This window comes from Streptomyces spiramenti (assembly GCF_012034385.1).
Lineage (GTDB): Bacteria > Actinomycetota > Actinomycetes > Streptomycetales > Streptomycetaceae > Streptomyces > Streptomyces spiramenti.
In genome coordinates this window covers 1-42,587 of the sequence record NZ_JAAVJB010000018.1, presented here as the reverse complement: position 1 = coordinate 42,587, position 42,587 = coordinate 1, and the positions used below count along the sequence as shown (strand labels likewise).

Here is a 42,587-nt window from a genome sequence, read left to right as displayed (position 1 = left end):
GGGCGGAAGCAGCGCGGCGAGCCGGCCCCGGTGGAACCACCCGGACGGCTCGCCGTTCCGGCCCCGTGCGGCGCACGCCGAGGGCGACGGCTTCGTGCATCGCCGACTCCAACAGTCCGAGGTCGGTCAGCTCCCCGGTCCCGTCCGGCGCCACGAGCCAGCGCAGGTCACCTCCCGCGGCGTCCGGACAGGGCGCGATCAACCGTGCACCCGCACCCAGGGTGCGCACGCCTGTCCCGACCCAGCCCCCCGCGGCCCCGGGCGGGACAAGATAGCTGACCGTCCCGGCGACCCGGTCGAGCAGGACGGGGCCCCGCCCACCACCTGTCCGGTGCAACACCGCCAGCGCATCGACCCCGAGGCGCGAAGGGAGGATCAGGACGTCCCACAGCGTTCCCGCAGAGAGCTCCGCCGCCCCTCCCCCGCGCCTCGCCCACTGCCTGCGGCACCGCTCCGGATCAGCCGCTGCCGCCGCCAACCACCGAACCGCTCCCCCCGCACCGACCGACCTGCTCATCGCCGCTCTCCTCCCGTCGGGCCCCGTGGGCCGCGTGCCGTCGGAAGTCAGAGAGCGGGACCGACCGTTCCTTACGCGCTTTCAGGGCACGCGACGAAGAAATGAGCGTGACCTGCATCACATGTGCGTACCGAGGAGTGCCGCCCTGAGGCCGACGGGAGCGGGAGCGGCGCGGCGACCTACCATGACTGCGCCGCCCGAGCGGTGGCCCTCCTCTGGGCGACAGAGCCCCGGGGCCCCACCGCCACCGAAGGAGTCACCCATGGACCAGGTCCCGGCAAGTCCACCGGAACGTCCCACGCTCCGTGCGTTCGTCGCGGGCCTCCCCAAGGCCGAGCTCCACGTGCACCACGTGGGCTCGGCCTCACCGCGCATCGTGGCGGAACTGGCCGCCAGGCACCCGGACTCCCCCGTCCCCAAGGACCCGGCCGCGCTGGCCGAGTACTTCACCTTCCGCGACTTCGCGCACTTCATCCAGGTCTACGTATCGGTCGTGGACCTCATCCGCGATGCCGAGGACGTCCGCATGCTCACCTACGAGGTCGCGCGGGACATGGCCGCCCAGCGCATCCGGTACGCCGAGCTCACGGTGACCCCGTACGGGATGACCAAGCGCGGCATCCCCGAGGAGGCGGTCATGGAAGCCCTGGAGGACGCCAGGGCGACCGCCGCACGCGACCTCGACGTGCAGCTCGCGTGGTGCTTCGACATCCCCGGCGAACTCGGCCTGCCCGCCGGGGAGGCGACCGCGCACATGGCCTGTGAGCTTCGCCCCGAGGGCCTGGTCTCCTTCGGTCTCGGGGGGCCGGAGATCGGTGTCCCCCGCGGTCAGTTCAAGCCGTACTTCGACCGCGCGATCGCCGAAGGGCTGCACAGCGTGCCGCACGCCGGCGAGTCGAGCGACGCCCAGTCCGTCTGGGACGCCCTCGTCGAGCTGCGCGCCGAGCGCATCGGCCACGGCATCCGCTCGGTCGACGACCCACGGCTGCTGCAGCACCTCGCCGAGCGGGGCATCACGTTGGAGGTCTGCCCGACCTCCAACGTGGCGACCCGCTCGACCCCGTCCCTCGCCGACCACCCGCTGCCCCGATTGGTGGCCGCCGGGGTCCCGGTGACCGTCAACAGCGACGACCCGCCCATGTTCGGCACCGACCTCACCACCGAGTACCTCGTCGCAGCCGAGCTGCTGAACCTGGACGAAGCGGGAGTGGCCGGCCTGGCCAGGAACGCGGTTCGGGCTTCCTTCCTCGACACGCCCGCGAAATCACACCTCTCGCAGGAGATCGACGCTTACCTGACGTCATGGCGACGCACCCAGGAACCGACGTGACGGCCCACGGGGCGCAGGCAGAGGCCCGCCCCGTGCTGGCGATCGCCCACCGGGGCGACCCCTTCCACCACCCGGAGAACACGCTGGCCTCGTTCCGCTCAGCAGCGGACGCTGGCGCCGACGCGGTGGAACTCGACGTCAGGCTCACCCGGGACGATGTCCCGGTGGTGCTGCACGACGCAGGACTCAAGCGGATCTGGGGCCACGACCGGGCGCTCCGGGAACTCACCCTCGCGGAGGTGACCGAGCTCTGCGAAGGGTCGATTCCGACGCTGCGGCAGGCTTTGGCGGCCACCTTTCCCAAGCTGACCCTGATCGACCTGCCCGACCCCGACATCGCCACTGCGCGCGAAGCCGTGGCGGCGGTGCGGGAGGACGGCTCCATGGGGCGGGTGAGGTACTGCGGCGACCCGGCGGCGCTGCGGACCGTACGGGAGCACGACCCGGGCGCGGACATCGCGCTGACCTGGAAGCTGCCGACCCCGATCCGCCGGAGCCTGCTGGCCGACATCGCGCCGTCGTGGCTCAACCTCCGGTTCGGGCTGGTCGACCGGAAGCTGGTGGAGCGCGCACACGAGCGGGGTTACCTCGTCGGTGCGTGGACCGCGGACACCCGGCGCACCATGCGGCGGCTCATCGGGCTGGGGGTCGACGCCGTCACCAGCAATCGCGTCGCGGTGCTGCGCCAGGAGATCGACCAGCTCGGCGGCAGGCCCGGCGACCTGCTCCAGGGCTGAGCGTCAGCCGAGCCGTGGGGCGCTCGGGGCGTGCCGGGTGGCGGTCCGCACGGGGCGCGGTGCCACGGCCCCGTGCGGGGTCGTGACACCGCGCGTCACGTGGCGTGGATCAGCAGAGCCACCCGCCGGGGACCGGGTCGCAGTTGTTCACCTGCGGCTGGTCGGCGGCAGCGGCGGTGGCGGCGCCACCGGCGAACATGCCCAGGGCGGCGAGAACGACGGCGAGACGGGTGGCGGTGCGGTTCCGGATGAGGTTGCGCATGGGGGTCCCTTCGGATGTGGGGGTGGGCCCTCCGCGCCGGTTGGGTGGCCCAGCGCGTCGGGACAGCGACCGAACGTAGCAAGTACGCGTTCGCGCCACACACGCCCATCCGGCCAACATCCGCCCCACAGGCACCTCGGCGGTCGTGTCGCGCTGCGTGACGGGGCGGGGCGGCCGTCCCGTCGGCCGCGGCCCGCACACACCGGCCCCCGAGGTGTCGGTCACGCTTCGGCGTACCGGCTACCCGGCCCGGGCCCCGCCCCCGGATCCACCCGCCGGGCCACGACTCGGGAGAACCGACCGGTGGGACCTCTCATCCCTGGCTCAGAGGGCCGTCATCACGTGTTTCACCCGCGTGTAGTCCTCCATGCCGTAGGCGGACAGGTCCTTGCCGTAGCCGGACTTCTTGAAGCCGCCGTGGGGCATCTCGCCCACGAGCGGGATGTGCGTGTTGATCCACACGCAGCCGAACTCCAGCTCCTTCGACATCCGCATGGCGCGCTTGTGGTCGGCCGTCCACACGGAGGAGGCGAGCGCGTAGTCGACACCGTTCGCCCACTCCAGGGCCTGCGCGTCGTCCGAGAAGCGCTGCACCGTGATGACCGGCCCGAACACCTCGTTCTGCACGATCTCGTCGTTCTGCCGCAACCCCGTCACCACCGTCGGGGCGTAGAAGTAGCCCTCGGTCCCGACGCGGTGCCCGCCGGTCTCGACCTTGGCGTGGGCCGGGAGCCGGTCCACGAACCCGGCGACCTTCTCGAGATGGCCGGCGTTGTTGAGCGGCCCGTAGAAGCAGTCGGGGTCGGTGACGTCCCCCGTCCGGACCTCCCCCGCGGCCTTGACCAGTGCTTCCACGAACGCGTCGTGGACGGAGTCCTGGACGAGGACGCGGGTCGCGGCCGTGCAGTCCTGTCCGGCGTTGAAGAAGCCCGCGTCACGGATGCCCTCGACCGCGGCGTCGAGATCCGCGTCGCCGAACACCAGGCACGGGGCCTTGCCGCCGAGCTCGAGGTGGACCCGCTTGAGGTCCTTGGCCGCGCTGGCGGCGACCTCCATGCCCGCCCGCACGGAGCCGGTGATCGAGGCCATGGCCGGGACGTCGTGCTCCACCATCAGCCGACCGGTGTCACGGTCGCCGCAGACGACGTTGAAGACGCCCTTGGGCAGCACCGAGCCGATGAGCTCCGCGGCGAAGACCGCCGAGGCGGGAGTCGTGTCCGAGGGCTTCAGCACCACGGTGTTGCCCGCCGCGAGGGCCGGGGCGAACTTCCACACCGCCATCATCACCGGGTAGTTCCAGGGCGCGACCTGCGCGCAGACCCCGACGGGCTCCCGCCTCACGAAGGAGGTGAGCCCCGTCATGTACTCGCCGGCGGACTTCCCCTCCAGCATGCGTGCGGCACCTGCGAAGAACCGGATCTGCTCCAGCATCATCGGCAGCTCCTCCTGCCGCGTCAGCTCCAGGGGTTTCCCGGTGTTCTCGCACTCCACCGCGAGGAGTTCGTCGGCGCGCTCCTCGAACGCGTCGGCGATGCGGAGCAGCGCCAGCTGCCTCGTCGCCGGGGTGGCGTCGCGCCACCCCGGGAAGGCGGCCGCCGCCGCGGCCATCGCCGCGTCCACGTCGCCGGCACCGGAGAGCGGCGCGGTGGCGTAGGCCCTGCCCGTCACCGGGTCGACCACCTCGGTGGTCCGGCCGTCCCGGGCGTCCCGGAACTCTCCGTCGATGTAGTTGCGGAGCCGACGCAGTTCGCTGGTCACGGCACCCCTCCTGCTCGCCTTGCACGGGTCTGGAGCCCCCAGCCTATGCACGCGACCCCCGGTTGGACACCGGAACAACCGCTGCCTTCGCACCCCCGCGCAAGAAATTCTGCGGCTCACGGTCGGTGACACAGCGAAGCCGCCTGTGAAAGGTGGTCTGGCTGGTTCTTTTCGTCGCGGAGGCCACGAATGCGCGACATCACCGCACCGAACACCCCCATACGGCTGCTTCTGCCGCGTTTATCGCGGCACGACCGTTTACGTGACCCTGATCCCACATGTCGCGTTGGTACTGTCGCTGACCTGCCGACCAGCGGAGGTGCCCCGGTGAGCGCCGCCTCATCCGACAACGACATGCTGTGGACACGCGAACTCCACTGCGTCCGCGAGGGCACCACCGCCCTCCAGGACGTGGAACTGTCGGTCGCCAGGGGCGAGATCATCGCCCTGACCGGCCCTCGCGGCAGCGGCAAGACCACCCTTCTCGGGTGCCTCGCGGGCCTGCTCCCGCACCGCGGAGAGGTGTGGTTCGACGACATCCCCGTCCACGAACTCCCGGCCGGTGTACGTGACCGGCTCCGCCGTGAACGGTTCGGCAGGGTCTCCGACACCCCCGAACTCCTGCCCGAGCTGACGGGTTGGGAGAACGTCGCGCTTCCGCTGCTGCTCAACGGCACCGGCTACCGCAAGGCCCGCCGCGCCGCCACCGAGTGGTTGGAGCGGCTGGACGCCGGGGACTGCGCACGCAAACGCCCGTCACAACTGCCCCGCCACCGCCAGCAGCGGGTGGCGATCGCACGGGCCCTGGTGCACGAACCCGCGGTGCTCTTCGCCGACGAGCCCGCCGCGCCACTGCACCAGGGGGACCGGGTACAGGCGCTCCGCACGCTGGTGGCCGCGGCACGGTCCCACGCGATCACGACGGTGATCAGCGGTCGCGAGGAAGAGGTCGCGCCGCTGGCGGACCGGGCGGTACGACTGCTCGACGGACGTGTCACCGACCTGGACGACAAGAACTCCGCGACGGGCTCCGCATGCTCTCTCTCCGCCTAGTGCGCGGGGCGCGGCCCCACGCACAATTGCGACGGCTGGCCCTCGCCTGCGCGGCCGGCGGTGCCGGCTTCCTGCTGCTCGCCGCGCTCGCTCACGCCGCAGCCGCGCCGGAGAACGCCACCCAGGGGCTCGCGCTCCTGGCGTGGTGCGCACTTCCCATCGCCGCGACAGCACAGCTGGCCGCCTCGGTGGCACGCGCCGATCCCGTCAGCGAACCGCGCTCCGCGCTGGACGCGGTGAGCCTCGGGGCGGCGCGGCAGCGCGCGCACGCGGCGCTCTCGACGACCCTGGCAGCCGCTGTCGGAACAGTGCTGGCGCTGCTCCTCTTCCTCCAGCTCGCCGGCAGCCTCGGCTCACCGGCCCTGTTCGACGGCACAGCCCTGGGGCTCCCCGTCGAGGCGGGACGCGTACCTCTGGGCGGGGCGCTCACCCTGCTGGCGCTGGTCCCGGTCACCGTCGCACTCGCCGCCGCCCTGGCGGTGCCCGGGCGTGAGAGCCCCAGCGCGACCGCCGCTCTTCCGTGGGGCGCCGCCCTCATCGCGGCCGGCGCCGCGGTCAGCGGCTACGCGGCGGCCGTCTCGGGAGACGCGGAGGCGAACCTGCCCGGGGTGCTCGCCGGCGTCCCCTCGGGGGTCCCTGCGGGCTGGGGGCTGAGCCTGGCCGGCGTGATGCTCGCATCCCCGGGGCTCGCGCAGGCGGCCTCCCGGCTCCTGACCCTGGGCAGCCCCGGCGCGTTGCGCCTCCTGGCGGGGCGCAGCCTGCAGAAGGACGCGGCCCGGCTGGGCATGCAGCTGGGCACCGTCGCGGTGACCCTGGCGGCTCTGTCCGTCGTCGTGGGGCTCGGCACCGGGGGCGCGGGCACCGCCCCGTTCGGTGCCCTGGGCGCCCTGGGAGCGGCAGTGGTCCTCGTCGCGGTGGGTGGCGCGGCGCTCACCACGGCGGCCACGCTGCGCACGGCCCGCACCCCGGTCACCCGGACGCTGCGGGAACTGGGCGCATCTCCCCGGCTGCTGCGCCGCACTCGCCTGGTGCGGGCGGGCGCCCTCTTCGCGGTCTTCGCGCCGCTGACGTGGCTGACGGCCCTGTTGCTCGCGCTGCCGCTCCCCGGCTGACGGACCCGGTTCGGAACGGCCGGTCGTCCGGACCGCGACGACGTGTGGGGCGGGACCCTCTCCGGGGCCCGCCCCACACGTCGTGCCCGCCGGGGCACGGGGCCGCCGCCCCGTGGCCCCGGCGGTCGTCTCAGGAGAGGTCGAGGTAGTTGCCGAGACGCGCCTCGGTCACCTCGCCCCGATTGACCTTGACCGCGGTCACCGGCGCGCCCACCACTCCCCGCGGCAGGTCGACCGTGACGAGGTAGACCCCCGGGTCGACGTGGGCGAACCCGAACCAGCCGTCACCGTCGGTGGTGCGGGTCACGGGCTGGGACCGGTTGGTGAGGGGCTTGAGGGTGACCGTGGTCTGGTCGAGCACGCCACCGCCGCGAACCGCGAGGCGACCGGTGACGTGGCCCTCGGACGGGGCGTCCTTCCAGCCCATGGCGGGCACCGCGGCCGGCTCGGCGAACGGCGCCTGCGGCCCCTGCGTCAGAGCCTCGGTGAGGGCGTCCCGCTCGGCGGACCGGTCCTGCCAGCTGCCGTCGACGTGCGTGCTGCTCGGGTTGGCGTACGCGTACCCGCTCCATCCGGCGACGGTGTTTCCGGCCGCCGTGGGGGCGAGCGCCTGCAACGCCTGGGCGAGGCTGTCGCCCACCGGGTTGAGGTAGAGGCCGGGGCCGTTGACGGTCTGGCGGCCCTTCTGGTTGTCCGCCATGAACTCGGACCACTCGGTGAACATCTGCTGCTGGGCAGGCTGCCAGTTCCGCTTGTAGTTCATCGTCATCACCGTGTCGGCGACACCCTCGTCGAGCCACCCGACCCAGTCCTGGAGGACCTCGCCGTAGGTGCGGGTGTTCTCCCATCCACCGACCGCCTGCGGGCCGTTGCCGTAGGTGATGGCGTTCACGGAGAGCCGCGCGGAGGGGTCGATGTCCCACATGGTGAGGTACAGCTTGCGCACCAGGCCGGTCACCTGGTCGCGGCGCCACTCTGTCCACTCCGCGTCGTCCGGCTCGGGTACGTCGGACCGGCCGGCGGCCTCCTGGAAGCGTGCGACGGAGACGTCGTTGTAGCCCCAGTCGCTGTGCGTGGTGGTGGAGTTGTGGTCCGGGTAGCGGATGTAGTCGAGGTTGACGCCGTCCACGTCGTACTCGCTGACGATGCTGCTGACGGCGCTGACGATGTAGTCGGAGACGTCCGGGTGACCGGGGTCGACGTAGACGTTCGCGCCCTGGACCTCGGTGCCGTCGGCCTTCTTGTTCAGCCAGCGGTCGGCACCCTCGGCGTCGGGGCCGTGCTGGTTGTACACGTGGTCGGGTGAACGGGGCGGGGTGGTGCTGTTCCAGAGGGTGTTGACGTTGACCCAGGCGTGGACCTCGAGGCCGGCGGCGTGCGCCTGCTCGATGATCTCGTCGAGGGGGTCGTACGGCGCCGGGTCGACCGCGGCGTCCGTCCTCGGGTAGGCGGCGCGGTTGCAGAAGCAGTCGTAACGCCGGCCGACCTGGACGATGAGGGCGTTGGCGTTGATGTCCAGGGCGTCCTGGACGGTACGCGCGGCCTGCTCCGGGGTGTAGAGGCCCTCGTTGAAGGCGTCGACCCAGTAGCTTCGCCACTGTTCGGGTCGGTCGTCGCCGGCGGGCGCCGCACCGGCGGGACCGGCGAACACGAGACTGGAGGCCAGCAGCCCGAGGCCGGCGGCGAGGGTGGGCAGGATGCGTCTCATACGGGAGAACTCCTGGGACAGTGGTGGCGTGTTCCGGTCAACGCCGCTCGGCCTGACAATTTAGATCGCCGAACTGGGTCCGTCCAGACGAAAACTTTCATCACTTTGCTTTTTCTTCACGTACGCGTGATGCCAGGTCAACTGCTGGACGGCAGGAGGACGATCTCCTCGGGGTCGATGCACACCCTGACGACCGCCCCCTCCGCGGGCGCCGCCCGCAGCGAACAGGTGGCCTCCAAGGCGGGCCCGCGCTCGGGATCGAGGTGCAGGACGACGTGGTCACCGCGGAAGGTGCGACCCCGTACCTCACAACGGAGCCCCGTGCCCGAAACGTCGGCCACGCTCTCCGCGGCTGCCGTGGACCGCAACGGGGCGGGCGAGTCGTCCCCGTCACCGGGCGACGGGCCGGCGGGACCGCCTCCCACCAGCCGCACTCCGCCGGGTCGCACGAGGAGGCCGACAGGGCCGTGCGGAGCTGGTTCCACCAGTTCCACACGGCCCCAGGCGCAGTGCGCCGCCCCGTCGGACACCGTCGCGGGCACGACGTTCGAGAAGCCCAGGAACCGCGCCACGAACTCCGAGGCGGGACGGCTCCACACCTCGACCGGTGACCCCGCCTGCTCCACCCGCCCCTCCCTCATCACGACCACACGGTCGGCCAGCGCGAACGCCTCGCCCTGGTCGTGTGTGACAGCCAGCACCGTCGTGCCCAGGCTCCGGAAGAGCGAGCGCAACTCGACGACCAGCCTCTCGCGCAGCCCACGGTCCAACTGGCCGAGTGGCTCGTCGAGCATGAGCAGTCGCGGCCCCGGCGCCAGCGCCCGGGCCAGCGCGACGCGCTGCTGCTCGCCGCCCGACAGCGCCGCGATCGACCGTCGTTCGGCGCCGGCGAGACCGACCATCTCCAGCAGTCGCGCGACCCGTGCCGCCCGCTCCTCCCGCCCCGTGCCCCGCACCCGGAGACCGAACCCCACGTTCGCGGCGACGTCGTGCTGCGGAAAGAGCTGGTGGTCCTGGAACATCAGCCCCACCCCGCGGCGGTGCGGAGGGACCCCTGCCTGGTCCCGTCCGCCCAGGAGGACCCTGCCACCATCCGGGGGCGCCAGCCCCGCCACGGCTCGTAGCAGCGTGGACTTGCCGCTGCCGCTGGGACCGAGGACGCAGACCGTCTCGCCCGCACCCACCTCCAGGTCGACGGCGTGGACCACGGGGCGGTCCCCGTAGCGGACCGTGAGCGATTCCAGGCCCAGCATGGTCGTCGGCCCGGGGCGACCTCGGGTCACGGCGGTCTCCTTCATCAGAACTCCCCGGAGCGGGCCGGGCGGATACGCTCGAGCGCGAGCAACGTGACGGCACAGACCAGCATCAGCACGGTGCTCAACGCCATCGCCTGCCCGTAGTTCGCCTCACCGGCCCGCCCCAGCAGCCTGGCGATGGCGACCGGAAGTGTGGGTTCGTCGGGGCGGGCGATGAAGACCGTCGCGCCGAACTCCCCCAGCGAGACCGCGAAGGCGAAGCCCGCTGCGAGCAGGAGGGCGCGCCGCACGAGCGGCAGGTCCACCTCCCACCAGGCGCGGAGCGGCGACGCGCCCAGCGTCGCCGCGGCCTGCCGGAGCCGGTCGTCGACGGCGCGGAGCACCGGCAGCATCACCCGGATGACGAAGGGGACGCCCACCAGCGCCTGGGCCAGTGGCACCAGCAGCCACGACGAGCGCAGGTCGAGCGGTGGGGTGTCGAGAGCGATCAGGAAGCCGAACCCGACCGTCACCGCCGACGTTCCCAACGGCAGCATCAGCATCGCGTCGAAGCTCCGGACGAGACGGCCGGCACCACGTGTGAGTGCGGCGGCTGCCGACCCTCCGACCACCAGCGCGATGAGGGTGGCGACGGCTGCGATCCGCAACGAGTTGCCCACCGCCTCCAGCGGCGGCACGACGAAGGTGCCGGTCTCCGTGGTGGCGAGAGCCCGGTAGTGGGCGAAGCCGTACCCCCCGGGTACCCGCAGCGAGCGCTCCACGAGCACGCCGAGCGGCAGCAGCACCAGCGCGGCGACGGAGAGGAGGACCCCCGCGAGCAAGGCCCGCTCCCCCGCGCCGCGCGGCGGTCGGTCGGTGGCGGCGCCGTCCACCAACCGCAGTGCGGACTCCCGCCGCCGGACGGTCCAGGCGTGGACCCCGAGCATCGCGGCCACCGCGGCGAACTGGAGCACGGTCAGGACGGCTGCCGTGGGCAGGTCGAGCAACTGCGCCGTCTGGCGGTAGATCTCGACCTCGAGGGTCGCGTACCCGGGGCCGCCGAGGATCTGGACCACGCCGAAGGAGGTGAAGGTGAAGAGGAAGACCATGAGCGCCGCCGCCGACAGGGCGGGGAGCAGCGCCGGGAGGGTCACGCGCCGCCAGGCGCCGAACGCCCCGACACCGAGCAGCCGTGCCGCCTCCTCCTGGCGCGGGTCGAGTTGGGACCACAGACCACCGACGGTGCGGACGACCACGGCGTAGTTGAAGAAGACGTGGGCCAGCAGGATCGCCCACACGGTGGTGTCCAGCCGCACGCCCCAGAGGTCGTCGAGGAGCCCCCCTCGGCCGATGAGCCCGAGGAAGGCGGCTCCGACCACCACGGTGGGCAGCACGAACGGCACGGTGACCACCGCGCGCAGCAGGCGCTTCCCCGGGAAGGAGAACCGGGCCAGCACGTACGCGCCCGGCAGCGCCAGGAGAAGAGTGAGCAGGGTCGACGCCGCGGCCTGCCAGGTGGTGAACCAGAGCACCTGCCGGATGCCCTCGTCGGCGAGTACCTCCCCGACGTGCCCCAGCTCCAAGCGCCCGTCCGGTCGCAGGCCGCGGCTGATGATCGCGACCACCGGATAGCCGAAGAACACGGCGAAGAACAGCACCGGCCCGGCCATGAGCGCCGGTGCGGCGAACCGCTCCGCCCGGGAAGACGCCCGGGACGCCCCGGGCGGAGCACTCGGCTGCGGCGGGCCCGGCACAGGGGTGGAATCGGTCACGGAGCGACCCGGCCCTCGGTGGGGCGGAACGGAGCGGTCGCAGGGCCGACCTCGCGACCCGCCACCGCGCACGGCGCGGCTGCGGTCCGGGGCGCCCGGCCGCCCCGCGCGGGGCGGCCCCACGCGGCCGTCAACGGACGACCAGGTTGGTCCACTCGTCCACCCAGTCGCTGCGGTGCTCGGTCACCGCGTCCGCGTCCAGCGTCAGCGGTTCCTCGACGGTGACACCGTGGCGCGTGAAGAGCTCCGGCAGTTCGGCGTCCTCGCGAACCGGGTGCACGAACATCTGGAGCGGCACGTCCTGCTGGAACTCCAGCGACAGCATGAAGTCCAGCAGGGCCGCGCCGCCTTCCGGGTTCTCCGCTCCGTCCAGCAGGCCCGCGAACTCGATCTGCCGGAAGCAGGTGCCGGTGGAGACGCCGGTGGGGGCCTCGGCGGCCTCCGGGTCGGGACCGTAGAGCACCTCGGCGGGAGGGGAGGTCGCGTAGCTGACGACGAGCGGGCGGTCCCCTTCGCCGGAGGACCCGGAGAAGTCCTCGTAGTACGCCTGCTCCCAGCCGTCCACCACGCGGACCCCGTTGTCCGACAGCTGCTGCCAGTAGTCCTGCCAGCCGTCCTCACCGAACTCGGCGACCGTGCCGAGCAGGAAGCCGAGGCCGGGGGTGGAGCTGGCCGCGTTCTGGACCACCAGCAGATCGCGGTAGGCGGGGTCGGCGAGGTCCGCGAGGTCCTGCGGGGGCTCGATGTCCGCCTCCGCGAACCAGGCCCGGTCGTAGTTGACGCAGATGTCGCCGTGGTCCACCGGGGTCACCCGCCACTCGCCGGCGTCGAGCTGGAACTCCTCCGGCACGGCGTCGAGCCCCTCGGCCCGGTGCGGCGCGAAGACGTCCGCCTCCAGCGCGCGGGTCAACAGCGTGTTGTCGACCCCGAAGAGCACGTCCCCCTGGGGGTTCCCGGCGGAGAGGACGGCCTGGTTGACCATGACGCCGCCGTCGTCGGCGCGCAGCACCCTCACCTCGTACCCGGTCTGCTCCGTGAATGCTGCGAGGACCTCCTCCGACGCCTCGAAGGAGTTGTGGGTCACCAGGGTGACGGTGTGGTTCTCGGCGGCGTTCCGGTCCTCGCCGTCCGTGTCCGAACCGCAGGCGGCGAGGAGCGTCGATCCGAGGAGGGCCGGCACGGCGATCGCGGCGGTGCGTCGGGAGGTGCGCTTCATGGGGCTGCTTTCGTCGGTGCGACGAGGCAGCGGAGCACGCGGGAACGTGCTGTTGTCCGAGCTCCCTACCCGGCGCCATGAGCTCCGGGCGAGGTTCGAAGGGTCTGCGGCGGTGCCGCACTCTCAGCGCTGGACGCGCTCCCCTGCCGGTCGGTATGCATGAATGGTGTGTCGTGCATGTGTGCGACCACACGATAACCCACCGCGCGTCTCCGGCGGTGGCCGGGTCGAGCGTGACCCGGCCCGCCCGCACCCGCGTCCCGGCCGCTCTCCCGGTGGGGACGGCGCGCAAGCGAGTCGGGGACGACGGCGGCCCGGACGCGGGATAAACCCTCGGGGCAGCCCCGGGGTGTGGACGCCCGGGGACCGCCGAGCGGTGCCTCGCGCGGGCCCCGTCTGCCCGTCAGCGCTCCGAGGCCGCCAACTGCCCGCAGGCCCCGTCGATCTCCTGGCCGCGCGTGTCGCGGACCGTCGTCGGAACGCCGTGGGCCTCCAGTGCCTCGACGAAGGCTCGCTCGTCCTCCGGCCGGCTCGCCGTCCACTTGGATCCGGGCGTCGGGTTCAGGGGGATCAGGTTGACGTGCGCGCCCCGTCCTTTGAGGAGCCGTCCCAGCAGGTCGCCCCGCCACGCCTGGTCGTTGATGTCACGGATGAGCGCGTACTCGATCGAGATGCGCCGCCCGGAGCGGTCGGCGTACGCCCAGGCGGCGTCGAGGACCTCGCGCACCTTCCAGCGGGTGTTGACCGGGACGAGAGTGTCCCGCAACTCGTCGTCGGGGGCGTGCAGCGACACGGCCAGGCGGCACTTCAGCCCCTCGTCCGCCAGCCGGTTGATGGCCGGGACCAACCCCACGGTGGAGACGGTGATACCACGCTGGGAGAGCCCTACTCCGTCGGGCTCGGGGTCGGTGAGGCGACGGATGGCACCCACCACTCGCTTGTAGTTCGCCAGCGGCTCGCCCATGCCCATGAAGACGATGTTGGAGAGCCGGGCGGGTCCCCCGGGGACCTCACCGTCGCGCAGGGCGCGCATCCCGTCGATGATCTGGTGGACGATCTCGGCAGTCGAGAGGTTGCGGTCCAGCCCAGCCTGGCCCGTGGCGCAGAACGGGCAGTTCATGCCGCAGCCGGCCTGCGAGGAGATGCACATGGTCACGCGCTCCGGGTACCGCATCAGCACGGACTCGACCATGGTCCCGTCGTGCAACCGCCACAGCGTCTTCCGGGTGGCTCCCTCGTCACAGCTGATGTGGCGGACCACGGACATCAAGGGCGGCAGGAGCTCCTCGGCGAGCCGCGACCGCGAAGCGGCGGGGATGTTGGTCCACTGCTCGGGGTCGGCCGAGAAGCGCCCGAAGTAGTGCTGCGAGAGCTGCTTCGCGCGGAACGGCTTCTCACCGAGCGCCGCGACGGCTTCCTTGCGCTCGGCCGGCGTGAGGTCGGCGAGATGCCGGGGCGGCTTCTTCGCCCCACGCGGGGCGACGAACGTCAGCTCACCGGGTACGGGTGGTGCCATGGTGGGACGTCTCCTCGGTGCGACGGGGCTGCGCCGCTCGGCGCGTCGGCGCCGACTGCGGCACGGTGCGGGCTTCGCCGCACCTCGACGGTCAGTGCGCACGGGGCGGCTTCCTGCGGGGCACGGGCCGCCCCGTGGTGCCGATCCAGCGTACCGGTGCCGCCACCGAGCCCCCGCCGCTCGGCGACGTGAGCCGCCCCACCGCACCAAGCGCTCGGCCGCACCACGCCGTGTGCCCCGCGTCGCCGGCTCCGCGCGCTGCGCCCCGGCGCAACGGCTCCGTGCGGAGCCGCACCGGCCCCGCCGACCGGTCAGGACCCCACGAACACCATGAACAGCCCCCACACCACCGGTGCGGTCGGCAGTATCGAGTCCAGACGGTCCATGATGCCCCCGTGGCCCGGGAGCAGCGTCCCCATGTCCTTGATTCCCAAGTCCCGCTTGATCATCGACTCGCCGAGGTCGCCGAGGGTGGCGGTCAGCGCGACCGCCAGTCCGAGCAGCAGGCCCTGCCACCACGCGCCCCCCTCGATCAGGAACTCCAGTGACAGGGCGCCCGCGACCATCGCGAACGCCACAGCGCCGACGAGTCCCTCGCGGGTCTTCCCGGGGCTGATGCGCGGCGCGAGCTTGCGCTTGCCGAACCGCCACCCGACGGCGTAGGCGCCGGTGTCGCTCACCACGGTGAGCAGCAGGAACACCAGCACCCGCCAGGCCCCGTCGTCAGCCGCCAGCACCAGCGCGACGAAGGTGGCCAGGAAGGGGACGTACAGCACGGCGAAAACGGAGGCCGTGACGTCCCGCAGGTACTCGTCCGCCGGCCCCCTCATCCGCCACAGGAACACCGCGAGCACTGTCAGCGCCATCGCTGTGAAAGCGGCGCCGGCTCCACCGACGTAGCCCGCCACCACCATGGCGGCGCCACCCGCCGCCATGGGCGGCAGCGGCGCACGGACCTGCTTGCGCTCCGCGAGCCGCGAGGTCAGCTCCCAGAGCCCGACGATCACCGCACCGGCGATCACCGCCACGAACGCGGGCTTGTACACGAACAGCGTGACGAGGATGAGGGCGCCCAGACCGGCGCCGACGCCGATGGCAGCGGGCAGGTCACGTCCCGCCCGCTTGGCCCGCCCCGACCCGGCACGCCGAGCGGCACGTCCCCCACGCCGCTGCCCGTCATCCTGGCCACCGGCACCGACTCCCCCGTCCGCCCGGGGCTGCCCCCCCACGGGTCCGGTGGGTCCCTGACCGGCGTTCCCACCGCCGGGCGAGCCCGCGGGCCCTCCGCCCGACCGGTCCAGCTGTCCCCAGGATGACTCGTTCACGCGCTCATTTCCGTTCGTTCTCCCACCCGCGCCCTTGTCTCGCCCACGGGCGCGGGCAGCACTCCGACCCCAGCCGACCGCCGCTCGGCGGCCGAAGCTCAGACCTCGAGCAGCTCGGCTTCCTTGTGCTTCAGGAGTTCGTCGACCTGGGCGACGTACTTCGCGGTGGTGTCGTCCAGCTCCTTCTCACCGCGGCGACCGTCGTCCTCGCCGACGTCCCCGTTCTTCACCGCGCCGTCGATCGCTTCCTTGGCCTTGCGTCGCACGCCGCGGATCGAGATCTTCGCGTCCTCGCCCTTGGCCTTGGCGACCTTGATGTACTCGCGGCGCCGCTCCTCGGTGAGCTCGGGGAAGTTCACCCGGATGATCCGACCGTCGTTCGAGGGGTTCACGCCCAGGTCGGAGTCACGGATCGCCTGCTCGATGTTGCGCAGGGCGCTGGCGTCGAACGGGGTGACCACCGCCATCCGGGCCTCCGGGACCGAGAACGACGCGAGCTGGTTGATCGGCGTCATGGCGCCGTAGTACTCGGCGACGATCTTGTTGAACATCGCCGGGTGTGCCCGGCCGGTCCGGATGGCCGCGAAGTCCTCCTTGGCCACCACGACGGCCTTCTCCATCTTCTCCTCGGCCTCGAGGAGAGCTTCTTCGATCACCACGTGCTCCTATTCGATGTGTGGGGCAAAACCGGCGCGTGGACGGGATCTCAGTCCCGCCGGCCCAGGCCGTTCACGAGTGTGCCGATCTTCTCACCCTTGACGGCACGGGCGATATTGCCCTCCGTGAGGAGTTCGAAGACCAGGATCGGCAGGTCGTTGTCACGGCAAAGAGTGACCGCAGTGGAGTCCGCGACCTTCAGGTTCCGGGTGATGACCTCGCCGTAGTCGAGGGCGTCGAACCTCACCGCGTCGGGGTTCTTGGCGGGGTCGGAGTCGTAGACACCGTCGACGCCGTTCTTGCCCATGAGGAGGGCCTCGGCATGGATCTCGAGACCACGCTGCGCGGCGGTGGTGTCGGTGGAGAAGTAGGGCATGCCCATGCCCGCGCCGAAGATGACGACGCGGCCCTTCTCGAGGTGGCGGATGGCCCGTAGCGGAATGTACGACTCTGCCACCTGGCCCATGGTGATCGCGGTCTGCACGCGGGAGTCGATGCCCTCCTTCTCCAGGAAGTCCTGGAGGGCGAGGCAGTTCATCACGGTGCCGAGCATGCCCATGTAGTCGGACCGCGCCCGGTCCATCCCGCGATGCTGGAGCTCCGCGCCGCGGAAGAAGTTGCCACCACCGATGACGACGGCGATCTGCGTTCCCTCGCGCACCACGGCGGCGATCTCACGGGCCATCTTGTGCACGATGTCGGGGTCGACGCCGAGACCGCCGCCTCCCGCGAACGCCTCTCCGGACAACTTCAGCAGGTAGCGGGACGGCCGGCCGCCCGTCGGAGCGGGGGTCTCCTGGTTCATGGAATTCTCCTCGTGCACATACGAAGGAGGCCATTGCCGACGGTTCCTCTCGGTTCCGTTCCGGCGACGGCCTCCTCGTCACAACAGCGGTGTCACAGCCCCGCGGCGCGCCGCTCGTGGGCTTCACGCCCGACAATAGCGGTGCCGCGGCGCTGACGACGCCGACGGCACGGGGGTGACGGGGGTCCGTCGCCGACGAACCCCCGTCGGGCGATGCGTCAGGCGCCGACGCGGAAGCGGGCGAACGCCGTCAGCGTCAGCCCGGCCTCGTCGAGCACCTTCTGGACGGACTTCTTGTTGTCCTTGGCGAAGGGCTGGCCGAGGAGGGTGTTCTCCTTGAAGAAGCCGTTCACCCGACCCTCGACGATCTTGGGGAGCGCGGCTTCGGGCTTGCCCTCCTCGCGCGAGGTCGCCTCGGCCACGCGGCGCTCGTTCTCCACCACGTCGGCGGGGACGTCCTCGCGGGACAGCCACTTCGGGGAGAAGGCCGCGATGTGCTGGGCGATGTCCCGCGCGACCTGCGCCTCGGGCTTGTCCAGCTGCACGAGCACGCCCACCTGCGGGGGCAGGTCGGGGCTGGTCCGGTGGAGGTAGGTGGCGACGAAACCACCCGAGTACTGGGCGAAGCGGTCCAGCACGATCTTCTCACCGAGGTTGGCGTTGGCCTCGTCGACGTAGGTCTGCACGGTCTTGCCGGACTCGATCTCCGAGGCGAGCAGCGCCTCGATGTCGGCCGGGGACGTCTTGGCGACGTGCTCGGTGATCGCCTCGGCGACCGCCTGGAACTTGTCACCCTTGGCGACGAAGTCGGTCTCGCACTTCAGCTCGACCAGCACGCCGGAGGTGTTGTCGTCGGCGATGAGCGCGGTGACGGCACCGTTCTCGGCGGTGCGGCTCTCGCGCTTCGCGACGCCCTTCTGGCCCTTGACCCGCAGGATCTCGACGGCCTTCTCGACGTCGCCCTCGGCCTCGTCCAGCGCCTTCTTGCAGTCCATCATGCCGGCGCCCGTGAGCTCACGGAGCTTCTTGACGTCGGCGGCGGTGAAGTTCGCCATGGTGGTGTGAGTCTCTTCCCGAATGGTCGGTGTGTGGGATCGCGGTACGGGTGCGCGGCGGGTGGTGCGTCAGCCCTGCTCGGCCGAAGCCTCGGCGGGGGCCTCCGTGGCGGGGGCCTCCGTGGCGGCCTCCTCGGCCGGGGCCTCCGTGGTGGCCTCGGTGGCGGTCTCCTCGGCCGGAGCCTCGGCGGGGGCCTCGGCGGCGGCCTCGTCGGTGCCCTCGGCGGGGGCGGCGGCCTTGGCCTCGGCGCCCTCGAGCAGCTCGCGCTCCCACTCCGGCAGCGGCTCACCGGCGGGCTTGTCACCCTCCTTGGCGGCGTTGGCTCCGGAGCGGGCGATCAGGCCCTCGGCCACGGCGTCCGCGATCACGCGGGTGAGCAGCGTGACCGAGCGGATCGCGTCGTCGTTGCCCGGAATCTTGTAATCGACCTCGTCGGGGTCGCAGTTGGTGTCCAGGATGGCGACGACGGGGATGTTGAGCTTCCGCGCCTCACCGACCGCGATGTGCTCCTTCTTGGTGTCCACGATCCAGACGGCGCTGGGCACCTTCTGCATGTCGCGGATACCGCCCAGCGTCTTCTCCAGCTTGGCCTTCTCGCGGGAGAGGACCAGGAGCTCCTTCTTGGTCAGACCGGAGGCGGCGACGTCCTCGAAGTCGATCTGCTCGAGCTCCTTCAGGCGCTGGAGGCGCTTGTGGACGGTCGAGAAGTTGGTCAGCATGCCGCCCAGCCAGCGCTGGTTGACGTAGGGCATGCCCACGCGGGTCGCCTGCTCGGCGATGGTCTGCTGGGCCTGCTTCTTGGTACCGACGAACATCACGGCGCCGCCGTGGGCGACGGTCTCCTTGACGAACTCGTAGGCGCGGTCGATGTACGACAGCGACTGGAGCAGGTCAATGATGTAGATGCCGTTGCGCTCCGTGAAGATGAAGCGCTTCATCTTCGGGTTCCAGCGGCGGGTCTGGTGCCCGAAGTGGACGCCGCTCTCAAGCAGCTCCCGCATCGTGACGACGGCCATGGCCGTTCTCCTTGGGGTGTGACTCGGTTGTCAGCGCCTGCCGGGACGGCCGGCGCTCCTGACGCCCCTGCGCGTCCTACCACGAGCGCCGGGTGGGGTGTCGTGGACCGAGGGACGCGGCCTCCGAACCAGGTGCTTCGACCGGGCCGGCGGCGGGGCGTGCGAGGTCGATCCGGGACCCGGATCGCCAGGGAAAGTGTACGGGACCCCGGAGCCGGCGGGCGACCGGCCCCACGGGGCCGCGGCACGGCCCCTCCACTCACCCCCGGCCCGCCCCGCACGGAGCGCCGGACACCGACACCGGACCGACTCGGAGTGCACGACAGCGCTTGAGGGCGCGCGGGGCATCGCTCGCTCCGCCACGCACGCTCCGGACCGCACGGAGGGGCGCGGAGGGTCGGACAGCACCGCTCACCGTACCGGGGGCAGGGACGACGGCCGAGCAGCCCCGACGGCGTCAACCCGGCCACTCGCGTCACCTCCGCGAGTGGCCGGGTTGTCCACAGACACCCGGTTGTCCACAGCCCGCCGCGGGCGTGACACCGACTGGTCCACGGTGTGCCCCGGAGGTGAGGCTCGATGAACCGACGACGAGCGTTGGGGAACTACGGCGAGCAGGTCGCGGCGCGACTGCTGAGCGAGAGCGGGATGACGGTGATCGAGCGCAACTGGCGATGCCGGTCCGGCGAGATCGACATCGTGGCTCGGGAGGCAGGCTCGACCCGCGGATCGCGGGCCGGCTCGGCCACCCTGGTCGTCTGCGAGGTCAAGACCAGGACCGCTGGCGGCCCCCAGCACCCGATGGCCGGTCTGGGCCCACGACAGCTGGACAGGCTGCGACTGCTGGCCGAGCAGTGGTTGGCGGACCGTTGGCTGCCGCGGTTCGGGGGCCCGCCGGAGGGCGGGGTGCGGATCGACCTGGTGGGTGTGCTGCTGCCGCGCCGGGGCCCGGCCGTGGTGGAGCACGCGCGAGGAGTGGGCTGATGGTGTTCGCACGCACGTGCTCCGTAGCGGTCACCGGGGTCGAGGGCGTCGTGGTGGAGGTGCAGGCGGACCTGGAACCCGGCGTGGCGGCCTTCACCCTGGTCGGCCTTGTGGACAAGTCGCTCAGCGAGGCGCGGGACCGGGTTCGGTCCGCGGTCGTCAACTCCGGGGTGCCCTGGCCGCAGAAGAAGCTGACCGTGGCGCTCAGTCCGGCGTCACTCCCCAAGGCGGGCTCGGGCTTCGACCTCGCGGTGGCCTGCGCGGTACTCGCCGCGGCGGAGCAGGTGGAGCCGACCGCGGTGGCGGAGCTGGTGCTCGTCGGGGAACTGGGCCTGGACGGCCGGGTCAGGCCGGTGCACGGGGTGCTGCCGGCGGTGCTGGCCGCCGTCGAGGCGGGATGCCGACGCGTCGTGGTGGCCGAGGCCAACGCCACCGAGGCCTCGCTGGTCCCGGGCGTCTCGGTGCTCGGCGTACGCAGCCTGCGCCAACTGGTGGCCGTGCTGACGGACTCGGAGGTGCCCGAGGAGCCGGTGACCGGCGGGCCGGACGTCTCGTCGGTGCTGCCGCCCGGCGCCGCGGCGGGTCTCTGCTCGTCCGCCGTCGGTTCCGAGCGCCGCCCCGACCTGTCGGAGGTCGCAGGGCAACGCACCGCCAGGCGCGCGCTGGAGATCGCGGCGGCAGGGCGCCACCACCTGTTCCTGAAGGGCACGCCGGGAGCCGGTAAGACGATGCTCGCGGAGCGCCTGCCGGGGCTGCTACCGGCCCTCACCCGCCAGGAGGCGCTGGAGGTGACCGCGGTCCACTCCGTGAGCGGCACCCTCCCCGACGGACGTCCGCTCCTTGACCGGCCGCCCTACTGCGCGCCCCACCACTCCGCCTCCATGGCAGCGTTGGTCGGCGGCGGGTCGGGGTTGCCGCGGCCGGGCGCCGTCTCGCTCGCGCACCACGGGGTCCTCTTCCTCGACGAGGCGGCCGAGATGAGCGGGCGCGTCCTGGATGCGCTGCGGCAGCCCCTGGAGTCGGGACAGGTGGTCATCGCACGGTCGGCGGGGGTCGTGCGTCTACCGGCTCGACTGCTGCTCGCGATGGCGGCCAACCCCTGTCCGTGCGGCAGGCACGGCTCCGCGAGCGGCGGGTGCGAGTGCACCCCCCACACCGTCCGGCGGTACCGCGCACGGCTCTCGGGGCCGCTGATGGATCGCGTCGACCTTCGGGTCCCCGTGGAGCCGGTGGGGCGGGCCGAGCTCCTGTCGGCGGGGCCCGGTGAGAGCACGGCGACCGTGGCGGCGCGGGTGGTGGCGGCGCGTGAGCGCGCCGCGGCTCGTTACGCGGACCGTCCCTGGCGGGTCAACGGCGCTGTTCCGGGGCACGAGCTGCGCTCGCACTGGCCGCCGGCGCCCGGCGCGCTGACCCGGGCGGAGCAGGACATGGACCGGGGGCTCCTCACGGCTCGCGGTCTGGACCGCGTGTTGCGGGTGGCGTGGACCGTGGCGGACCTGGCCGGCCACGACCGACCGACCGCCTCGGACATGGACGCCGCGCTCTCGCTGCGGTCGGGCGTGGTGCGGGGCGCGGGACTCGTGGGGAGCCTCCCGTGACGCGGCGCGGCGGCGGGGCGGGCGGCCCCCTCGACGAGCGTCTCCCCTACGGCGGTCGCCCGCCCGCCGACGGCCGACGGGGCGGGCACACGCCGGCGGCTGCCCACCTCCGCACGGACATCGAGGAGACAGCCGGTGACGGGACCCGGAGCGGCCAGTGCGCCACGGAGACGCCCTCGACAGGGGGAGGCCCCCGCCCTCCGTCGGAGTCGGAGCGGCAGGCACGTGTCGCACTGTCCGCGGTGGTGGAGCCAGGCGACACCGTCATGGGGACATGGCTGGCGGGAAGCGGGCCGGTGGCCGTCTGGCACGCCCTGCGTGACGGGGCCGCGGGCCACGGCCTCTCCCCACGGCGATGGGAGGGGCTACGCCACCGCGTGCGCCGAGCGGATCCCGCGGATTCACTGGGCCGGGCAGCGATGTGCGAGGCCCGGTTCGTCTGCCCCGGCGACGCCGAATGGCCCACGCAGCTGACGGACCTGGGCGTCGGTGCACCGGTGGGGCTGTGGGTGCGAGGGACGGCTTCGCTCCGGATGCTCGCGTTGCGTTCGGTCGCCGTGGTGGGAGCCCGCGCGTGCACCGACTACGGGGCGTGGGTGGCTGCGGACCTGGCGAGGTCCCTCGCGGGCCGCGGCTGGACCGTGGCGTCGGGTGCCGCGTACGGGATCGACGGTGCCGCTCACCAGGGGGCGCTGCGCGGAGGCGGGCCGACCGTGGCGGTCGTGGCCTCGGGTGTGGACTCCGGTTATCCCGCGGGCCACGCAGGTCTGCTGGACCGCGTCCGGGAGCAAGGCCTGGTCGTGAGCGAGCTTCCACCGGGCAGCCACCCGACGCGCCATCGGTTCCTCCAGCGCAACAGGCTTCTCGCCGCGCTGACACGGGGAACTGTGGTGGTGGAGGCGGCCCCGCGCAGCGGGGCACTGGCCACCGCCCGCCGTGCGACGGCGTTGGGTCGGCATGTGATGGGCGTGCCCGGCTCCGTCCTCTCAGCGCAGTCCGACGGCGTCCACCAACTGCTGCGCGGCGGGGCACAACTGGTGTGCCGCGCCGAGGAGGTGATCGAGCTGGTGGGTGCGATGGGCGAGCTGGCGGACCTCGCCGAGACCGCGGACCCCCGAGATCTGCTGGGGGAACCGGCGGGACGCGTCCTCGGCGCAGTGCCGCCCCGGGGTTCGGCCTCGGTCGCCCAGATCGCGGCGGACGCCTGTTGCGGAGTGGCCCGGACGCATGCCTCGCTGTCGGAGCTGTCCGCGCTCGGCTACGTCGAACGGGTCGGCGAGTCGTGGGCATTGCGTCGGACCGCGCCGGCCGACGCGCCGTCGGCGCGCCCCGGGCGTGACTGAAGGAGTCACACCACGGTGCGGTGGGCGGAACGTATCTGCGCATGGGCGTCCCAGGGCGATATGCGCAGCGCGGCGCCGATGTCACGCTACGCTCACCGGTGGTTCCGCTCGAACCGGCACCATTCGCACAGACCACCGTAGAACGGTTGCAGACGACGCATGCCACAGCGCACCCCCGGACCCCCCGCGCCGGTTCCGGAAGCTCCGGACGCGGCCGCGCCGGAGAGGACCGTTCCCCACCGTCCGCCGACGACGCTCGAAGAGCTGTGGCACCGTTACAAGGCGACGGGGGGAGAGCGGCTCCGGGAGCAGTTGATCCTCCACTACTCGCCACTGGTCAAGTACGTCGCCGGCCGCGTGAGTGTGGGCCTGCCGCCCAACGTCGAGCAGGCGGACTTCGTCTCCTCGGGGATCTTCGGGCTGATCGACGCCATCGAGAAGTTCGACCCCAGCCGCTCGATCAAGTTCGAGACGTACGCGATCACGCGGATCCGCGGGGCGATGATCGACGAGTTGCGGGCACTGGACTGGATCCCACGCTCGGTGCGGCAGAAGGCCCGCGCGTTCGAGCGGGCCCACGCCTCCCTGGAGGCCGAGTTGCGCCGCACCCCCTCGGAGGGTGAGGTCGCGCACGAGATGGGCATCCCGGTCGAGGAGTTGCACGCGCTGTTCGGTCAACTGTCGCTGGCGAACACGGTCGCTCTGGAGGAGATGCTCCATGTGGGCGGTGAGGGAGACCTCAGCCTCATGGACACCCTGGAGGACCGGTCGGCGGACGACCCTGTCGAGGTCGCCGAGGACCGTGAGCTCCGGAGGCTGCTGGCCCGCGCGATCAACACGCTTCCCCAGCGGGAGAAGACCGTCGTCACGCTCTACTACTACGAGGGTCTGACCCTCGCCGAGATCGGCCAGGTCCTCGGGGTCACCGAGAGCCGCGTCAGCCAGATCCACAGCAAGTCGGTTCTCCAGCTGCGCGCGAAGCTCAGCGATGTCCGGCGATGAGCCGCGGCGGGAGCGGCGGTCGAAGTCGGGGCCCGGTCCCCGGCCCGAGGTTCCCTGCGCGCCCCTGCGGGCGTCGACGGTCCACGCTGTCCGGGCCCGCGCCGGCGGCCTTCCGGCCCCGCTGCGCGCGGCAGCCTGGGGTCCCCTCCGGGGCCCGGGCGAGGGCCTGACCGGGCGGGTGCCGGAGGAAGTCGTCCGGGACGGTGCTCCGCCTCGCTTGAACGCTCTAGGCTGGAGCCGTGCCGAGGATCACTGCGGCCTCTGTGGCCGAGCATCGTCGCCAGCAGCGCGAGGCACTGCTGGCGGCAGCCCGCGACCTCCTGTCCTCGGGCGGGACGAAAGCGCTGACGTTTCCTGCCCTGGCGGAGCGAACCGGGCTGGCCCGGTCGTCGGTGTACGAGTACTTCCGTTCGCGTGGCGCCGTGGTAGAGGCGCTCTGCGCGGCTGACTTCCCCCGATGGGCGGCGGAGGTGGAGGAAGCGGTACTGGCCGCGCCCACCTCTCGGGCGCAGTTGGAGGCGTACGTCCGTGCGCAGCTCGCCCTCGCGGGGGACGAGCGCCACCAGGCCGTCGTGGCGATCGCCGCGGCCGAACTGGACAGCGCGGCACGCGAACAGATCCGCGCCGCGCACGGAGCCCTCGTCGACCTCGTGGTGGGCGTGCTGGCCGAGTTGGGCCAGCCTGACCCCAGACTGTCGGCCGTACTGCTGCAGGGGATCGTGGACGCGGCCGTGCGCCGAGCGGCGCTGGGCGTCGAGGAGCGCGCGCTCATCACCGAGAACGCCGTGGCACTCGCGCTGCGCGGCGCCGCCGGCTCGCCTACCTGACCTCGCCAGGTCTGCGGTCGCCGGGCTTTGCGCGGGTCCGTGACTCCACAGGCAGGTTCTCGCACGGCCCCCGGCAGCCGACCGGGTCGCGCGATCCAGCGTGGCGTCGTGGTGCACGAGTCCCGGGCGGGCACCTCGGCTGATCGTCGTGGGACGCGTTACGGCAGACCTCGCCCGGTGCTACCGCCACGGTCTCGCAACCACGCGGGCGCCGCGACCCGGCGGGTCGGGGCCGTCCCGGTCTCGCCGCCCCGACGGAACCGTCGGTGCGGACAGTCGCCCACGGGTGAGTGCGCTCCCGCGCGGGCTCGCCGTCGCCGGTGCTCCGGGACGGCGGAGTGCTCCTGGTTCCGCGACCCGACGGCCTCCCCGGGGGCCGGTGGCGGCCCTCCGGACGGCGCCCCTGGGCGGTCGCGTCGCTCCTCCGCGGCCGGCGGTGACCGCAGCTCGCGGTGAGGGCGTCCGAGCAGCGGCACGGCGGCCGGTCACGCGGTGTGCGGCACCCCCGGAACGAACGTCTTCCGTCCGCTCCGGCAGTGGTACGTCGAGCACCGGCAGCAGCCGAGAGGGACCACGACGAAGGAGGGAGAGCGGGTCCAGGTAGGTACTACCGTCGAGCAGCCCCCAGTGCACGCATCCCTCGGCGCAGTGGAACGGTCCTCCGGAGACGACGCCCACCACCTCACCGCGCCGAACCGTGGTGCCCGCCGCGACACGAGCGGTGACCGGCTCGTGGGTCATCCGCAGACCCGTCCCCGCGACGGCGATGACCAGCACGTCCCGGCCCGCCACCCTCCCGGCGAAGGTGACCCGGCCGTCCACCGCCGCGTGGACGTCGTCCCCCGACCTCGCGGCGAGGTCCACCCCTCGGTGGCCCGGGGCCCACGGCGCGGCGGGAGGCTCCCAGAGCCGCAGCAGGGCGGGGGCCGGCGACAGCGGCCAGTCGCCTCCACTACCGGGGAACCAGGGGCGCGCAGCCGCGGCGGCGGGGACAGGACCGCCTCCAGGTCCGGCAGCCGGCGAGGGGGACGGCTGCTCACCGTCCCCCTCGGGGCGGGGCGGCATGGCGGGCGGTGGTGTGCGGTGGTTTGGGGGCTGCACGACCGCGTCGGCAGGCTCCAGGGTGGACGGCGGCGGTTCCTGCGCACGCCTCTCGGCACGGCTTCGCGGATCCGCCCAGGCGGGCGGGGCTTCGGCCCGCGCAGGCTCTGCGAGCACCGGTCCATCCTTCGGGCAGTCGGCACACGCGCCGCCTCTCGCCGGTGCGGGTGGAGCAGAACCGGGCCCCGGCGCCCCTCCGTCGGCGCGGGCCGCCGCCACGGCAAGGGGAACGCAGGCCGCGCAGACCAGCACGGCCGCGGCCAGGGCGAGAGCGGAGGTCAGACAGCGTGCGAAAGAGCTTCGGGGTGCGAACATGTCCGAAGAGTGGCAGCGGAGTCTCCGCCGCTGTTGACCTCGGTGGACAAGTGGGCACCTGTGGAAAACTTCGTCAGCCTCGCGAGTAACTCTCATCCGGCGTGTTGACGCAGCTCGCTTCCACCGTCGCCGACGGTCGCCTCAGCTCCCGGCCTCACCTGCGGAGCCGAAGCCCGAGTCCTGTGTCAGGTCCAGCTCGCTGCGGTTGAGCTCCTCGATGTTCACGTCCTTGAAGGTGAGCACCCTGACCTGTTTGACGAAGCGGGCGGGCCGATACATGTCCCACACCCAGGCGTCCGCCATGGAGACCTCGAAGAACACCTCGCCCTGGACCGAGTGGACCTGCATCTCGTAGTCGTTGGTGAGGTAGAAGCGCCGGTCGGTCTCGATCACGTAGGTGAAGAGTCCGACCACATCCCGATACTCCCGATAGAGCTTCAGCTCCATCTCGGTCTCGTACTTCTCGAGATCCTCGGCGCTCATCGCGTGATCCCTTCAGCCGTTCTGTCCACACATTGTGCTTGACGGACGGACACGGTGCGCACGATGTCACGCACGGTCACACAGTGTCACGCCTACCGCCAGAGTGAACGTTACGCCTTCCGACGCGCGACACGCGCGGTAATCGCGCCGGTAGTCGAACCGACGAGGATCAGCACGGCTCCCACGAGGGTCGAGGTGACCAGCAGTCGCAGCGGGCCGGGGTCGGAAACCCCGCCCGGCAGCTCGGCGAACGCACCCGGACGGGAAACCAGGCCTGCGCGGCCGGGTGGCCACGCCACCGCCTCCACCCGAGCCACCACGGCGTCCTCCGCGACGGTGCCGGTGCCGCCATCCGCCAGCAGAGATCGGGAATCGACCGAGTCGAGCCGTTCGTCGCCCAGCAGGAACAGCTCTCCCGCCGGGACCCGCGCGTCGAAGTCGTGACGGGAGGCCGGGCCGTCACCCGCACGGTACGGCTCCGGAACAGGGTTGCCGTTCACCTGCAGCAGGCCACCCTCGTCACAACAGGTGACGTGGTCGCCGCCGACTCCGACGACGCGCTTGACCATCGGGAGCTCACTCCACGCGGCGTCCCGGAAGACGACGATGTCGCCACGGCGCACCTCATGGCCGTCGATCCGCTGCGCCACGACCCTGTCGTTCGCCGACACGGTCGGCGCCATCGAGTCCGTGGGAACGAGGTAGGGCTGGTACAGGAACGCCGCCATGACGAAACCGCCCAGGAAGAGCACGCATCCCACGGCAACGGTGAGGTTGGCCAGCAGACGCCCCAGGCGTCCGCGACGTGCTGCGCTCATGGCGTCCTCCGTATCCCCGGCCTTCGAACCGTGACCCTACCCAGCGGACGGAGTTCACCGCCCCGGCAGACTCCCGGGCGCCCCGACCCCGCTCGCCCCCGGCTGGATCACGCACGACACCGGGCCGCAGCGCGACCGGAAACGCCGCCGCGCGCGCACTGCGGAGCATCGCACGGCGTGGCGCGGGGCCTCTGCGGACTCCCCTGCGCCGGCCTCCCGGCTGCCCCGCGGCCCGACCCCGGTGGCGGGCGCGCAGCCGTCCGTGGGGCAACTCGATCAGCGGTGCGCGCGGCTCACGAGGTGGCGGCGCAACAGCACCAGAGGCACCGCACCCGCGACTCCGAGCGCTCCTGGGGCAGCGACCGCCATCGCGTTGTCCAGCGACGAGGAGTAGCCCTCGGGCACCGAAAGCACCGACCAGCGGTTGATCGGCCAGGCCACGACGATCGCACGACCGACGACGCTGTCCTCGGCGACCGTGCCGCCGCCGGGGCCGTTCATGTGGAAGCGCGAGTCCTGCGAATCCTGACGGTGGTCGCCCATGACCCACAGACGCCCCTCGGGGATGTCGATAGGCCCGAACGGCCGGTCGTCGCAAGCGCTGTTGCCGGGGAAGATGAAGTCCGTCTCCTGCACCGCCACGCCGTTGACGGTGACGGGACCGCCTTCCTGGCACTCCACGGTGTCGCCGCCGACCGCGATGACGCGCTTGATGAGGTTCTGGTCCTCGGCGGAGGGCATGAGGCCGATCTGGCTCAGCCCCTCCTGCACCGTCGGCCAGAACCCTCCCTCGTTCGCGGGGGGCGGCAACCAGCCGCCCGGATCGCGGAAAACGATGACCTCGCCCCGATCGGGCGTGGCACCGAACCACGGGGTGAGCTTGTCCACGAGCACCCGGTCGCCGCGCTGCAGGGTGTTCTGCATCGAGTCCGAGGGGATGGAGAACGCCTGCAGCAGGAAGGTCTTGATCAGGAGCGCCAGCACCAGGGCGACACCGATGAGGATCGGGAGTTCCTTCCAGAACGAACGGTTCTTCGTCCGCCCACGTCCCTCGCGGCCCCCGTCCTCCCCCTCGCCGGGCTCCGCTGGTCCAGGTGTCCGACCGTCCATGTCACCGCTCTCGTCGCCGGCCCCGTGCGGACCGGCACCGTCGGGGCCAGGGCCACGTCCCGCACCGTTCACGCCGACCTCGTCCGCCTCGGGGCTCCCCGTGGACGGACGGCGGTCCGGCCCGTCGGGGCCTCCGGACCGTGCTCCGACTGCCACATCCCCCACATCGACTCCTCAGCGCTGGGCGACCTGCCCGAGGGACGGAACAGGCTCACAGGTTCACTCCCATAACGAGCGGGAGTTCCGCAGGGGTCGGGAGTTCTGTCTTTTCTTTCGACCCCGTCCGCACGGTGCTCCGCGCGGTGGGCCGGACGGCGACCGGCTACGGCTCGGGCACCGTGTCGAACGCCCCCGAGCCGCCGAGGCGACTCCAGTGAGCATACGGCCACGCGATGACGCCTGCCCTCCCGACCACCAGATCCACCGGCACCGCGCCCTCCGCCGGGCCGTCCAGGTGGAACCGCGAATCAGCCGAGTTCGACCGGTGGTCCCCCAGAACGAACACGTGGTCCTGAGGCACCGTCACGTCGAAGGGTATGGTCGACGGTTCGTTCCCGGCGTGCACGTAGGGTTCCTCGACCGGAACGCCGTTGACCGTGACGCTGCCCCCCTCGTCGCAGCAGACGACGGAGTCGCCCCCTATCCCGACCACTCTCTTGATCAGGTCCTCGTCCTCCTTGGGAAGAAGCCCGATCCAGCTGAGAGCGGTCTTGAGCTCACCGATCACCGGCGGATCACCAGCGCGGGGCGGACCGTTCTCCGTCTCCAGCCACCCGCCGGGGTCCTTGAACACCACCACGTCACCGCGATCCGGCTCCCAGCCGAGCCACGGCGTGAACTTGTTCACCAGCACCCGGTCGTCGACCTGGATCGTCGGCTCCATCGAGCCGGAGGGGATGACGAAGGCCTGCACCATGAATGTCTTGATGAGAAGGGCGATGCCGAGTGCTATGCCGACCAGCATCGGGATCTCGCGTGTCGCGCGAAGCCGGCGGCGACGCCGGATGCGGCGCGCGACACGCCTGCGGGCGGCCCGCCCGCCGCCCAACCGGTTGGGCGGCAAACCTCCGGTACCGGGCTGCTGCTGCACTCGTGACGGCGGCGTGCCTCGCGGACGGCCGCGGCTACCCATCGGCCGGCCGTAGCCCGCCGGTGCGCGCCGGGGGCCACACCACCGCCTCCGCCCGGCCGATCACCCTCTCCTCGGGCACCATGCCGCCCCCGGGTGAACCGAGGTGGTCACGGGAGTCGCTGGAGTCGGACCGGTGGTCACCCAGCACCCAGAGCCGTCCCGCCGGTACCTCGACGTCGAAGCTCACGCCCGAGGGCTCGTCCCCGGGGTGCAGATAGGGTTCCGGCACGGGATCACCGTTCACCGTGATCCAGCCGTCGTCGTCGCAACAGACCACTCGGTCCCCGCCGATCCCGATCACCCGCTTGATGTAGTCGGTGTCCCCGGACGAGGCCAGCCCCAGGTACGCACCGACCGACCGGGCTGTACGGACCACCGGACCGGGTTCGGACGTACCGTGAACGAACGATCCCGTTCCGTCGAACACCACGATATCGCCCCGACCAATGTCGCCAAAGCGATAAGCGAGCTTGTTGACCACGACCCGGTCACCCACCCGCAGGGTGTTCTCCATCGATCCGCTGGGGATGAGGAACGCCTGCATCACGAACGCGCTGGTCAGTGCGAAGCCCACGACCAGCGCCAGAAAACAGGCCCCCCAAAGACGCCAGGAGCGCGACCGCCTCTCGTCGACCTCCGGTGGGGAGGGAGAGGGGTCGCGCTCCTGGGGCGCTGCGTCGGAGTCGGTCACGTCGAGATCGTAACCGCACCGCTCACACGATCGGAGCTCAGTTGTCGCGCTTCTCCTTGATCTTGGCGGCCTTGCCGCGCAGCTCACGGAGGTAGTACAGCTTGGCGCGACGCACGTCACCACGGGTCACGAGCTCGATCTTCTCGACCACCGGGGTGTGGACCGGGAAGGTGCGCTCGACGCCCACGCCGAAGCTGACCTTGCGGACGGTGAAGGTCTCACGGACCCCGGCGCCCTGGCGACGGATGACCACGCCCTTGAACTGCTGCACACGGGAGCGGGTGCCCTCGATGACACGCACGTGGACGTTGACGGTGTCGCCCGGGCGGAAGGCCGGAATGTCGCTGCGCAGCGATGCGGAGTCGACGCTGTCCAGAAGGTTCATGCTCTGCTGCTCTCTTCGCCGATGCCACAGGTCAGCGGCGGAATCACGGTGTCGGGTGGGGTGGGGCGCCAGTTGGGTGCCCCTGGCCGTCGCGGCGGTGTCGTTCCCCCTGTGGCAGGGTCACACGCCGACGGACGGCAGCGACTCATTCTTCCATGTCGCGATCGGTTGGCCCAAATCGGCCGTCGGGCCGGGGCTCCCAGCCCAGTTCCGCGAGCGTGGCGCGGTCCGCTCGGTCCGTCGCGGCCGGTTCCACCGCACGGAGCAGCTCCGGACGGTTCAGGGCGGTGCGGCGGAGCGCCTCGTCCCTGCGCCAACGGGAGATGCGGCCGTGGTGACCGCTGAGCAGCACCTCCGGGACCTCGTGACCACGCCACTCGAGCGGCTTGGTGTACACCGGCCCTTCCAGCAGCGAAGTCATGGAGCCCTCGGCGAACGAGTCGTCGCGGTGGGACTCGGCGTTACCGAGCACCCCGGGGAGCAGCCGCGCCACGGCCTCCACCATGACGAGCACGGGCGCCTCGCCGCCGGCCAGCACGTAGTCACCGACGGAGAGCTCGCGCACCTCCATGCGCTGCGCGTAGGCGTCGACGACCCGGCGATCGATGCCCTCGTAGCGGGCGGGGGTGAAGACCAGCCAGGGTTCCGCCGCGAGCTCCGCCGCGACCTTCTGGGTGAAGGGGGTCCCGCTGGGTGTGGGCACCACCAGCACGGGGCGCGGTCCGGCAGTCGCGGGCTCCCCGTCCGGTTCCTCGGCACGGGGCACGTCATGCTCCGCCCCGTGTCCACCGATGACGTCGTCCAGCGCCTCCCCCCAGGGTTCCGGCTTCATCACCATGCCCGGGCCGCCCCCGTAGGGGGTGTCGTCGACCGTGCGGTGACGGTCGTGCGTCCACTCACGGAGGTCGTGCACACGGACGTCGAGCAGCCCTCGTCGGCGGGCCTTGCCGACCAGGGAGACGTCCAGCGGGGTGAGGTACTCGGGGAAGATCGTGATGACGTCGATCCGCATGACGTCAGACCTCGTCGACCGTGTCGTCGTCCAGCAGTCCGGGGGGAGGTGTGACGACGAGCCGCTGCTCCTCCAGATCGATCTCGGGGACGAACTCGCTGACGAACGGGATCATGACCTCGCTGCCGTCGGCGCGCTCGACCACGAGCAGGTCCTGCGAGGGAAGGTGCGCCACCTCGGTCACCCGCCCCACCGCCGTCCCGTCCGCGGTCGTGACGTCGAGATCGACGAGCTGGTGGTCGTAGAACTCCTCCGGGTCCTCCGGCTGCTCCTCGGGATCCACCTCGGCGATGAGGAGTGTGTTCCGCAGCTCCTCGGCAGCGGTGCGGTCGTGCACGCCCTCGAAGTGCAGCAGCAGCCGACCACTGTGCACCCGGCCGGTCTCGACCGTGAGCGGCCCGCGCTCCGGGGGGTCGGTCATCAGGACGGCCCCCGGCCCGAGACGCAGTTCGGGTTCGTCGGTGCGAACCTCCACGGTCAGGTCGCCCTTGATGCCGTGGGCCCGTCCGATGCGGGCGACGACTAGCTGCACTGCGGTGGTTCCTTTCTTGACGCACGGGGCGTCCCGTCGGTGGCAGTGGGCGGCCCCGTGCGCCCGATGGGCGCCGCGAGGCCGCCGACCAGGCCGGGAGTCCCCCGGAAACGCGGCACGGGCCGGGGACGGCGGTACGCCGTCCCCGGCCCGTGCCGGTACGCGAGTTGTCAGCGGACCTCGTCCACGTCGACCAGGTCGACGCGGATGCCGCGACCGCCGAGCGCGCCCACGACCGTTCGCAGCGAACGGGCGGTGCGACCGTTCCGGCCGATCACCTTGCCGAGGTCATCCGGGTGAACCCGGACCTCGAGCACCTGTCCACGACGCTGGTTGCGTGAGGCGACCTGGACCTCGTCGGGGTGTTCGACGATGCCCTTCACCAGGTGCTCGAGGGCCTCCTCGAGCATCCTCAGGCCTCGGCCGGCTCGGCCGCGGCCTCGTCGGCCTTCTTGTCGGCCTTCTTCGCCTTCTGGGTGATGGCCTCACCCTTGGGCTCGTCCGAACCGGCGGCCTCGAACGCGTAGCCCTGCTCGGACTTCGGCTCGGCGACCTTCATCGGCTCCGGCGCGGGCAGACCCTTGAACTTCTGCCAGTCGCCGGTGACCTTCAGGATGGCCAGGACGGGCTCGGTCGGCTGCGCGCCGACACCCAGCCAGTACTGGGCGCGCTCGCTGTCGACCTCGATGCGGGAGGGGTTCTGCACCGGGTGGTACAGACCGATCTCCTCGATCGCACGGCCGTCACGGCGGGTGCGGGAGTCGGCGATGATGATGCGGTAGTGAGGCGACCGGATCTTGCCCAGGCGCTTCAGCTTGATCTTGACTGCCACAGCTGTGGTGTCTCCTGTGTGATTGAGGTGGGTGCGCCGCCGACACCGCGTGGGGTTGCGGGCGGGGTCTACCCGAGGACGCGCCGAGCGGAGGCGAGAGGGTTCCTACTCGACCGGCGAGTTCAGCTGGCCATTCTGCCACACCCGCTGCGCCACTCGTGCGGTGGCACTGCCCCGGTAGCGGCGGGGCGGCGGCACACGTCCGGCGCTCCGCTCATGGCGGGTGGCCCCGGCCCGGAGGGGGCGGTCGTCCGCGAGGAAGCAGCGGCGGAGGGGCCAGGCGAACCGGCCGACCGTCGCGGTCGGGGCGAGCTCGACGCAAGGACGGGACACGCGAGTCGCACCGCGCCGACCGGCAGGGTCCCGCCGTCCGCTGGGCGCGGCGCACATGCTCTGCCGCGCGTTGCCCCATGGGTGCGCGAGGGCCTGCCGGCGGGCTGGAGCACCGGCAGGCGCTGGGCCGTGAGGCCATCGGCTCCGCGCGAGGTGGGGGGCACGGAGGGGGCGGGGTCGGGACGGACCGGGCGGCAGCGGTTCTCAAGCCGCCGCGGCGACCGCTTCAGCGATTCGGAAGGGCTTGCCGCAGGCGCCGCAGACGATCGGGGCCTGCGCAAGGACCGAAGGAACGACGCGGACGTTGCGTCCGCAGTCGCAGACAGCCTTGACTCTCACCCCGCCGCCGGACGATCCATGCCGGGCGGCGGGACCACGGAAGCTCCGGGCGGTCTCGCCCGAGGTGGCGGCCGAGTGCGCGGAAAGGGCACGTTGCAGTCGCTCGGCCGTGGCCCGGTAGCGGCGCCGGGTCTCCGGGGTCATGGCTACGACGGAGAAACCGCTGCTCGGATGCGGTTCGTGCGCGTGGGTCAGGCCGAGTTCCTCGGCGACGGACAGGAAACGACGGTTGTGGTAACGGCCGGCGCGAGAGGTGTCCCGTACGCCGCGCGCAGCGGCGATACCGTGGACGGCCTCGTGCAGGAGGCGTTCGAAGGAGAGCTCCGATCCGCAGGCGGACGAGGACTCCCCGATCAGGGATTCGGGCGCAGCCAGGTTGGGGAGCTCGGGGTGGTACCGCTGAATATCGGCCCACGCCAGCGCCAACTCGGCGGCGAGAACTGGTGGTGTCGTGCTCACGTCGGGACTAACGAGCAAGGCCACCAAGGTGTTCCGATTCCCGGCCAACTCTCCGAATCCGCGCTTACTCGGCGATCGACGCGAGTACTGCGCACGACGCACGGATCGGCTTCGTGCCGCGACGGACACGCATGCCAGGAGCCCGGCCCGCAGACGCGAACGGGGCCGGGCGGCGCACCTACCGGACGGCTGCCCGGACACCGCCGCTGCCACGTGCCGCGCCATCCGGCCGCAGCGGGGCCTGCCCGTCACCCTTTCGGGCGATCGGGAGGTTGCCCCGTGCCACCGCGCCGGGCGGTGGGTTGCCGTGCCGCATGGAGCCGGCCCCACCGAGGCACCGAGCCACCTGTTCGGAGGTGGACGGCCCAGGTCGTGCGGCACAGCGCTTTCCCCGCGGCTCCCGGCGGCAGGCAGGTGACCACCTCCGGCCGCCTCGGGTACGTGCACCGAAAGCGTGACCCGGGGTGCCGCACCGCGGGACCGTTTCCGGCAGGACGCGGTGACCTCGGGAGGACCGGTTACGGGCCCCGGCTGTCTGTGGACGACAGGAGCCGAACGGAGTTTTCTGTCATACAGGACGAGGGGACCTTCATCGGCCGACGGCCGCCGCACACCCGTCGATTGGGGCTCGGTCTTGACACCCACGCTGGCTCACCACGAATCCCGCCACGTCGGAGGACGTGGCACCGCTCCGACGTCCCGTGCGCGGGACTGGGCGGAGATCCAGGAGCGGATGTTCGTTCCGCTCTACGACACGGTGTACCGCGACGTCGGGGTGGGGCCCGGGACCCGTCTGCTTGGCCTGGGCTGCGGCTCCGGTCTGGCGCTGCTTCGCGCCGCGGCACTCGGCGCCGAGGTAACGGGGGCCGACACGGACGTCGACCTGCTGGGCATGGCGCGACAGCGGTTGCTGCCGGCACCCGAAGAGGGCGGTCGACGCTGGCCCGCCCGTCTCGTGACGGAGGCGGTACCGGAGGCGGGGGTCGCGCCGTTCACGCTGATCACCGCGTTCGGCGGGGCCGCCGACCCCGCGGCACTGCAGCGCGCGAGCGCGTTGGCCGCCACGGGGAGCAGAGTGATCGTGGCGAGCCCGGTGGACCCCGGCGCCTTCGCCGGCACCATCACCTCTCGCCTCGCGGGCCTGGCGGCGGTCGGCGCGACGTCCGCGCCGGTGCACGGGGAGCGCCCCGCCCCGGCGACGGCCGGGGAACGGCTGCTGCACATCGTCCTGGCTGCTGGGCTCCGGAACCCTCGGACAGCCGTCGTCAACTGCCCGTTCGGGTATCCGGGCATCGAGTGCGCCCTGCGCGGGTTGCTGGCGTCGGGAGCGTTCGACACCGCGATCGGCGCGGCGGGCGCCGACCGGGTGGTGAAGGAACTCGTCGAGGCGATCCGCCCCCACGTGGGTGCGGACGGCGCGGTGTGGCTGCCGAACCCGCTGCCGTACGTCGTGGCGGAGGTGTGACGGTGGCTCCACCCGTCCGCGACTGGTCGGGTGGGGGCCCCGGGGCCAGAAGCACCCCGTGGCGCCGACCGCACGTCAGGCGCCCCGTGCGCCCGGCGCGGCGGCATGCAGCGGCCCCGTCCGACGTCGGGGCGGCGCATCGCCCGGGGCGGTCGCCCGTACGGTCGCCGGTGACGCAACGGCTCCACCGTCGGGCCGCCTGCGCCCCCTCTCGGGCGAGCGCCCGAGAGGTCGACCGCCGATGCCGCCCGCGCCGCGGTCACTTCTCCGGAGGCAGCATGTCCCGGAACTCCTTGGGCAGCTCGAAGTCGCCCGCGTCCTGCCCCGCGCCCGGAATGCCGAAGGAGCCACCGGCGGCCTTGCGCTCGGCTGCGGCCCGCTCGTCCGCCTGGCGCTTCATGGGGTTTCCGCTGCGCTGCTTGCCCTTCGCCTTCTTCGGGGGCTGCTTGCCGCGCTTCCGCCCGGCTCCGCCGCCCATGCCAGGCATCCCGGGCATGCCCGGCATTCCCGGGATCCCACCGCCCTGGGCCATCTTGGACATCATCTTGCGCGCCTCGAAGAAGCGCTCCACCAGGTTCTTGACGGCACTGACGTCCACGCCGGAGCCGCGCGCGATGCGGGCGCGGCGCGACCCGTTGATGATCTTGGGGTCCTCCCGCTCCGCGGGTGTCATCGACTTGATGATCGCGGCGGTGCGGTCGACGTCCCGCTCGTCGAGGTTGTTGATCTGGTCCCGCATCTGCCCCATGCCGGGCATCATCCCGAGGAGCTTCGAGATGGAGCCCATCTTGCGGACCTGCTCCATCTGGGCGAGGAAGTCGTCCAGAGTGAACTGCTTGGGGCCCTTCGACAGCTTCTCGGCGAGCTTCTCCGCCTCCTCCTGGCTGAAGGTCTGCTCCGCCTTCTCGATCAGGCTGAGGACATCGCCCATTCCGAGGATTCGCGAGGCCATGCGGTCCGGGTGAAAGGCGTCGAAGTCGTCGAGCCCCTCACCGTTGGAGGCGAACATGACCTGGCGGCCGGTGACGTGCGCCACGGAGAGAGCCGCGCCGCCCCGGGCGTCACCGTCGAGCTTGGAGAGCACCACGCCGTCGAACCCGACGCCGTCGCGGAACGCCTCAGCTGTGGTGACCGCGTCCTGGCCGATCATCGCGTCGACGACGAAGAGCACCTCGTCGGGGCTGACCGCGTCGCGGATGTCGGCGGCCTGCTGCATCAGCTCGGCATCGATACCGAGTCGACCCGCGGTGTCGACGATCACCACGTCGTACTGCTTGTCCCGCGCGAAGGCGACCGAGTCGCGGGCCACGGCCACCGGGTCGCCGACGCCGTTGCCAGGCTCGGGAGCGAAGACCGCGACCCCCGCGCGTTCGCCGACCACGCCGAGCTGGTTCACAGCATTGGGGCGCTGCAGGTCGCAGGCGACCAGCAGCGGGCTGTGCCCCTGGGACTTGAGCCACTTGGCGAGCTTGCCCGCGAGAGTCGTCTTTCCGGCTCCCTGGAGACCGGCAAGCATGATCACGGTCGGCGGGTTCTTGGAGAAGCGCAGGCGACGGGTCTCGCCACCGAGGATGCCGACGAGCTCCTCGTTGACGATCTTGATGACCTGCTGCGCGGGGTTGAGCGCCTTGGAGACCTCGGAACCGGCAGCCCGTTCCTTCACCTGCTTGATGAAGGCGCGAACCACCGGCAGCGCGACGTCCGCCTCCAGCAACGCGATGCGGATCTCGCGGGCCGTGGCATCGATGTCGGCCTCGGACAGGCGGCCCCGGCCTCGGAGATTCTTGAACGTCGCACTGAGACGATCGGAAAGAGTGTCGAACACGGCGTCGCGGGTCCTCGGAGTCGGGGGCTTGGCTCTGACGCGACCAAGGGTATCCGCCCGCGCCATGGGGCGGTCACGGGCGGGAGCGCGGGGCGGGTCTGCGAGCAGCAGCCGGCAGAGGGTGCTTCTCCCGCCCTCCGGGCCCGTGGGCGACGGCCCGTGCCGCCCCGTGGGTTGCCCGCAGGGCCGGCACGGCGTGCGCCGCGCCCCCCGCCGGCCCGGAGTGCGCCGCCGTGGGCGCTACATCGCCACCGATTCGCCGGACCGCGTGCTGCCCCGGCCACGTGGGGCGGGCAGCACGCGGCGGGGCGGCGGACCGGTGGGCCCCGCGCATGTCAGCCCCGCAACGCGTCCTCCACGGCCGTGGCCACCGCCCTCCCCGCTTCTGCAGTGAGTGGCCCGCCGCTCTCGTCGGTCACGTAGAACGAGTCCACGGCGTCCGCCCCGAGTGTCGCCACGTGCGCGCTGCGCACACGCACGCCCAGGTCCTCCAGCGACTGACCGATCCGGTACAGCAGCCCCGGGGCGTCCGGGGCCCGGACCTCCAGCACGGTGGCTCGGCTCGATTCGCGAGGGACGACCGCCACGCACGGGGCGGGGGACGGCGGGTACCGCCGCCGCCTGGGGCGCGCCGCCGCGTCGCGTTCCGTCAGGCGGGCAGCGATGTCCAGCGATCCCTCGAGGACGCGCACCAGGTCCGCGCGAAGACGGTCGGCGTCGGGAAGCTCCCCGTACGCGGCAGCCACCCTCCATCGCATGACCAGCGCTGCCTTCCCGGTCGTCCCGGCCGTGGCGACAGCACGAAGCGTGGCGGACCGCACCACCATGCGGTGAAGAGCCAGCACCCCGGCCACCGCCGGCAGTGCGCCGGGGCGGTCCGGGAGTGCGACGGTCAAGGCCACCCCGACTGGCTCCGGCTGCGCCTGGCCGGGCTCACCCTCCCCCGCGGCCGGCTGCTGGGCGGCGCCGTCGGGAGCCAGGGGCACGGGGCCACCGTCCGGGCTCCCGAGGACGAGGACGGGGCCCCCGCGGCGCACCGCATCCACGGCCAGGCGCTCGAGCTCGCCCGACCCTCCGTCCAGTGGGCCGCCCAGCGGGAGCTGCCCGGCGGTCGCGCCGGCGAGCTCCGCCCGCACCCGCCCGACGAGATCCTCGACCAGGGAAGCGCGCCAGCTCGACCAGGCAGCGGGGCCGGTCGCGAGCGCGTCGGCCTGCGTCAACGCGTGGAGGAGTTCCAGGGTGCCTGTGGTTCCGACGGCCCGGGCGACACCGCGGACGGTCGCCGGGTCGTCGGGGTCACGGCGGGTGGCGGTCTCGACCAGCAACAGGTGATGGCGGACGAGCACGGCGAGGACTGCTGTGTCCTCGGCTCCGAAACCGATGCGCAGGGCCGTGTCACGCGCGATGGTCTCGCCCACGACGCTGTGGTTCCCGGGCCAGCCCTTGCCGATGTCGTGCAGCAGAGCGGCGACCAGCAGCAGGTCGGGGCGGCGCACGGTGCGCGTGAGGGCCGAGGCGTGCACTGCCGTCTCGACGAGGTGCCGGTCCACCGTCCATCGGTGGACGGGGTTGCGCTGTGGTCGACAGTGCACCCGTTCCCAGTCGGGCAGCAGCCTCGTGATCAGGCCGACCGAAGTCAGTGCCTCCCAGACGGGGAGGCAGCCGGCCCCGGCACCGAGCAGGGTGACGAATTCGTTCCGGGCATCGGCGGGCCAGGGCACCGGCAGTGGCGCGGCGGTCTCCGCGAGCCGCCGGAGGGACGGCAGGGCGATCGGCAGGCCCGCCTGGGCGGCGGCGGCAGCCGCGCGGAGCGCGAGTGTCGGGTCGCGCTCGGGGCGTGCCGTCCGGGCGAGGACCACCTCTCCCTCGTGTTCGACGACGCCGTCGGCGAGCGGGCTGCGGTCCCGGACGAGCGTGCGGCGCCCGCCCCGCGCGGGGCGGGCGGTGCCGTCCGGGGCCAGCGCGGTACCTCCCGGGCTCCCCTCGCGGGAGCGCAGCACGCGTGTGACTTCGCGCCAGGTGACGTCCGACGCGTACGCGATCACGCGGGACGCCTCGTACACGTGGCGCAGCAGTGCGTCGGGGTCCAGCAGGCCCAGCGCGTCGGCCACTTGGGGCTGGTCCTCCTGGGCAAGGCGGTCGGTGGCGCGTCCGGTGGTGAGGTGCAGGGCGTCCCGGACGTCGAGCAGCGCGGCCTGTGCCTCGGACAGGCCGGCGCGGGGCGCGTCGGCGAGCCAGGAGGCTGCCACCGCGCGCAGCGTCGTGGCGTCACGCAGGCCGCCCCGTGCCTCCTTGAGGTCGGGTTCGAGCAGGTAGGGCAGCTCGCCGTAGCGCCTGGTGCGTTCGGCCGCGAGCCGCTGCACGTCCGGCAGGCGGGTGGGGGCCTCGGAACGCCAGTCGGCGAGCTGCGCGGTGCGCAGCCGCTCGGTGAGCCGCACGTCGCCCGCGATGTGTCGCGCGTCCAGGAGCCCGAGCCGGACCTTGATGTCGTGGCGTGCCGTCTCGCGGGTCGTGGCGAGGTCTCGCACCGAGTGGTCGAGAGCGATACCGAGGTCCCAGATCGGGTACCACAGCCTGTCGGCAAGGGTCGCGAGGTCGTCGAGCGGTACGCCCTCGTGGAGAAGGAGCAGGTCGAGGTCGCTCCGTGGTGAGAGTTCACCTCGCCCGTAGCCGCCGACCGCGACCAGCGCGGTGGCCCCGTGCAGGGAGGCGGCGGCCCCGTCGTGCAGACCGGTGAGCCAGGTGTCGGTGAGCCGGGCCAGCGCGGCGCGGCGCGGCGCCCCGACCTGCTCCTCCTGTGTGAGGAGGAGCAGGCGGGACGCCGCGTAGTTCCCGCTGGGGCGCGCGTCGGACTCCGGGACATCCGTCGTTCCGGTGGTCTCGGGCGTCATCTGCGGTTCCTGTTTCCGTGTGCCACCGCGGTCACGGTGGGAGGTTCAGAGTGCGTCCGGTCCCCGGTCGCCGGTCCGTACTCGGACGGCGGTCTCGACGGGGACGCTCCATACCTTCCCGTCGCCGATCTTTCCGGTGCGGGCCGACTTGACGATGACCTCGATCAGCTGCTCGGAGTCCTCGTCGTCGACGAGGACCTCCAGCCGGGCCTTGGGGACGAGGTCGACGGTGTACTCGGCGCCGCGGTACACCTCGGTGTGCCCGCGCTGGCGGCCGTAGCCGCTGGCCTCGGTGACGGTCATGCCGTGGACGCCGAAGGCCTGGAGCGCGGCCTTCACCTCGTCGAGGCGATGGGGCTTGATGACTGCGGTGATGAGCCTCATGCGTCGACCTTCTTGTCATCCGCGGCGGGGACTGCGGCGGGGGGCACCGAGATGTGTCCGGTGCCGCCGCCACCCTGGCTGAAGTCGTAGCCGGACTCGGCGTGGTACGCCTGGTCGAGGCCACCGGCCTCGGCCTCCTCGTCGGCGCGGAAGCCCATGGTGTGCTTGAGGAGGAGCGCGAGCAGCAGGGAGACCACGAAGGAGTAGGCGAGGACAGCCGCCGCGGCACCGGCCTGGAGGGCGAACTGCGCGATGCCCGCGGCGCCGTCGATGGCCAGGAACCCGACCATCAGCGTGCCGATGAGACCGCCGACGAGGTGGACGCCGACGACGTCGAGCGAGTCGTCGAAGCCGAACTTGAACTTCAGCCCCACGGCCCAGGCGCACACGGCACCGGCTGCCAGACCGATGGCCATGGCGCCCATGGGGTTGACGTTGGCGCCGGAGGGCGTGATCGCGACGAGGCCGCCGATGGCACCGGACGCGGCACCCAGGGTGGTGTAGGCGCCGTAGCGGATCCGCTCGTAGATGAGCCAGCCGAGGACTGCGGTACCGGTGGCGACCATGGTGTTGAGGGCCATCAGGGCGGCGGTGCCGTTGGCGGCGCCCTCGGAGCCGGCGTTGAAGCCGAACCAGCCGAACCACAGCAGGGAAGCGCCGAGCAGCACCATGGGCAGGTTGTGCGGCCGCATGGCGGAGTCCTTCTTGAAACCGACGCGCTTGCCGATGACGAGGACGACGGCGAGGGCTGCGATGCCCGCGTTGATGTGGACAGCGGTGCCACCGGCGAAGTCGATGACCTCACGCCCGTCGAGTTCGAGGTTGGCGATCCAGCCTCCGTCTCCCCAGACCCAGTGCGCGACGGGGAAGTACACCAGGGTGACCCACAGGGTGACGAAGACGGCCCACGCGCTGAACTTGACGCGTTCGGCGAGGGCGCCCGCGATCAGGGCGGGGGTCAGCACCGCGAACATCAGCTGGAAGACGGCGAAGGTCAGGATGTCCGCCGACCCCTCCAGGCCGAGGATGTCCTTGAAGCCGAGGAAGTCGAAGTTGCCGATGAGCCCCCCGCCCTCGCCGTTGAAGCTGTCTCCGAAGGCGATGCTGAACCCGTACAGCACCCACAGCACGCTGGAGATACCCATGGCGATGAAGACCATCATCAGCATGTTGAGTGCGCTCTTGACGCGGATCATGCCGCCGTAGAACAGGGCCAAACCAGGAGTCATGAGCATGACCATGGCGGCACAGATCAGGATGAAACCGATATCTGCTGCTGACAAGGTGAACGTCCCCTCGTGTAACGACCCGTGCGGGAGTAGCGGGGTGGGTCAGGATGCGCACCAGGCTCGCGGAGGGCCGTTACCGGGGACGGCAGGCGGTGTTTCCGACCCGTGACGATGGCCCGCGGGGCGTTACACCGTGATGAATCGGACATGAAGCGTGGCCGGGCCGTGACGGGGTCGTGATGCGGGGCCCGCCCCGCCTGCACGGCGGGTCGCCTCGGCCCGGAGACAGCGCCCGGCGGGGCCGCTCCGCGTTCGCCGCGGCCGAGTAGCTGCCGGACGGGGGACCGCACGGGGCGGGACGACGAGCGCACCCCGGCAGGCCGGGCAGCGTGCGGGGCGGGCGGGCGGGCGGGCGGGGGGGC

General features: G+C 72.1%; 38 protein-coding genes and 1 pseudogene. 10 read left to right on the top strand and 29 right to left on the bottom strand.

The features are described from left to right. Positions 1 to 229: pseudogene (locus tag HCJ92_RS25540) on the bottom strand (hypothetical protein); the annotation flags it as partial. A 550-nt stretch (positions 230 to 779) separates the two neighbouring features. Between HCJ92_RS25540 and HCJ92_RS04465 the strand changes: the two are divergent. Together HCJ92_RS04465 and HCJ92_RS04460 are read left to right on the top strand one after the other, a co-directional pair. Further along, positions 780 to 1,847: an adenosine deaminase gene (locus HCJ92_RS04465; protein ID WP_167932082.1), complete on the top strand. Its 1,068-nt coding sequence runs from the start codon at positions 780 to 782 to the stop codon at positions 1,845 to 1,847. Beyond that, positions 1,820 to 2,584, top strand: a complete 765-nt coding sequence (locus tag HCJ92_RS04460) for a glycerophosphodiester phosphodiesterase (protein WP_167932081.1) — start codon at positions 1,820 to 1,822, stop codon at positions 2,582 to 2,584. The genes HCJ92_RS04465 and HCJ92_RS04460 overlap by 28 nt, the downstream gene beginning before the upstream one ends. A 109-nt stretch (positions 2,585 to 2,693) precedes the next feature. Here HCJ92_RS04460 and HCJ92_RS04455 read toward each other — a convergent pair whose 3' ends face one another. Together HCJ92_RS04455 and HCJ92_RS04450 are read right to left on the bottom strand one after the other, a co-directional pair. Next, positions 2,694 to 2,846 (bottom strand): hypothetical protein, encoded by a 153-nt coding sequence (locus tag HCJ92_RS04455; RefSeq protein WP_167932080.1) that lies wholly within the window; start codon positions 2,844 to 2,846, stop codon positions 2,694 to 2,696. 324 nt (positions 2,847 to 3,170) lie between these two features. Then, a complete protein-coding gene (locus HCJ92_RS04450) occupies positions 3,171 to 4,604 on the bottom strand; it encodes an aminobutyraldehyde dehydrogenase (RefSeq protein WP_167932079.1) in 1,434 nt (477 codons plus the stop codon). 354 nt (positions 4,605 to 4,958) lie between these two features. Between HCJ92_RS04450 and HCJ92_RS04445 the strand changes: the two genes are divergently transcribed. Both HCJ92_RS04445 and HCJ92_RS04440 read left to right on the top strand, forming a co-directional pair. Beyond that, positions 4,959 to 5,657, top strand: a complete 699-nt coding sequence (locus HCJ92_RS04445; RefSeq protein ID WP_167932087.1) for an ABC transporter ATP-binding protein — start codon at positions 4,959 to 4,961, stop codon at positions 5,655 to 5,657. A 26-nt stretch (positions 5,658 to 5,683) separates the two neighbouring features. After that, positions 5,684 to 6,769, top strand: coding sequence for a hypothetical protein (locus HCJ92_RS04440; protein ID WP_245240577.1), 1,086 nt, complete (start codon positions 5,684 to 5,686; stop codon positions 6,767 to 6,769). Between the two features lie 130 nt (positions 6,770 to 6,899). Here the strand turns inward: HCJ92_RS04440 and HCJ92_RS04435 are convergent, their stop codons facing one another. From HCJ92_RS04435 to rpsB, 10 genes are all read right to left on the bottom strand, one after another. After that, positions 6,900 to 8,477 (bottom strand): family 10 glycosylhydrolase, encoded by a 1,578-nt coding sequence (locus HCJ92_RS04435; RefSeq protein WP_167932077.1) that lies wholly within the window; start codon positions 8,475 to 8,477, stop codon positions 6,900 to 6,902. Positions 8,478 to 8,614: 137 nt separating this feature from the next. Further along, positions 8,615 to 9,775, bottom strand: coding sequence for an ABC transporter ATP-binding protein (locus HCJ92_RS04430; protein ID WP_245240576.1), 1,161 nt, complete (start codon positions 9,773 to 9,775; stop codon positions 8,615 to 8,617). Continuing rightward, positions 9,775 to 11,382: an ABC transporter permease gene (locus tag HCJ92_RS04425; RefSeq protein ID WP_167932085.1), complete on the bottom strand. Its 1,608-nt coding sequence runs from the start codon at positions 11,380 to 11,382 to the stop codon at positions 9,775 to 9,777. The genes HCJ92_RS04430 and HCJ92_RS04425 overlap by 1 nt, the downstream gene beginning before the upstream one ends. Before the next feature lie 232 nt (positions 11,383 to 11,614). Continuing rightward, on the bottom strand, positions 11,615 to 12,700 hold the full coding sequence (locus HCJ92_RS04420; RefSeq protein ID WP_167932076.1) for a thiamine ABC transporter substrate-binding protein: 1,086 nt from the start codon (positions 12,698 to 12,700) through the stop codon (positions 11,615 to 11,617). 403 nt (positions 12,701 to 13,103) lie between these two features. After that, positions 13,104 to 14,216 carry a dual-specificity RNA methyltransferase RlmN gene (rlmN, locus tag HCJ92_RS04415; protein ID WP_167932075.1) on the bottom strand — a complete coding sequence of 371 codons (1,113 nt, stop codon included), beginning with the start codon at positions 14,214 to 14,216 and terminating at the stop codon, positions 13,104 to 13,106. Between the two features lie 311 nt (positions 14,217 to 14,527). Then, positions 14,528 to 15,541 carry a phosphatidate cytidylyltransferase gene (locus tag HCJ92_RS04410; RefSeq protein ID WP_167932074.1) on the bottom strand — a complete coding sequence of 338 codons (1,014 nt, stop codon included), beginning with the start codon at positions 15,539 to 15,541 and terminating at the stop codon, positions 14,528 to 14,530. A 98-nt stretch (positions 15,542 to 15,639) separates the two neighbouring features. Next, on the bottom strand, positions 15,640 to 16,197 hold the full coding sequence (gene frr / locus HCJ92_RS04405; RefSeq protein WP_167932073.1) for a ribosome recycling factor: 558 nt from the start codon (positions 16,195 to 16,197) through the stop codon (positions 15,640 to 15,642). A gap of 50 nt (positions 16,198 to 16,247) precedes the next feature. Continuing rightward, the gene (gene pyrH, locus HCJ92_RS04400) at positions 16,248 to 17,003 is read right to left on the bottom strand and encodes a UMP kinase (protein WP_167932072.1); all 756 of its coding nucleotides are present in this window, start codon (positions 17,001 to 17,003) and stop codon (positions 16,248 to 16,250) included. Positions 17,004 to 17,221: 218 nt separating this feature from the next. Further along, positions 17,222 to 18,058 (bottom strand): translation elongation factor Ts, encoded by an 837-nt coding sequence (gene tsf, locus HCJ92_RS04395; protein WP_167932071.1) that lies wholly within the window; start codon positions 18,056 to 18,058, stop codon positions 17,222 to 17,224. Positions 18,059 to 18,127: 69 nt separating this feature from the next. Beyond that, the gene (gene rpsB / locus HCJ92_RS04390) at positions 18,128 to 19,075 is read right to left on the bottom strand and encodes a 30S ribosomal protein S2 (protein WP_167932070.1); all 948 of its coding nucleotides are present in this window, start codon (positions 19,073 to 19,075) and stop codon (positions 18,128 to 18,130) included. A gap of 579 nt (positions 19,076 to 19,654) precedes the next feature. Here rpsB and HCJ92_RS04385 point away from each other — a divergent pair. The 5 genes from HCJ92_RS04385 to HCJ92_RS04365 all read left to right on the top strand — a co-directional run bounded on the left by HCJ92_RS04385 (position 19,655) and on the right by HCJ92_RS04365 (position 24,829). Then, positions 19,655 to 20,059, top strand: coding sequence for a YraN family protein (locus HCJ92_RS04385; protein ID WP_167932069.1), 405 nt, complete (start codon positions 19,655 to 19,657; stop codon positions 20,057 to 20,059). Beyond that, positions 20,059 to 21,657 carry a YifB family Mg chelatase-like AAA ATPase gene (locus tag HCJ92_RS04380; protein WP_167932068.1) on the top strand — a complete coding sequence of 533 codons (1,599 nt, stop codon included), beginning with the start codon at positions 20,059 to 20,061 and terminating at the stop codon, positions 21,655 to 21,657. The genes HCJ92_RS04385 and HCJ92_RS04380 overlap by 1 nt, the downstream gene beginning before the upstream one ends. After that, a complete protein-coding gene (gene dprA, locus HCJ92_RS04375; RefSeq protein ID WP_338054018.1) occupies positions 21,654 to 23,000 on the top strand; it encodes a DNA-processing protein DprA in 1,347 nt (448 codons plus the stop codon). The genes HCJ92_RS04380 and dprA overlap by 4 nt, the downstream gene beginning before the upstream one ends. 159 nt (positions 23,001 to 23,159) lie before the next feature. Continuing rightward, entirely contained in the window at positions 23,160 to 24,002 is an 843-nt protein-coding gene (whiG, locus tag HCJ92_RS04370; protein WP_167932067.1) for an RNA polymerase sigma factor WhiG, read from the top strand. 263 nt (positions 24,003 to 24,265) lie between these two features. After that, on the top strand, positions 24,266 to 24,829 hold the full coding sequence (locus HCJ92_RS04365) for a TetR family transcriptional regulator (protein ID WP_167932083.1): 564 nt from the start codon (positions 24,266 to 24,268) through the stop codon (positions 24,827 to 24,829). 180 nt (positions 24,830 to 25,009) lie between these two features. Here HCJ92_RS04365 and HCJ92_RS25535 read toward each other — a convergent pair whose 3' ends face one another. The 12 genes from HCJ92_RS25535 to HCJ92_RS04305 form a co-directional block, all read right to left on the bottom strand. Beyond that, on the bottom strand, positions 25,010 to 25,894 hold the full coding sequence (locus HCJ92_RS25535; RefSeq protein ID WP_167932066.1) for a peptidoglycan DD-metalloendopeptidase family protein: 885 nt from the start codon (positions 25,892 to 25,894) through the stop codon (positions 25,010 to 25,012). Positions 25,895 to 26,386: 492 nt separating this feature from the next. Then, positions 26,387 to 26,728, bottom strand: coding sequence for a DUF2469 domain-containing protein (locus tag HCJ92_RS04355; protein WP_167932065.1), 342 nt, complete (start codon positions 26,726 to 26,728; stop codon positions 26,387 to 26,389). A gap of 110 nt (positions 26,729 to 26,838) precedes the next feature. Next, on the bottom strand, positions 26,839 to 27,546 hold the full coding sequence (lepB, locus tag HCJ92_RS04350) for a signal peptidase I (RefSeq protein ID WP_167932064.1): 708 nt from the start codon (positions 27,544 to 27,546) through the stop codon (positions 26,839 to 26,841). A gap of 276 nt (positions 27,547 to 27,822) precedes the next feature. Continuing rightward, positions 27,823 to 28,812 carry a signal peptidase I gene (gene lepB / locus HCJ92_RS04345; RefSeq protein ID WP_167932063.1) on the bottom strand — a complete coding sequence of 330 codons (990 nt, stop codon included), beginning with the start codon at positions 28,810 to 28,812 and terminating at the stop codon, positions 27,823 to 27,825. Between the two features lie 166 nt (positions 28,813 to 28,978). Next, entirely contained in the window at positions 28,979 to 29,620 is a 642-nt protein-coding gene (gene lepB / locus HCJ92_RS25530) for a signal peptidase I (protein WP_338054017.1), read from the bottom strand. A 160-nt stretch (positions 29,621 to 29,780) separates the two neighbouring features. Further along, positions 29,781 to 30,479, bottom strand: a complete 699-nt coding sequence (gene lepB / locus HCJ92_RS04335) for a signal peptidase I (protein ID WP_167932062.1) — start codon at positions 30,477 to 30,479, stop codon at positions 29,781 to 29,783. A 37-nt stretch (positions 30,480 to 30,516) separates the two neighbouring features. Beyond that, positions 30,517 to 30,864 carry a 50S ribosomal protein L19 gene (gene rplS / locus HCJ92_RS04330; protein WP_167932061.1) on the bottom strand — a complete coding sequence of 116 codons (348 nt, stop codon included), beginning with the start codon at positions 30,862 to 30,864 and terminating at the stop codon, positions 30,517 to 30,519. A 145-nt stretch (positions 30,865 to 31,009) separates the two neighbouring features. After that, a complete protein-coding gene (gene trmD / locus HCJ92_RS04325) occupies positions 31,010 to 31,876 on the bottom strand; it encodes a tRNA (guanosine(37)-N1)-methyltransferase TrmD (protein WP_167932060.1) in 867 nt (288 codons plus the stop codon). A gap of 4 nt (positions 31,877 to 31,880) precedes the next feature. Beyond that, complete coding sequence (rimM, locus tag HCJ92_RS04320) at positions 31,881 to 32,408, bottom strand: ribosome maturation factor RimM (protein ID WP_167932059.1); 528 nt, start codon at positions 32,406 to 32,408, stop codon at positions 31,881 to 31,883. A 170-nt stretch (positions 32,409 to 32,578) separates the two neighbouring features. Then, positions 32,579 to 32,818, bottom strand: a complete 240-nt coding sequence (locus HCJ92_RS04315) for an RNA-binding protein (protein WP_130796141.1) — start codon at positions 32,816 to 32,818, stop codon at positions 32,579 to 32,581. 2 nt (positions 32,819 to 32,820) lie between these two features. After that, positions 32,821 to 33,240 (bottom strand): 30S ribosomal protein S16, encoded by a 420-nt coding sequence (rpsP, locus tag HCJ92_RS04310; RefSeq protein WP_167932058.1) that lies wholly within the window; start codon positions 33,238 to 33,240, stop codon positions 32,821 to 32,823. Between the two features lie 537 nt (positions 33,241 to 33,777). Further along, a complete protein-coding gene (locus HCJ92_RS04305) occupies positions 33,778 to 34,419 on the bottom strand; it encodes a hypothetical protein (RefSeq protein WP_209310710.1) in 642 nt (213 codons plus the stop codon). A 685-nt stretch (positions 34,420 to 35,104) separates the two neighbouring features. Between HCJ92_RS04305 and HCJ92_RS04300 the strand changes: the two genes are divergently transcribed. Continuing rightward, the gene (locus HCJ92_RS04300) at positions 35,105 to 35,836 is read left to right on the top strand and encodes an SAM-dependent methyltransferase (protein WP_245240575.1); all 732 of its coding nucleotides are present in this window, start codon (positions 35,105 to 35,107) and stop codon (positions 35,834 to 35,836) included. 259 nt (positions 35,837 to 36,095) lie between these two features. On the opposite strand, the gene ffh is transcribed toward HCJ92_RS04300, so the two are convergent. From ffh to HCJ92_RS04280, 4 genes are all read right to left on the bottom strand, one after another. After that, positions 36,096 to 37,661, bottom strand: coding sequence for a signal recognition particle protein (gene ffh / locus HCJ92_RS04295; protein WP_167932055.1), 1,566 nt, complete (start codon positions 37,659 to 37,661; stop codon positions 36,096 to 36,098). Between the two features lie 335 nt (positions 37,662 to 37,996). Beyond that, on the bottom strand, positions 37,997 to 40,552 hold the full coding sequence (locus tag HCJ92_RS04290; protein ID WP_167932054.1) for a [protein-PII] uridylyltransferase: 2,556 nt from the start codon (positions 40,550 to 40,552) through the stop codon (positions 37,997 to 37,999). A gap of 45 nt (positions 40,553 to 40,597) precedes the next feature. Continuing rightward, complete coding sequence (locus HCJ92_RS04285; RefSeq protein WP_167932053.1) at positions 40,598 to 40,936, bottom strand: P-II family nitrogen regulator; 339 nt, start codon at positions 40,934 to 40,936, stop codon at positions 40,598 to 40,600. Continuing rightward, on the bottom strand, positions 40,933 to 42,219 hold the full coding sequence (locus tag HCJ92_RS04280) for an ammonium transporter (RefSeq protein ID WP_167932052.1): 1,287 nt from the start codon (positions 42,217 to 42,219) through the stop codon (positions 40,933 to 40,935). Before HCJ92_RS04280 ends, HCJ92_RS04285 begins: the two co-directional genes overlap by 4 nt. Positions 42,220 to 42,587 lie beyond the last annotated feature (368 nt).

Excerpts from the sequence above, each read along its gene's own strand:
- HCJ92_RS04465 (WP_167932082.1), top strand. The coding sequence starts at position 780 with ATGGACCAGGTCCCGGCAAGTCCACCGGAACGTCCCACGCTCCGTGCG.
- HCJ92_RS04460 (WP_167932081.1), top strand. The coding sequence starts at position 1,820 with ATGGCGACGCACCCAGGAACCGACGTGACGGCCCACGGGGCGCAGGCA.
- HCJ92_RS04455 (WP_167932080.1), bottom strand. The coding sequence starts at position 2,846 with ATGCGCAACCTCATCCGGAACCGCACCGCCACCCGTCTCGCCGTCGTT.
- HCJ92_RS04445 (WP_167932087.1), top strand. The coding sequence starts at position 4,959 with ATGCTGTGGACACGCGAACTCCACTGCGTCCGCGAGGGCACCACCGCC.
- HCJ92_RS04435 (WP_167932077.1), bottom strand. The coding sequence starts at position 8,477 with ATGAGACGCATCCTGCCCACCCTCGCCGCCGGCCTCGGGCTGCTGGCC.
- HCJ92_RS04430 (WP_245240576.1), bottom strand. The coding sequence starts at position 9,775 with ATGAAGGAGACCGCCGTGACCCGAGGTCGCCCCGGGCCGACGACCATG.
- HCJ92_RS04425 (WP_167932085.1), bottom strand. The coding sequence starts at position 11,382 with ATGGCCGGGCCGGTGCTGTTCTTCGCCGTGTTCTTCGGCTATCCGGTG.
- HCJ92_RS04420 (WP_167932076.1), bottom strand. The coding sequence starts at position 12,700 with ATGAAGCGCACCTCCCGACGCACCGCCGCGATCGCCGTGCCGGCCCTC.
- rlmN (WP_167932075.1), bottom strand. The coding sequence starts at position 14,216 with ATGGCACCACCCGTACCCGGTGAGCTGACGTTCGTCGCCCCGCGTGGG.
- pyrH (WP_167932072.1), bottom strand. The coding sequence starts at position 17,003 with ATGAACCAGGAGACCCCCGCTCCGACGGGCGGCCGGCCGTCCCGCTAC.
- tsf (WP_167932071.1), bottom strand. The coding sequence starts at position 18,058 with ATGGCGAACTTCACCGCCGCCGACGTCAAGAAGCTCCGTGAGCTCACG.
- rpsB (WP_167932070.1), bottom strand. The coding sequence starts at position 19,075 with ATGGCCGTCGTCACGATGCGGGAGCTGCTTGAGAGCGGCGTCCACTTC.
- HCJ92_RS04385 (WP_167932069.1), top strand. The coding sequence starts at position 19,655 with ATGAACCGACGACGAGCGTTGGGGAACTACGGCGAGCAGGTCGCGGCG.
- HCJ92_RS04380 (WP_167932068.1), top strand. The coding sequence starts at position 20,059 with ATGGTGTTCGCACGCACGTGCTCCGTAGCGGTCACCGGGGTCGAGGGC.
- whiG (WP_167932067.1), top strand. The coding sequence starts at position 23,160 with ATGCCACAGCGCACCCCCGGACCCCCCGCGCCGGTTCCGGAAGCTCCG.
- HCJ92_RS25535 (WP_167932066.1), bottom strand. The coding sequence starts at position 25,894 with ATGCCGCCCCGCCCCGAGGGGGACGGTGAGCAGCCGTCCCCCTCGCCG.
- HCJ92_RS04355 (WP_167932065.1), bottom strand. The coding sequence starts at position 26,728 with ATGAGCGCCGAGGATCTCGAGAAGTACGAGACCGAGATGGAGCTGAAG.
- lepB (WP_167932064.1), bottom strand. The coding sequence starts at position 27,546 with ATGAGCGCAGCACGTCGCGGACGCCTGGGGCGTCTGCTGGCCAACCTC.
- lepB (WP_338054017.1), bottom strand. The coding sequence starts at position 29,620 with ATGCTGGTCGGCATAGCACTCGGCATCGCCCTTCTCATCAAGACATTC.
- rplS (WP_167932061.1), bottom strand. The coding sequence starts at position 30,864 with ATGAACCTTCTGGACAGCGTCGACTCCGCATCGCTGCGCAGCGACATT.
- trmD (WP_167932060.1), bottom strand. The coding sequence starts at position 31,876 with ATGCGGATCGACGTCATCACGATCTTCCCCGAGTACCTCACCCCGCTG.
- HCJ92_RS04315 (WP_130796141.1), bottom strand. The coding sequence starts at position 32,818 with ATGCTCGAGGAGGCCCTCGAGCACCTGGTGAAGGGCATCGTCGAACAC.
- HCJ92_RS04300 (WP_245240575.1), top strand. The coding sequence starts at position 35,105 with ATGTTCGTTCCGCTCTACGACACGGTGTACCGCGACGTCGGGGTGGGG.
- HCJ92_RS04290 (WP_167932054.1), bottom strand. The coding sequence starts at position 40,552 with ATGACGCCCGAGACCACCGGAACGACGGATGTCCCGGAGTCCGACGCG.
- HCJ92_RS04285 (WP_167932053.1), bottom strand. The coding sequence starts at position 40,936 with ATGAGGCTCATCACCGCAGTCATCAAGCCCCATCGCCTCGACGAGGTG.